This is a genomic window from Pseudomonas syringae pv. tomato str. DC3000, assembly GCF_000007805.1.
GTDB classification, from domain to species: Bacteria; Pseudomonadota; Gammaproteobacteria; order Pseudomonadales; family Pseudomonadaceae; genus Aquipseudomonas; species Aquipseudomonas avellanae.
This window is the reverse complement of record NC_004578.1, coordinates 2,508,351-2,566,021: the sequence shown is the minus strand read 5'-3', so window position 1 is coordinate 2,566,021 and position 57,671 is coordinate 2,508,351. Positions and strand designations below refer to the sequence as shown.

Annotated in this window: 47 protein-coding genes and 3 pseudogenes (2 of these 50 cut by a window edge); 21 read left to right on the top strand and 29 right to left on the bottom strand. The window is 60.0% G+C overall.

Annotated features, from left to right (window positions below; genetic code table 11):
* Window positions 1-778: pseudogene (locus PSPTO_RS12000) on the top strand (ATP-binding protein) (its annotated part extends 653 nt beyond the left edge of the window); the annotation flags it as partial.
* A gap of 105 nt (window positions 779-883) precedes the next feature.
* Here PSPTO_RS12000 and PSPTO_RS11995 read toward each other — a convergent pair.
* Window positions 884-1,228, bottom strand: a complete 345-nt coding sequence (locus PSPTO_RS11995) for a YggL family protein (RefSeq protein WP_003346101.1) — start codon at window positions 1,226-1,228, stop codon at window positions 884-886.
* A 326-nt stretch (window positions 1,229-1,554) separates the two neighbouring features.
* Here PSPTO_RS11995 and dacB point away from each other — a divergent pair, with 326 nt between their 5' ends.
* Window positions 1,555-3,021 (top strand): D-alanyl-D-alanine carboxypeptidase/D-alanyl-D-alanine endopeptidase, encoded by a 1,467-nt coding sequence (dacB, locus tag PSPTO_RS11990; protein WP_005765687.1) that lies wholly within the window; start codon window positions 1,555-1,557, stop codon window positions 3,019-3,021.
* A gap of 43 nt (window positions 3,022-3,064) precedes the next feature.
* Here the strand turns inward: dacB and PSPTO_RS11985 are convergent.
* Window positions 3,065-5,441: pseudogene (locus PSPTO_RS11985) on the bottom strand (diguanylate cyclase).
* A gap of 146 nt (window positions 5,442-5,587) precedes the next feature.
* Complete coding sequence (gene rlmKL / locus PSPTO_RS11980; RefSeq protein ID WP_017709633.1) at window positions 5,588-7,840, bottom strand: bifunctional 23S rRNA (guanine(2069)-N(7))-methyltransferase RlmK/23S rRNA (guanine(2445)-N(2))-methyltransferase RlmL; 2,253 nt, start codon at window positions 7,838-7,840, stop codon at window positions 5,588-5,590.
* Window positions 7,841-8,461: 621 nt separating this feature from the next.
* Here rlmKL and PSPTO_RS11975 point away from each other — a divergent pair.
* A complete protein-coding gene (locus tag PSPTO_RS11975) occupies window positions 8,462-8,677 on the top strand; it encodes a ribosome modulation factor (RefSeq protein ID WP_002553055.1) in 216 nt (71 codons plus the stop codon).
* Between the two features lie 145 nt (window positions 8,678-8,822).
* Here PSPTO_RS11975 and PSPTO_RS11970 read toward each other — a convergent pair whose 3' ends face one another.
* Window positions 8,823-9,854, bottom strand: a complete 1,032-nt coding sequence (locus PSPTO_RS11970; RefSeq protein ID WP_011103942.1) for a quinone-dependent dihydroorotate dehydrogenase — start codon at window positions 9,852-9,854, stop codon at window positions 8,823-8,825.
* 86 nt (window positions 9,855-9,940) lie between these two features.
* On the opposite strand from PSPTO_RS11970, the gene PSPTO_RS29890 reads away from it, so the two are divergent.
* From PSPTO_RS29890 to PSPTO_RS11960, 3 genes are read left to right on the top strand one after another with little or no spacing between them, the layout of a single operon-like run.
* On the top strand, window positions 9,941-10,102 hold the full coding sequence (locus PSPTO_RS29890; protein WP_010206367.1) for a hypothetical protein: 162 nt from the start codon (window positions 9,941-9,943) through the stop codon (window positions 10,100-10,102).
* Window positions 10,099-11,310 carry a CmpA/NrtA family ABC transporter substrate-binding protein gene (locus PSPTO_RS11965; RefSeq protein WP_011103941.1) on the top strand — a complete coding sequence of 404 codons (1,212 nt, stop codon included), beginning with the start codon at window positions 10,099-10,101 and terminating at the stop codon, window positions 11,308-11,310. Before PSPTO_RS29890 ends, PSPTO_RS11965 begins: the two co-directional genes overlap by 4 nt.
* A gap of 14 nt (window positions 11,311-11,324) precedes the next feature.
* Window positions 11,325-11,900 (top strand): ANTAR domain-containing response regulator, encoded by a 576-nt coding sequence (locus tag PSPTO_RS11960; protein ID WP_005765699.1) that lies wholly within the window; start codon window positions 11,325-11,327, stop codon window positions 11,898-11,900.
* A 57-nt stretch (window positions 11,901-11,957) separates the two neighbouring features.
* On the opposite strand, the gene PSPTO_RS11955 is transcribed toward PSPTO_RS11960, so the two are convergent.
* Window positions 11,958-13,205 (bottom strand): glycoside hydrolase family 68 protein, encoded by a 1,248-nt coding sequence (locus PSPTO_RS11955; RefSeq protein ID WP_010220706.1) that lies wholly within the window; start codon window positions 13,203-13,205, stop codon window positions 11,958-11,960.
* Between the two features lie 975 nt (window positions 13,206-14,180).
* On the opposite strand from PSPTO_RS11955, the gene PSPTO_RS11950 reads away from it, so the two are divergent.
* The 5 genes and pseudogenes from PSPTO_RS11950 (at window position 14,181) to cobA (ending at window position 22,062) form a co-directional block, all read left to right on the top strand.
* The gene (locus tag PSPTO_RS11950) at window positions 14,181-15,392 is read left to right on the top strand and encodes a nitrate/nitrite transporter (RefSeq protein WP_011103940.1); all 1,212 of its coding nucleotides are present in this window, start codon (window positions 14,181-14,183) and stop codon (window positions 15,390-15,392) included.
* Window positions 15,393-15,399: 7 nt separating this feature from the next.
* Window positions 15,400-17,061, top strand: a complete 1,662-nt coding sequence (locus tag PSPTO_RS11945) for a bifunctional protein-serine/threonine kinase/phosphatase (RefSeq protein ID WP_046463440.1) — start codon at window positions 15,400-15,402, stop codon at window positions 17,059-17,061.
* 282 nt (window positions 17,062-17,343) lie between these two features.
* A pseudogene (locus PSPTO_RS11940) lies at window positions 17,344-18,549 on the top strand (NAD(P)/FAD-dependent oxidoreductase); the annotation flags it as partial.
* 20 nt (window positions 18,550-18,569) lie between these two features.
* Complete coding sequence (locus PSPTO_RS11935) at window positions 18,570-21,290, top strand: nitrate reductase (protein ID WP_046463439.1); 2,721 nt, start codon at window positions 18,570-18,572, stop codon at window positions 21,288-21,290.
* Between the two features lie 10 nt (window positions 21,291-21,300).
* Window positions 21,301-22,062, top strand: a complete 762-nt coding sequence (cobA, locus tag PSPTO_RS11930; protein ID WP_005765713.1) for a uroporphyrinogen-III C-methyltransferase — start codon at window positions 21,301-21,303, stop codon at window positions 22,060-22,062.
* 87 nt (window positions 22,063-22,149) lie between these two features.
* Here cobA and PSPTO_RS11925 read toward each other — a convergent pair whose 3' ends face one another.
* From PSPTO_RS11925 to ppsA, 8 genes are all read right to left on the bottom strand, one after another.
* Window positions 22,150-23,184 carry an OmpA family protein gene (locus PSPTO_RS11925; protein WP_003382460.1) on the bottom strand — a complete coding sequence of 345 codons (1,035 nt, stop codon included), beginning with the start codon at window positions 23,182-23,184 and terminating at the stop codon, window positions 22,150-22,152.
* 106 nt (window positions 23,185-23,290) lie between these two features.
* Window positions 23,291-23,881: an RNA polymerase sigma factor SigX gene (sigX, locus tag PSPTO_RS11920; protein WP_005738001.1), complete on the bottom strand. Its 591-nt coding sequence runs from the start codon at window positions 23,879-23,881 to the stop codon at window positions 23,291-23,293.
* An 82-nt stretch (window positions 23,882-23,963) separates the two neighbouring features.
* Window positions 23,964-24,788 (bottom strand): mechanosensitive ion channel family protein, encoded by an 825-nt coding sequence (locus tag PSPTO_RS11915; protein ID WP_011103935.1) that lies wholly within the window; start codon window positions 24,786-24,788, stop codon window positions 23,964-23,966.
* Between the two features lie 2 nt (window positions 24,789-24,790).
* Window positions 24,791-25,039, bottom strand: a complete 249-nt coding sequence (locus PSPTO_RS11910) for a crfX protein (protein WP_003382465.1) — start codon at window positions 25,037-25,039, stop codon at window positions 24,791-24,793.
* A gap of 85 nt (window positions 25,040-25,124) precedes the next feature.
* Window positions 25,125-26,120 carry a zinc transporter ZntB gene (locus PSPTO_RS11905; RefSeq protein WP_003382467.1) on the bottom strand — a complete coding sequence of 332 codons (996 nt, stop codon included), beginning with the start codon at window positions 26,118-26,120 and terminating at the stop codon, window positions 25,125-25,127.
* An 11-nt stretch (window positions 26,121-26,131) separates the two neighbouring features.
* Entirely contained in the window at window positions 26,132-26,620 is a 489-nt protein-coding gene (gene rraA, locus PSPTO_RS11900; protein ID WP_005765718.1) for a ribonuclease E activity regulator RraA, read from the bottom strand.
* 88 nt (window positions 26,621-26,708) lie between these two features.
* Window positions 26,709-27,701: an alpha/beta fold hydrolase gene (locus tag PSPTO_RS11895; RefSeq protein ID WP_005765719.1), complete on the bottom strand. Its 993-nt coding sequence runs from the start codon at window positions 27,699-27,701 to the stop codon at window positions 26,709-26,711.
* A 192-nt stretch (window positions 27,702-27,893) separates the two neighbouring features.
* Window positions 27,894-30,269, bottom strand: a complete 2,376-nt coding sequence (ppsA, locus tag PSPTO_RS11890) for a phosphoenolpyruvate synthase (RefSeq protein ID WP_011103934.1) — start codon at window positions 30,267-30,269, stop codon at window positions 27,894-27,896.
* A gap of 193 nt (window positions 30,270-30,462) precedes the next feature.
* Here ppsA and PSPTO_RS11885 point away from each other — a divergent pair, with 193 nt between their 5' ends.
* Entirely contained in the window at window positions 30,463-31,281 is an 819-nt protein-coding gene (locus tag PSPTO_RS11885; RefSeq protein ID WP_003382474.1) for a posphoenolpyruvate synthetase regulatory kinase/phosphorylase PpsR, read from the top strand.
* A 5-nt stretch (window positions 31,282-31,286) separates the two neighbouring features.
* On the opposite strand, the gene prpF is transcribed toward PSPTO_RS11885, so the two are convergent.
* From prpF to PSPTO_RS11855, 5 genes are all read right to left on the bottom strand, one after another.
* Window positions 31,287-32,477, bottom strand: coding sequence for a 2-methylaconitate cis-trans isomerase PrpF (prpF, locus tag PSPTO_RS11880; RefSeq protein WP_005765721.1), 1,191 nt, complete (start codon window positions 32,475-32,477; stop codon window positions 31,287-31,289).
* Window positions 32,478-32,597: 120 nt separating this feature from the next.
* Window positions 32,598-35,189 (bottom strand): Fe/S-dependent 2-methylisocitrate dehydratase AcnD, encoded by a 2,592-nt coding sequence (acnD, locus tag PSPTO_RS11870; protein ID WP_011103933.1) that lies wholly within the window; start codon window positions 35,187-35,189, stop codon window positions 32,598-32,600.
* A gap of 92 nt (window positions 35,190-35,281) precedes the next feature.
* A complete protein-coding gene (prpC, locus tag PSPTO_RS11865) occupies window positions 35,282-36,409 on the bottom strand; it encodes a bifunctional 2-methylcitrate synthase/citrate synthase (protein WP_011103932.1) in 1,128 nt (375 codons plus the stop codon).
* Window positions 36,410-36,783: 374 nt separating this feature from the next.
* The gene (prpB, locus tag PSPTO_RS11860; protein WP_007244715.1) at window positions 36,784-37,677 is read right to left on the bottom strand and encodes a methylisocitrate lyase; all 894 of its coding nucleotides are present in this window, start codon (window positions 37,675-37,677) and stop codon (window positions 36,784-36,786) included.
* A complete protein-coding gene (locus tag PSPTO_RS11855) occupies window positions 37,674-38,393 on the bottom strand; it encodes a GntR family transcriptional regulator (protein ID WP_046463438.1) in 720 nt (239 codons plus the stop codon). The genes prpB and PSPTO_RS11855 overlap by 4 nt, the downstream gene beginning before the upstream one ends.
* A 299-nt stretch (window positions 38,394-38,692) precedes the next feature.
* On the opposite strand from PSPTO_RS11855, the gene PSPTO_RS11850 reads away from it, so the two are divergent.
* The 4 genes from PSPTO_RS11850 (at window position 38,693) to pabB (ending at window position 43,200) form a co-directional block, all read left to right on the top strand.
* The gene (locus PSPTO_RS11850) at window positions 38,693-39,244 is read left to right on the top strand and encodes an ATP-dependent zinc protease family protein (RefSeq protein WP_005765726.1); all 552 of its coding nucleotides are present in this window, start codon (window positions 38,693-38,695) and stop codon (window positions 39,242-39,244) included.
* 4 nt (window positions 39,245-39,248) lie between these two features.
* Complete coding sequence (locus PSPTO_RS11845) at window positions 39,249-40,790, top strand: inactive transglutaminase family protein (protein ID WP_005765727.1); 1,542 nt, start codon at window positions 39,249-39,251, stop codon at window positions 40,788-40,790.
* Complete coding sequence (locus PSPTO_RS11840; protein ID WP_161797774.1) at window positions 40,790-41,767, top strand: alpha-L-glutamate ligase-like protein; 978 nt, start codon at window positions 40,790-40,792, stop codon at window positions 41,765-41,767. Before PSPTO_RS11845 ends, PSPTO_RS11840 begins: the two co-directional genes overlap by 1 nt.
* A gap of 89 nt (window positions 41,768-41,856) precedes the next feature.
* Complete coding sequence (pabB, locus tag PSPTO_RS11835) at window positions 41,857-43,200, top strand: aminodeoxychorismate synthase component I (RefSeq protein ID WP_005765730.1); 1,344 nt, start codon at window positions 41,857-41,859, stop codon at window positions 43,198-43,200.
* A 151-nt stretch (window positions 43,201-43,351) separates the two neighbouring features.
* Here the strand turns inward: pabB and thrH are convergent, their stop codons facing one another.
* Window positions 43,352-43,969, bottom strand: coding sequence for a bifunctional phosphoserine phosphatase/homoserine phosphotransferase ThrH (gene thrH, locus PSPTO_RS11830; protein WP_005765732.1), 618 nt, complete (start codon window positions 43,967-43,969; stop codon window positions 43,352-43,354).
* 140 nt (window positions 43,970-44,109) lie between these two features.
* Between thrH and PSPTO_RS11825 the strand changes: the two genes are divergently transcribed.
* Window positions 44,110-44,844 carry a phosphoadenylyl-sulfate reductase gene (locus tag PSPTO_RS11825; RefSeq protein WP_005617365.1) on the top strand — a complete coding sequence of 245 codons (735 nt, stop codon included), beginning with the start codon at window positions 44,110-44,112 and terminating at the stop codon, window positions 44,842-44,844.
* Between the two features lie 144 nt (window positions 44,845-44,988).
* Here the strand turns inward: PSPTO_RS11825 and cysB are convergent, their stop codons facing one another.
* The 4 genes from cysB to PSPTO_RS11805 all read right to left on the bottom strand — a co-directional run bounded on the left by cysB (window position 44,989) and on the right by PSPTO_RS11805 (window position 48,606).
* Window positions 44,989-45,963, bottom strand: coding sequence for an HTH-type transcriptional regulator CysB (gene cysB, locus PSPTO_RS11820; RefSeq protein WP_003382487.1), 975 nt, complete (start codon window positions 45,961-45,963; stop codon window positions 44,989-44,991).
* 165 nt (window positions 45,964-46,128) lie between these two features.
* Window positions 46,129-46,632 (bottom strand): universal stress protein, encoded by a 504-nt coding sequence (locus tag PSPTO_RS11815; protein WP_011103929.1) that lies wholly within the window; start codon window positions 46,630-46,632, stop codon window positions 46,129-46,131.
* A 78-nt stretch (window positions 46,633-46,710) separates the two neighbouring features.
* Window positions 46,711-47,631, bottom strand: coding sequence for a 5'-nucleotidase (locus PSPTO_RS11810; RefSeq protein ID WP_005617359.1), 921 nt, complete (start codon window positions 47,629-47,631; stop codon window positions 46,711-46,713).
* Between the two features lie 3 nt (window positions 47,632-47,634).
* Window positions 47,635-48,606 (bottom strand): putative 2-dehydropantoate 2-reductase, encoded by a 972-nt coding sequence (locus PSPTO_RS11805; RefSeq protein WP_011103928.1) that lies wholly within the window; start codon window positions 48,604-48,606, stop codon window positions 47,635-47,637.
* 243 nt (window positions 48,607-48,849) lie between these two features.
* On the opposite strand from PSPTO_RS11805, the gene PSPTO_RS11800 reads away from it, so the two are divergent.
* A complete protein-coding gene (locus PSPTO_RS11800; protein ID WP_003382491.1) occupies window positions 48,850-49,926 on the top strand; it encodes a 3-deoxy-7-phosphoheptulonate synthase in 1,077 nt (358 codons plus the stop codon).
* A gap of 86 nt (window positions 49,927-50,012) precedes the next feature.
* Here the strand turns inward: PSPTO_RS11800 and PSPTO_RS11795 are convergent, their stop codons facing one another.
* The gene (locus tag PSPTO_RS11795; protein WP_003382493.1) at window positions 50,013-50,300 is read right to left on the bottom strand and encodes a GNAT family N-acetyltransferase; all 288 of its coding nucleotides are present in this window, start codon (window positions 50,298-50,300) and stop codon (window positions 50,013-50,015) included.
* A gap of 472 nt (window positions 50,301-50,772) precedes the next feature.
* Between PSPTO_RS11795 and oprI the strand changes: the two genes are divergently transcribed.
* Window positions 50,773-51,024, top strand: a complete 252-nt coding sequence (oprI, locus tag PSPTO_RS11790; protein WP_002553018.1) for an outer membrane lipoprotei OprI — start codon at window positions 50,773-50,775, stop codon at window positions 51,022-51,024.
* Between the two features lie 556 nt (window positions 51,025-51,580).
* Here the strand turns inward: oprI and PSPTO_RS11785 are convergent.
* The 3 genes from PSPTO_RS11785 to PSPTO_RS11775 form a co-directional block, all read right to left on the bottom strand.
* Entirely contained in the window at window positions 51,581-52,546 is a 966-nt protein-coding gene (locus PSPTO_RS11785) for a L,D-transpeptidase family protein (protein WP_011103925.1), read from the bottom strand.
* A 108-nt stretch (window positions 52,547-52,654) separates the two neighbouring features.
* Window positions 52,655-52,936, bottom strand: a complete 282-nt coding sequence (locus tag PSPTO_RS11780) for a hypothetical protein (RefSeq protein WP_002553016.1) — start codon at window positions 52,934-52,936, stop codon at window positions 52,655-52,657.
* A gap of 56 nt (window positions 52,937-52,992) precedes the next feature.
* Window positions 52,993-53,598, bottom strand: a complete 606-nt coding sequence (locus PSPTO_RS11775; protein WP_011103924.1) for an arylesterase — start codon at window positions 53,596-53,598, stop codon at window positions 52,993-52,995.
* A gap of 10 nt (window positions 53,599-53,608) precedes the next feature.
* Between PSPTO_RS11775 and PSPTO_RS11770 the strand changes: the two genes are divergently transcribed.
* Window positions 53,609-54,292 carry an ABC transporter ATP-binding protein gene (locus tag PSPTO_RS11770; protein ID WP_011103923.1) on the top strand — a complete coding sequence of 228 codons (684 nt, stop codon included), beginning with the start codon at window positions 53,609-53,611 and terminating at the stop codon, window positions 54,290-54,292.
* Window positions 54,292-56,808, top strand: a complete 2,517-nt coding sequence (locus PSPTO_RS11765) for an ABC transporter permease (protein WP_005765750.1) — start codon at window positions 54,292-54,294, stop codon at window positions 56,806-56,808. Before PSPTO_RS11770 ends, PSPTO_RS11765 begins: the two co-directional genes overlap by 1 nt.
* Before the next feature lie 277 nt (window positions 56,809-57,085).
* Here PSPTO_RS11765 and greB read toward each other — a convergent pair whose 3' ends face one another.
* Together greB and PSPTO_RS11755 are read right to left on the bottom strand one after the other, a co-directional pair.
* Complete coding sequence (greB, locus tag PSPTO_RS11760) at window positions 57,086-57,559, bottom strand: transcription elongation factor GreB (protein ID WP_005617338.1); 474 nt, start codon at window positions 57,557-57,559, stop codon at window positions 57,086-57,088.
* 46 nt (window positions 57,560-57,605) lie between these two features.
* Window positions 57,606-57,671 carry the 3' portion of a hypothetical protein gene (locus PSPTO_RS11755; protein ID WP_003379830.1) on the bottom strand. 264 nt of this gene lie beyond the right edge of the window, so the window shows 66 of its 330 coding nt (coding positions 265-330); its start codon lies beyond the right edge, outside the window — the gene reads right to left on this strand; its stop codon occupies window positions 57,606-57,608.

Genomic DNA, 57,671 nt, shown 5'->3' with positions numbered 1-57,671 from the left:
ACCAATGACCAGGCAGCCTGTCGCGACAAAACCACCGGCGGCGGCCCATCAGGTGCTCAGAATCCTGATCGTCGACGACCACCCTGCCAATCGTTTGCTGCTGTGCCAGCAACTCGGCTTTCTCGGCCATCACTGCGAGATGGCTGAAAACGGCGCGCAGGGGCTTGAGCGATGGAAGGCCGATGCGTTCGATCTGGTGGTCGCCGACTGCAACATGCCGATCATGAACGGCTATGACATGACCTTGGCACTGCGCACTCATGAAAGCGTGACGGAGCAGCCACGCTGCCCCGTGTGGGGTTTCACGGCCAATGCCCAGCCTGACGAGATCGAGCGCTGTCGCGCAGCAGGCATGGACGACTGCCTGTTCAAACCCATCAGCCTGTCGATGCTCAGCGAGCGGTTGACGGCGATCTCTCCACTGGCACGTGCGCATCCTCCGTTCAGCCTCGACAGCATCAGCAGCCTGACCGGCAACCGCCCGGAAATGGTCGAGCGCCTGATCACGCAATTGCAACACAGCAACCATGAAGATCGGCTGGTGCTCGCCAGGCTGATGCCTGACAACGACCGTATCGAAACACGTGAGCTGGCCCACAGAATCAAGGGCGCTGCGCGCATTATCAGTGCGGCCAGCGTGGTACGGGCCTGTGACGCGCTTGAACTGGCCTGCGAACCGGACGTGCCGGATGAGCATTTCCACACCTGCAAGCAGGTTGTCGAACTGGCGATGATCGAACTTGAGGACGCGCTGATGCTGCAACAGGCGAAGACCTGACTGCAAAGCGCTGGAGAAGACGTAAAAAACGTTGAAACGGCGGGCTTTAACGGGGGGGGGGAGGAACAGCCAGGGAAGCAGGCGTTGGCCTGCTTCCCTGTTACATCAGGCGGCCGGATTGATTTCTTTTTCCGGGTACCAGACGTCGATCAGCGGGCTGACAGTAACTTCTGTCAGTTCGCTGCGGCCTTTGAGCCAGGCTTCAACAGCAGCACGCTGCTCTTCGCTGACCGAGCCGCGCTTGCTCAGGCAAACCAGACCGAAGTCGTCGCCGCCCACATAACCAAGACCGTTGGCTTCCATTGCTTCTTTCAGGAAAGCATCAAGGAACGCATCGATTGCCTTGTCATCCAGCTCTTGCTTGAAGTCCAGGTTCAGTTCAAAACCCAATTCCTGGAACTCGTCCACACATAGTTTTTTGCGCAGACGGCGGGAGCGGTTAGTGGCCATGGGACAATCCTCATCAATAAATATCGGGCGGCACTTTACCAGCTTGGCGACTTAAAAGCCCGACAATTGCGGTGTACAACGCACACAGACCATTTTCGGGGCCATGCAAGCGGGCTCGATAAAAAATAGCGTTAACTGGGGTGCCCCACGTCACAAGCCTGCCCCGCTTGGGGCATAATGCGGCTCGTTTCATGCGTGGCATTCGGTGTTACAAAAAAATCGCCGCGCATTCACTACTATAGTTGCCGATATCGACGAAAAAGTTACCGAGGGAATTCATCCATGCCCTCTTTTTTATCCCCCTCTTTGCAGTAGGGTTTTATTCAATGATCAAATCGCTCCGTCCATTGTTGCTCGCCTCGATGCTTCTGCCACTGGCTCTGCCCTCCTACGCCGCCGTCATCAACACCACGCTGCCCCCAAAGGTTCAGCAGGCCCTGAAAGCCAGCAAGCTTGGCGATGATGCGCTCTCGCTGGTCATGTTGCCGCTCAATGGTCCCGGCACACCCACCGTGTTCAACGCCGATGTGTCGGTGAACCCGGCGTCGACCATGAAGCTCATCACCACCTACGCCGCGCTGGAAATGCTCGGCCCGACCCATCAGTGGAAAACCGAATTCTTCACCGACGGCACCCTGAGCAACGGCGTGCTGCGCGGCAACCTTTACCTCAAGGGGGGCGGCGACCCCAAGCTGAACATGGAAAAGCTCTGGCTGCTGATGCGTGACCTGCGCGCCAATGGCGTGCAGCAGGTGACCGGCGACCTGGTGCTGGACCGCAGCCATTTCGTGCAGCCGCAATTGCCTGAGTTCAATGACGACGGCAACGATGAAAACAAGCCGTTTCTGGTCAAACCCGACGCATTGATGGTCAACCTCAAGGCGTTGCGCTTTGTGACGCGCAACGATGACGGCAGAATCCTCGTGTCTGTGGAGCCGCCAATTGCCACCATTCGTGTCGATAACCAGGTCAAGGCCATTGCCTCGAAACAATGCACGGGCGATGTGCGTTACAACCCGGTGACTCAGGCTGACGGCAGCGTCATTGTGACCGTGACTGGCCAGTTGGGCAACGGCTGCAACTCCCAGACCTACCTGTCGCTGCTCGACCACCCGACCTACGCCGCAGGCGCGGTGCGGGCCATCTGGCAGGAACTGGGCGGCACCATTCTGGGCAAGGATCGCGTCGGCGTCGTGCCGACCAACACCAAGCTGCTGGCCAAGGCGTTCTCCCCGGACCTGGTCGAAGTCATTCGCGATATCAACAAATTCAGTAACAACACCATGGCCCAGCAGCTGTTCCTGAGCCTGGGCGAAGAATTCCGCAACGAAGCCGATGGTGACGACGGCAAGGCCGCGCAGCGGGTGATTCGCCAGTGGCTGGCGAAAAAAGGCATTACCGCGCCGCATCTGGTCATGGAGAACGGCTCGGGTCTTTCGCGTGCGGAGCGGGTCAGTGCCCGCGAGATGGCGATTATCCTGCAGGCCGCCTGGCGCAGCCCGTATGCCGCCGAATTCATGAGTTCGATGCCGCTGGCAGGGCTTGACGGCACCATGCGCAAACGCCTCAAGCGTACGCCGCTACTGGGCGAGGCCCACATCAAGACCGGCACCCTGAACACCGTTCGCGCGATTGCCGGTTTCAGCCGCGACAGCAATGGCAACACCTGGGCAGTCGTGGCGATCCTCAACGATCCGCGTCCGTTCGGGGCGTCTTCGATTCTGGATGAGGTGCTGATCGACCTGTATCGCCAGCCCAAGCTGGCCAACACCACGGTCTCGATCCAGCAGTAGCAGCCGCGGCAACCCGTTCACATATCGGGTTGCCGGCAGTTGCTCAGAGCTGCTCGGGCTCGACCCGATCCCGACCAGCCTGCTTGGCGGCGTACACGCCCGAATCGGCGCGCAGCAGCATCGTGTCGATCCCCTCGCCTGCGCGCCAGCTGGCAATCCCGAAGCTGGCCGTCACCACCTGATCAACGCCTTCGATCACCTGATTGCGCAGCCCTTCGCGCAAGCTCAAGGCCAATTGATAAGCCTGCCCGCCTCGGGTGCCTGGGCACACCACCATGAACTCTTCGCCACCCAGACGACAGAACACATCGTCGCTGCGCAGGCGCTGACTGATCTTTTCCGAAATAGCCTTGAGCACCTGATCGCCTGCGGCATGCCCGAAGCGATCATTGATGCGTTTGAAGTGGTCGATGTCGAGCATGATGATCGACAGGTTGCCCCCGTGCCGATCGATTCTTTTCAGTTCGGCCTGCATGCGGTCCTGGAAATAGCGCCGGTTATAGGCGCCGGTCAGCACGTCAGTCACCGACAGCGCTCGCAGTTCCTCTTCGACGCGCTTGAGGTCAGTGATATCGGACACAAAACCGTGCCACAGCACACTGCCGTCCGCCAGTTGCTCCGGCGTGGAAGCCGCGCTCAGCCAACGCGCGCCCTTGCGTGGCAGGTCGACACGGTACTCTTCGCTCCAGGGCGTCAGGTGCCTGGCGCTGGCAAGAATCGAGCTTCTGACCCGTATCAGATCCGCCGGCTGAATACGCCGCAGCACCGCCTCGGAGTCGCCCAGCAACTGCGCTTCTTGCACCTCGAAGAGTTCGCACATGCCCGCGCTGGCGTACCTGAAACGCGCACTGCCGTCCACAGCCAGGTGGTACTGATAAATACCGCCGGGCACCTGCGAACCCAGCTTCTTCAACAACTGCCCCTTCGCGGCAAGGGCTTCGTTGACACGCTTGTGCTCGGTGACGTCGATGCACACGGCCAGATACCCGGTCCACAGCCCTTGGTCATCGCGCACGGCAGTGACCAGCATGTCCACCACCAGCGTGCTGCGGTCGCTGCGTTGCAGCGTCCACTCCTGCGACGGGTGAGTGCCGTCCTGTACGGCAAAGTTGCGAGGCGCTGATCGGCCGACCACGGTCTTTGCTCAGGGCGCTCGCGCGTGCCTCGAGTTCGGCGGACTGATAGAGGTCCATGAGCCGCAGCTTGCCCACCACATCTTCTTCGGTGTACCCGAGCATTTTCTGGGCGCCGACATTGAAGGTGTTGATCAGCCCGTCCAGATCAGTCGCGATGATTGCCACTTCGGTCGCGGCATCGAGCACATTGCGCAGTTGCCCATGTGCGGCCCGCAACTGCTGCTCGCGCTGGCGCAGCTCACGGGTGCGTTGCGCCACACGCTGCAAGGCGCGCTGGCGCTGGCTGATCAGGCTGTACAACAAGGCACTGAGCATCAGGCTCAATAACCCGCCAAGCCACAGGACCCGGCCCGGCATGATGGTCTGATTGCTGAGGCTGAAAATTTCCGTAGGGCGAACCTCAACCAGATAATCCCTGTCGCCCAGGCTCAGCAGGCTGCTGGCATACAGTTGATTGTGCAGGCCGGCAATCGGCGACTGGTAAACCTGCTCGGGTTTTGCTGGCGAACTGAGGTCAAGCATGGTCACTGCGAGGTTGTCCTGCTCGGCGGTACCGACACTCATCAGTTGCGCCAGGCTGATCACCGCAGAGACATACCCTCTGAGCTCAGATGGCCGTTCAGAGGAGAACACCGGCGCGACCAGCAGGATCCCGTAGATGTCGGAAGGGTCCAGGGCCAGCAGGCTGATGCGCGGCGTCGCGACAATGCGCTTGAGCAGCCGCGCACGTTCCAGCGCGCAATGGCGGATCGGCTCGGAGAACACATCGAAACCTGACGGTGCCGGGATTTTGCTGAGGGTCTGGATGAACCGCACCGGAAAATACTCATTCCGGACACCGGCCACTTTTAGTGCACCGTTCTCATCCAGCTCGCGGATGGCGTACCCGGCGGCGCCTTCCTTACGCGCCTGCTCTTCAAACGCAGAACGCTCGGCCAGGGTCACTTTGGGGTTCCAGGCATACGCCTGGGTGCCGAGCAGCAACGGAGCGACAAAGCCGTTGAATTCCGACTGTTCGACCTGATGGGAAAAGACAAAGAAGCGGCCCAGTGTATCGAGCCGGGTGACCTGACGGTCCAGACGCTCCTGAAGACGGCTGAAGCGCTCCGCAGCCAACATGTCGAAGCGCTGACGCAGCTGCCGCTGATACAGCTCGTTGTCAGCGAGTGCCAACATGACGGTGAGCGCCGCTCCGACCAGAAATACCAAAACCGCTACTGGCCACGCAGAGAGCTGGCCATTGATGAAGCTCAGCACTCTGAGCCTGAAACGTCTTGCTACCATAAACAGAAACTCATGACGCCAAGCTGCTGAAGCGTCAGGCTGGCCATGAGTTCTGTTATAGCTACTCGCCAGTAATTTGCCTAGGGGACGATGAACAAACCTGTACAAATAGGCTACACATCAGTTCATCGCCCTGCGCTCCTTGCTCAGGCGCGCGCCGTGATTTTCCAGGCGCGGTGAATCTTGCCGTTGCGGGCGAAATCCGGGTCGATAGTCTGCGCGGTAATGTCCTCGACCGCATAGCGCTGGCCAAGGTTCTCATCGAGCACAAACTTGCGGAAGTTATTGGAAAAATACAGCACGCCACCCGGCGCCAGACGCGCCATCGCCAGGTCGATCAGCTCGACCTGATCGCGCTGCACGTCAAAAATGCCTTCCATACGCTTGGAGTTGGAGAACGTCGGCGGGTCGATGAAGATCAGGTCGTACTCGTCGCGGTTGGCCTGTAGCCAAGCCATCACATCGCCCTGCTCCAGACGGTTCTTGTCGGAGAAACCATTGAGCGACAGGTTACGCCGTGCCCAGTCAAGGTACGTACGCGACAGGTCAACGCTGGTGGTGCTGCGCGCGCCGCCCTTGGCTGCATGCACACTGGCGGTCGCGGTGTAGGCGTACAGGTTGAGGAAGCGCTTGCCCGCGGCCTCGCGCTGAATGCGCATACGCATTGGCCGATGGTCGAGAAACAGGCCGGTGTCCAGGTAATCGGTCAGATTGACCAGCAGCTTGACGCCGCCTTCACTGACTTCCAGAAACTGCCCCTGCGCGCTCTGACGCTCGTACTGTTTGGTGCCGCTCTGACGCTCGCGACGCTTGATCACCACACGGCTCTTGTCGATGTTCAAGGCCTGAGGAATGGCGGCCAGTGCATCGAACAAGCGGGCCGAGGCCTTTTCCGGGTCGATGGACTTGGGCGCGGCGTATTCCTGAACGTGAACCCAGTCATGGTACAGGTCGATCGCCAGCGAATACTCGGGCATGTCGGCATCGTAGACGCGGTAGCAATCGATGCCTTCACGGCGTACCCATTTGCCCAGCAGCTTGAGGTTCTTTTGCAGGCGATTGGCAAACATCTGCCCGCCTTCGCTAAGACGCGCCTGCTCGACCACCACCGGCTCTGGCTTGATCGGGTTGCCGTTCTTGTTGAGCTTGCGCTCAACCACTTCGACTTCGACCGGGTTTTCGCGCTCGACCTGACGCTGTTCAGGCGTGCGACGCTCGCCCGTCACGAACTGGTCAGGCGTGACCTTGATCAGCAGCAGCTTGCACGGCAAGGCGCCGTTCCAGAACGAATATTGTTTGTGGCTGCGAATGCCCATGCGCTTGCCCAGATCAGGCGCACCCGTAAACACTGCGGCTTCCCAGTTCAGGCAGGCCTGACGCAGGCGCTCGCCGAGGTTCTGGTAGAGATACAGCAGGCTGGCTTCATCACCCAGACGCTCGCCATAAGGAGGGTTGCAGATTACCAGGCCTTTCTGGTTCTGGTCCGGGCGCGGCTCGAAGGTCGCCACTTCGCCCTGATAGACCTTGATCCAGTCGCTCAGCCCGGCACGCTCGATGTTGTTGCGGCCTGGCTGGATCAGACGCGGATCAGCCTCGTAACCACGAATCCACGACGGCGTTTTGGCCAGCCCCGCTTCGGCACGCGCCAGTGCTTCATCGTGCAGCTTGCGCCACAGCGTCGGAACGTGACCGAGCCAGGCCGAAAATCCCCAGCGCTCGCGTTTGATGTTCGGAGCGATGTCGGCGGCAATCATGCCAGCCTCGACCAGGAACGTACCCACACCGCACATCGGGTCGGCCAGTGCCCCACCTTCGGCAGCGATGCGCGGCCAGCCGGCTCTGATCAGAATGGCGGCGGCAAGGTTTTCCTTGAGCGGTGCAGCACCCTGCTGCAGGCGATAGCCGCGCTGGTGCAGGCTGTGCCCGGAAAGGTCCAGCGACAGAATCGCTTCACCACGATCCAGGCGCAGGTGAACGCGCAGGTCCGGGTTGATCTTGTCCACCGACGGGCGCTCGCCTTCGGGCGTGCGCAGTTTGTCGACGATCGCGTCCTTGACCTTCAATGCACCAAAGTGGGTGTTGTCGATGCCCGAGCCGTGACCGCTGAACTCCACCGCAATGGTGCCTTCCGGTTCGAGATGGTCATGCCACTCGACATCGAGCACGCCGTGGTACAGGTCTTCGGCGTCCTTCATCGGGAAACGCTTGAGTACCAGCAGCACGCGGTTGGCCAGACGCGACCAGAGACACAGCCGGTAAGCGGTCTCCATGTCGGCCGAGCCGCGAATGGCCGAGGTGTGCTCGCGGGTTTCTTGCAGACCCAGCGCCGTGGCTTCTTCGGCAAGCAGACCTTCGAGGCCTTTGGGGCAAGTAAGGAAAAGTTCGTAGCGATCCGACATGTGTCTTCCAGGGCCTGAGCCGTCAGCGGCGGGCAACGCATTGCCCGGCCAGATTTGAACAGGCGTCTTTCGTGGAGAACGCCTGGGTGGCACATGATGTGTGCCGGTCCGCCGCATGATCCTGTCATGTCATTGCGGCAGTTATGGCGCGTATTAGAACAGATATCCGCCCGGACCATGTCGCCAATAAGCGGGCGATGGGTCGGCGATCAATGCGTGTCGAAAGCCATGAACGAAAAGTTGTGACTGAAAAGTCACATTTCATCGGCGCGCAGAGTGACCCTTCGTCGCCTTAACAGCCAAGGCATAGAGCCAGTATCTGAGCCTGATAAGCAATCTCAATCAACGCTCAAACCCCTATGTCAAAAGGGTTACGTCAGAAATCAGTCCTGAAACACTCGATTGCTTATTGCTCGACAGACCTGAATGTGACGTGCTTATGACAAAACGATCATTCACATCACCCTGCGCTTTGGTTAGAAATCAACTCAGGTCATTTCCGCAATGGTTATGGCATCAAGGCCCGCCACGCCGGCAGCGGGCCCCAACGGCAGAAGACTCTGCCCGACCCCACCACGGGGTCTCAGGGATATTACAGTCAACAGACGAGGGCATTACCCTATGAGAAGACTTAAGCGTGATCCGTTGGAAAGAGCTTTTTTACGCGGATATCAATACGGCGTTCATGGTAAATCCCGTGAGCTTTGCCCTTTTACTCTACCGTCAGTACGCCAGGCATGGATCAATGGCTGGCGCGAAGGACGCGGCGACAACTGGGACGGTATGACCGGCACTGCGGGCATCCACAGACTCAACGAACTTCACGCGGTCGGATGAGGCGATTCAAAGACTGAAAGACTGTCAGGCCTCGACGGGCCACTCACATGATTGACTGATTCACACCTGTACCATGCACGCCCGACCCGGGCGGCGGGCCAAAGCCCAGGGGCTCTCTCGAAGAGCCCCTTTTTTTGCCTGCGATTCAGCTCGCTGTGCGTGGCATCGCCGCGATGGCATCCACCGACTGGCGAATCAGCGCCGGGCCTTTATAGATGAAGCCCGAGTAGATCTGCACCAGGCTGGCGCCTGCGGCTATCTTCTCGGCTGCATGCCGGCCTTCGGTGATACCGCCAGCGGCAATGATAGGCATTCGGCCTGCCAGTTCGCCGGCCAGTACCTTGACGATGTGCGTGCTTTTCTCGCGAACCGGCGCGCCCGACAAACCACCCGCTTCGTCACCGTGCGGCAAGCCTTCGACACCCTGGCGGCTCAGTGTGGTGTTGGTGGCGATCACTGCGTCCATGCCCGACTCGATCAGGGCGGCGGCGACCAGCACGGTTTCTTCATCGGTCATGTCCGGGGCAATCTTGATCGCCAGCGGCACGCGCTTGCCGTGCCGCTGCGTAAGTTCCTGCTGGCGCAGGCTCAGAGCTTCAAGCAGTTGCTTGAGCGAATCGCCGAACTGCAGACTGCGCAGCCCCGGCGTATTCGGCGAGCTGACGTTGACGGTGACGTAGCTGGCGTGGGCATAGGCCTTGTCCAGACAGATCAGGTAATCGTCCACCGCGCGCTCGACCGGCGTGTCGAAGTTCTTGCCGATATTGATGCCCAGAATGCCGCGATACTTTGCCGCTTCGACCCTCGACACCAGGTTGTCTACACCCAGGTTGTTGAAGCCCATGCGGTTGATAATGGCTTCTGCGTTGGGCAGGCGGAAAATACGCGGCTTGGGGTTACCCGGCTGCGGACGGGGTGTCACAGTGCCGATCTCGACAAAGCCGAAACCCAGTTGCGCAAACCCGTCGATGGCGGCGCCGTTCTTGTCCAGGCCGGCGGCCAACCCTACCGGGTTAGGAAACTCAAGGCCCATGACGCTGACCGGCAACTTCGCCGCAGACTTGCCAAGCAAGCCGTTGAGGCCCAGCCGTCCACCGGCACCGATCAGGTCCAGCGAAAGGTCGTGCGAGGTTTCCGGGGAAAGTTTGAACAGTAACTGGCGGGCCAGGTTATACATGGCGGGATAGGCTCGTGAGCAGCTGAATTCAGGGTGGCGATTATAGACGTGTGTGGACGGCGCAGGCGAGGCACTCGATAAACTTCATGGCGTTGACGCTGGCATATGCCTTGCTTGAACCCGTTATCGGCACTCACTCCAACGACGGAGAGGTGCATGGACAACGGCGTCGTTTCGGCATTTGCACTGGCAAAGCGTCGAACGACGCCTTTTTTCTGGATGGACCTTTTATGAAGCACGCGCAATGAACGAACGAACCGGCAATGCACTGGACTGGGTGGCTGGCAGTGACGCCCCGGAAATGAACAGCCTGGACGTGGGCTTCATGGCACTGACCGACTGCGCCCCGCTGGTGGTCGCTGCCACCCAGGGGTTTGCCCAGCCTTACGGGCTGAGCCTGAACCTGAAACGCCAGACCTCCTGGGCCGGGCTGCGTGACAGGCTGGTCAGCGGGCAGCTTCAGGCGGCACATAGCCTGTATGGTTTGATCTATGCCGTGGAGCTGGGCATCAGCGGCGGCCCGGCGACCGACATGGCCATCCTCATGGGCCTCAACCAGAACGGCCAGTGCATCAACCTGTCCCGCGAGCTACAGGATGCTGGCGTGATCACTCCTGAGGCACTGGACAAACGCGCGCACCAAAGCGGCTCAAAGCTGACCTTCGCCCAGACCTTTCCCACCGGCAACCACGCCATGTGGCTCTACTACTGGCTCGCCAGCCAGGGCATTCACCCGCTCGATGATGTCACCAGCGTGGTGGTGCCGCCCACACAGATGGCGCAGCACCTGCAGGCCGGGCGTATCGACGGGTTTTGTGTCGGTGAACCCTGGGGTGCCAGCGCGGTGCAGCAGCAACTGGGTTTCACCATGGCAACCAGCCAGGCGATCTGGCCTGATCACCCCGGCAAGGTGCTGGGTTGCACTCGCGAATTTGTCGAGCAGAACCCCAACACCGCCAGGGCGTTGATCATGGCTGTGCTCGAAGCCAGCCGTTTCATCGAACAAAGCGACCACAACCGGCGCAGCACCGCGCAACTGCTCAGCGGCGTGGATTACCTGGATGCCTCGCTGGACTGCATCGAACCGCGCCTGCTCGGCCAGTACAGCGACGGCCTGGGCAATCAATGGCAGGACCCGCATGCGGTGAGTTTTCACGACCAGGGTCAGGTCAACTACCCGTGGCTGTCGGACGGCATGTGGTTCATGACCCAGTTCCGGCGCTGGGGCCTGTTGCGCGAAGACCCGGATTACCTGGCGGTCGCCAGCCGCGTTCAGCAGCTGGACCTGTACCGTCAGGCCGCCAATGCACTGGGTATCGATGCCCCCAGCGCGACCCTGCGCAGTAGCCAGCTCATCGATGGCAAGGTCTGGGACGGCAGTGATCCCGCAGGCTATGCGCGAAGCTTCAAACTCCACTCGCTGGCCGATACCGCGCCTGCTGTTGCCAGTCGTTGACGGAGAACGTGACCATGCTGCGTATCCTGCTTATCAATGACACCGCCAGAAAAGTCGGACGCCTCAGGTCGGCGCTGACCGAGGCCGGGTTTGAAGTGATCGACGAATCCGGACTGATCATCGACCTGCCCGCCCGTGTCGAGGCCGTGCGCCCGGACGTCATCCTGATCGACACCGAATCACCCGGCCGCGACGTGATGGAACAGGTGGTACTGGTCAGCCGCGACCAGCCGCGCCCTATCGTGATGTTTACCGACGAGCACGATCCGGGGGTGATGCGCCAGGCAATCAAGTCAGGGGTCAGCGCTTACATTGTCGAAGGCATTCAGGCGCAACGTCTGCAACCGATTCTCGATGTGGCCATGGCCCGCTTCGAGAGCGATCAGGCCTTGCGCGCCCAGTTGCATGCCCGCGATCAGCAACTGGCCGAGCGCAAGCGCATCGAGCTGGCCAAGGGGCTGTTGATGAAGATGAAGGACTGCAACGAGGAAGAGGCGTACACGCTGATGCGCCGACAGGCGATGAGCCGTCAGCAGAAACTGATACAGGTGGCCGAGCAGATCATTGCGATGAGCGAGTTACTGGGATAACCACGCAAGAACGCCTGCACGGGCAGGCGTTCTTTATGGGTCAGCGTCAGCAGTGTATTAGCTCAACGTAATATCCTTCATCGCCGGAATATAGCCATAGTCATACACCTCCTGCACGAACGAGCGGTCGCCTTTCAACAGGATCCGTACCGTCGGCGCCTCGGTGCCACCAATACGATAATCTTCGCCTGTGGTGGGCACGCTGTCGATGAACGACGTCACCAGACCGTTCGGCATCACACAGTGGGAATAGGTCTGAAACGGCTGCGCAGGCGGATTGCCCAGCACCAGACCCGAAGCGTTCATTGGCCGGTAAGGCCCGAACAGATGCTCGCCGACAAAACCGTACACGCCATCCGGCCCGGTTACACCATCGGCATAAGTGAACTTGTGGCTGATGGTAAACAAGTAATACTTGCCGTCCTGAAAGACATAATGCGGCCGCTCGGTCTGATCATTGACGCCCACTGCAGTGACCAGCGGCGGAAGTATTTCCCACTCTTCGCCACTGAGGTCTTTTGCAACCGCCAGACCAATACAGCCAACTTGAAACCTGGCACCGCCTATCTCTTCATGACCCGGTGGCACAGGGCCAAGTTCAGCGGCACCGACAGTATGTGAACCCCGCTCACCGGCCACATTACCTTCAAAGACCATGTACAACTTGCCATCATTGGGGTCGATGAATGGACTGGGATCGCGAAAGTTCCAGGTCGAGTTTTGCGCTTCGGTCTGATAGTAAGTTCCGTCGGCCTGGAAAAGAATCTTGACGTCGGTAAAGTCTTTCAATTCCACGCCTTTGTCTGACGTGACAATACGGCCGCGAACTTTGGCGATGGCCGCACCTGGCGTCACGCAGGTGTAATACAGGTCGATATCACCGTTGTCGTTCAACAGGATGGGCGTGCCTGCCCACTCGCGGGTGGTGGGCGATACGCCTTCGGCCATGACCCGGCCGCCGAAGATCCAGTCCTTGCCGGTGCGCGAATACCAGTAGCACATGCGTGCCCGGCCATGGCGGTCTTCCCAGTCGCGCTTGATGTCGTAGCGGCCATTGGCGCCCAGGTACTGCGGGTCGTCCGGGTGGCGGTCGGCTGTCAGGGTGATGATCACCGACCAGCCATTGACCGAGACAATAGTGCCGTCGAGCTGTCGCAACGGCATGGTGTCCCAGATGAATACCGTATCACTCATGACCGGAAAGTCCGGGCTGACCAGCGGCTGTGTGGTGGTCGGGTCATTTTCATTGACCTTCAGCGCATCGGCGCGGGACCAGACAGTAGGTGCGTAGTTGATGTTACTCATGATGAAGGTGTCCTTTATTGGCGCCTGTACAAGCCGCGCGGAGAGGAAACAAACCGGCATGCAGGTTGCATGACCAGAGTGTATTTAAAGCAGGCCTTTATTTATCAGGCATGGCGCATCAGCAACAGCGCTGCTGATAAAAACAAGTGGATCGTCGGATTACTGTACTGCAGCAATCTTTCATCTAAATTGACAAGCAGCCTGAACGTGCCAGTTGCTTAATGGGAGAGTGAAATTACCATGATGAAATCAATGGCCCGTGTTGTTCACGGCAGGACGAATGCTGTCAGAGATCCTTCTGAAAGTAAATTAAATATTTGCCGACATCTGCACGACGATAAGTGCATATCTTATTTTAATAAATATTCACACGCGTTGATCATACCTATTAAGAGCGTCATACCAAGGCATCGAAACAACATCATTGCGACAGTACAAAACAGGTTGATTAGTGGCACCCGGAAAAATAATAGATAAACAGTCAATCATCATAAAATATAAATAAATCATACTTTATCTGTTCATTATCGAACCGGCTGATCGTTGTCTCAGTCGCGACCATTGTTGCGCCGCTGCGCCTGAATGACGCGCAAGGGCCGGGGTTGCGGAGCGATCCAGGCACTCGCCCCCTTTTGCAGCGCCTTGGCTGCCCATCGCCCGATTCAAGGTCATTGGCCAACACGCCAAGGAGCACACCATCCGCTTGCAGCTTGCCGCTAACCGCTTGCAGCTCATCTGGCCCATCTCTTGCTTTAGCAATCCCACGGTAGCCAACGGCGGCTATCACCTTTACGACAAAGACGTCGCTTATCTTTTTCCGCTCACGTGGACAGAGAGGCGACGTTTTTGCGTTTTGGCCCCGGTGACGGGGCCGGTGGAGTCGCCGTCATTCGGAACACTCCACCACAGCGTCTGGAATACCCCGCGTCGCGCTCATGGCCCGACTGACTAACTAGCAGATGATGAGGTGTGCACATGGATACAAGCTTCTGGAAGGCCGGTCACAGACCGACCCTGTTCGCAGCCTTTCTGTATTTCGACCTGAGCTTCATGGTCTGGTACCTGCTTGGCCCGATGGCGGTACAAATCGCCACCGACCTGCACCTCACGACTCAACAGCGCGGCCTGATGGTGGCCACGCCGATTCTGGCCGGTGCCGTGCTGCGCTTGTTCATGGGTCTGCTGGCCGACCAGTTGTCCCCCAAGACAGCCGGCATCATCGGTCAGGTGATTGTGATCGGTGCCTTGTTCACTGCCTGGCAATTGGGTATTCACAGCTACGAGCAGGTCTTGCTGCTAGGCCTGTTCCTGGGCATGGCCGGCGCGTCGTTCGCCGTTGCGTTGCCGCTGGCCTCGCAGTGGTATCCGCCACAGCACCAGGGCAAGGCGATGGGTATTGCCGGTGCCGGCAACTCCGGCACCGTGCTGGCGGCATTGATCGCACCGGTGCTGGCGGCCAGTTTTGGCTGGGGCAATGTGTTCGGCCTGGCGCTGATCCCGCTGGTTCTGACGCTGATTGCCTTCACCCTGATGGCGCGCAACGCGCCGGAGCGCAGCAAACCCAAATCCATGGCGGATTACCTCAAGGCACTGGGCGACCGTGACAGCTGGTGGTTCATGTTTTTCTACAGCGTGACCTTCGGTGGCTTCATCGGTCTGGCCAGCGCCCTGCCCGGCTACTTCAACGACCAGTATGGCCTGAGTCCGATCACGGCCGGTTACTACACCGCAGCCTGTGTGTTCGGCGGCAGCCTGATGCGCCCGCTCGGTGGCGCGCTGGCCGACCGCTTTGGCGGGATCCGCACCCTGACCGTGATGTACACGGTAGCTGCTGTCGGTATCGCGGCAGTGGGCTTCAACCTGCCGAGTTCGTGGGCAGCACTGGCGTTGTTCGTTGCAGCGATGCTTGGCCTGGGTGCCGGTAACGGTGCAGTCTTCCAGTTGGTGCCGCAGCGGTTCCGCAAGGAAATCGGCGTGATGACCGGCCTGATCGGGATGGCTGGCGGTATCGGCGGCTTCCTGCTGGCAGCCGGTCTGGGCGCCATCAAGCAGAATACCGGTGATTACCAGTTGGGCCTGTGGCTGTTCGCAGGTCTGGCGGTACTGGCCTGGTTCGGCCTGTTGAACGTCAAGCGTCGCTGGAGAACCACCTGGGGTTCGGCGGCCGTGACCGCGGCGCGGGTCTGAGCCGCCGATGACGCTGCAATTGCGCTTTGCCGAATTCAGCGCCAGCGGTCCGCGAGCGGAGAACCAGGACGCCCTGCGCATGGTCACTCCGACCCCGGCACTGGCGGCCAGCAAGGGCTATCTGTTTGCCCTTGCCGACGGCGTCAGCCAGTGTGCCGATGGCGCGCTGGCCGCGCAGTCGACGCTGCAGGCGCTGGCACTCGACTATTACTCGACGCCGGAAACCTGGGGCGTGGCGCAGTCGCTTGATCGCCTGTTGCTGGCGCAGAACCGCTGGCTGCTGGCCAACGGCCTGCTGACCACCCTCAGCGCTCTGGTGCTGCGCGGCAGGCGCTTCACCCTCGCCCATGTCGGCGACTGCCGGGCTTATCGCTGGCAGGCCGGCACGCTCAAACGCATCAGCGAGGACCACGTCTGGGAACAGGCCGATATGCAGCATGTGCTCAAGCGCGCGCTGGGCCTGGATCAATACGTGGTCATGGATTATCTCGACGGCGAGCTGTGCGAAGGCGAGCGTCTGTTGCTGGTCAGCGACGGAATATGGGCAACCCTCGGCGACGCCAGCATCCGCTCGATTCTGACCGAGCAGGACGACCTCGACTCAGCGGTGAAAACCCTGGTCAGCGCGGCGCATCTGGCTGGCAGTCAGGACAATGCCAGCGCCCTGCTGATTCAGGTCGACAGCCTGGGCACAGACGATCTGGGCGACACGTTGCTGCAATTGCAGCAGTGGCCGCTGCCGCCAACACTCAAGGTCGGTCAGACCTTTGAAGGCTGGAACGTCGGCGACATCGTGGCGCAATCGCGGCAGTCGATTCTCTATCGGGTAAAGGACGCCCACGGCCAGCCTTGGCTGCTGAAGACCCTGCCGACCAGTCGTCATGACGAAGCCGGTGCCGGGCAGGGGCTGTTGCTCGAAGAGTGGTTTCTGCGCCGGGTCGCCGGGCGGTTTTTCCCCGAGGTTCATTCGCTTGCGCAGCGTCAGCACCTGTATTACGTGATGCGCGAATACCCCGGAAGTACGCTGGCTGAGGTCTTCAGACGCAACGGGCCGTTGCCACTGGTGCAATGGCAGGACCTGGCGACTCGTGTGTTACGGGCCACCGGGCTGTTGCATCGACGAAATATCATCCACCGCGACATCAAACCGGAAAACCTTCTGCTGGGTAACGACGGCGAGCTGCGCCTGCTGGATTTCGGCCTGGCGTTCTGCCCGGGCCTGTCAGCCACCAATGCCGAGGACCTGCCCGGTACGCCGAGCTACATTGCTCCGGAAGCCTTCAACGGTGCAGAAGCGCACCCCAGGCAGGACTTGTATGCCGTTGGTGTGACGCTGTATTACCTGTTGACCGGTCATTACCCCTACGGCGAAATCGAAGCCTTTCAACATCGCCGCTTCGGCACGCCGATTCCCGCCAGCCGCTATCGACCCGACCTGCCACAATGGCTGAGCCAGAGCCTGGACAAAGCCTTGCAGGCCGACCCGGATCAACGTTACGAAACCCCGGAACAATGGCTGCTGGAACTGGAGCAGGCCGAGCATCGCTCACTGGTTACGCGCCCGCGCCCGTTGCTGGAACGCGAACCGCTGAAAGTCTGGCGCACGCTGGCGCTGGTCTCGTTGCTGTGCAATCTGCTGGCGGTCATCTGGTTCATGGGGCGCCACTGATTCAGCCGCGTCCGCCCCGCTTCTGTGCAGCACGCCTCAAGCCAGTGCAGAAATAACCGCGACTATCGCCAATACACTCGTTTATGCGCGTGAACACGAGTTGGCACAAGCGCTGCATAGTCCCTTTCAGATCATTCATAACGCGCAGCCTTCAACGATGAAGGCTGCGCCTCCCGAGAGAACGGGACCGGACAAAGGCGTCCCCGTCAGGCAACTGGCGGGACGCCTTTTTTTGTTTGCGCACACTGTGTCGAGCCCGCTCTCTGGCGACTCGGAGGCAATATGAAAAAACTCAAACTGGTGATGATTGGCAACGGCATGGCCGGCGTGCGCACACTCGAAGAGTTGTTGAAGCTGAGCGAAGACCTGTACGACATCACCGTCTTCGGCGCCGAGCCACACCCCAACTACAATCGCATCCTGCTGTCGCCGGTGCTGGCCGGCGAGCAGAACTTCGAAGACATAGTGCTCAACGATCTGGCCTGGTACCAAAGCAACGGTATCCAGCTGTTGCTGAACCGCCGTGTGGTCAAGATCGATCGCATCAAGCGCCTGGTGATCGCCGATGACGGCACCCAGGCCCATTATGACCGACTGTTGATCGCCACCGGGTCACGCCCTTTCATTCTGCCGATCCCCGGCAACACGCTGGACGGCGTGATCGGCTATCGCGACATCGGTCACACCCGGCAGATGATCGACACCGCCGTCACACACAAACACGCAGTCGTCATCGGCGGCGGCCTGCTAGGGCTGGAAGCGGCCAACGGCCTGAGCCTGCGCGGCATGCAGGTCACGGTCATTCATAACGGTCAGACCCTGCTGGAACGCCAGCTGGACAAGACCAGCGGCCTGATGCTGCAAGCCGCGCTGGAGCTGCGCGGCCTGAGCTTTCGCCTCAATGAACAGACCCAAGCCTTGCTCGGCGATGACCAGGGGCGCGTGCGGGCCGTGCAATTGAAGAACGGCGACGTCATTGACGCAGACCTGGTGGTCATGGCAGCAGGCATACGGCCCAACACCGAGCTGGCCGAACAGGCGGGCTTGCCGTGCAACCGCGGAATTCTGGTCAACGACACGCTGCAGACCTTCGATCCGCGCATCTATGCCATCGGCGAGTGCGTCAGCCATCGCGGCATCGCCTACGGGCTGGTCGCGCCGCTGTTCGAACAGGCCCGGGTCTGCGCCAATCACCTCGCCCAGCTCGGGTCTGCCCGCTATCCGGGCTCGGTCACCTCGACCAAGCTGAAAGTCACGGGTATCGACCTGTTTTCGGCCGGTGATTTTCTGGGTGGCGAGGGCACTGAAAGCATCACCCTCTCGGACCCCATCGGCGGTGTCTACAAGAAGCTGGTGATCAAAAATGACATTCTGGTCGGCGCCTGCCTGTACGGCGACACCGCCGACGGCAGTTGGTACTTACAACAGATCCGTGATGGCCAGGGCATTGATGCCATCCGCAATCACCTGATGTTCGGCAAACCCGCTGCCACACCGGCTGCTTGCGCATGACCAGCATGGCCATCCAGACCACTCAGGTGACGGCATCCACCTGCTGCTATTGCGGCGTCGGCTGCGGGGTGCTGATCGAGCATGACGGGCAGCGCATTCTCGGCGTCAGCGGCGATCCCCAACACCCGGCGAACTTCGGCAAGCTGTGCAGCAAAGGTTCGAGCCTGCACCTGACCGGCGACATCGAAGCACGGGCGTTGTACCCGGAGCTGCGCCTGAGCAAAGGGCTGGCGCGCAGCGTGACCGATTGGGACACCGCACTGGAGCACGCCGCCACCGTGTTTGCCGAGAGCATTCGCGAACACGGCCCCGACAGCGTGGCGTTCTACATTTCCGGCCAGTTGCTGACCGAGGACTACTACGCGTTCAACAAGCTGGCCCGCGCACTGGTCGGCACCAACAACATCGACAGCAACTCGCGGCTGTGCATGTCTTCGGCCGTGGCCGGCTACAAGCGCAGCCTGGGGGCCGATGCGCCGCCGTGCAGCTACGAGGACCTCGAGCTGAGCGACTGCGTGATGATCGTCGGCAGCAACATGGCCTACGCGCATCCGATTCTGTTTCGCCGTCTGGAAGAAGCAAAAAGCCGCCGTCCCGCGATGAAACTCATCGTCATCGATCCGCGTCGCACCGATACCTGCGAACTGGCGGACCTGCACCTGGCGATTCAGCCCGGCACCGACGTCGCGCTGTTTCACGGCATCCTGCACGTATTGATGAGCGAAAACCTGATCGACCCGCAATTCATTGCCGCCCATACGCTGGGCTATGACGAACTGGCAGCGCTGGTATGTGATTATCCGCCTGAACGCGTGGCAAACATCTGCGGTATTTCACAGCAACACTTGCACACCTGCGCCCGCTGGCTAGGCAAGTCGGCGGGCTTTCTGTCGCTGTGGTGCATGGGATTGAATCAGTCCACTGCCGGCAGCGCGAAAAACAGCGCACTGATCAATCTGCACCTGGCCACCGGGCAGATTGGCCGACCCGGCGCCGGCCCTTTCTCGCTCACCGGCCAGCCCAACGCCATGGGCGGTCGCGAAACCGGCAGCCTGTCCAACCTGCTGCCAGGCCATCGCGATGCCGCCAATCCCGAACACCGCGCCGAAGTGGCCGAGTACTGGGGCATCGACAGCCTGCCGGCTACTCCCGGCCTGTCCGCCATCGAGCTGTTCGAGCAACTGCAAAACGGCACGATCAAAGCCTTGTGGATTGCCTGCACCAACCCGGCACAATCACTGCCCGACCAGAACAGAATCCGTCAGGCGCTGGAAACCTGCCCGTTCGTGGTGCTTCAGGAAGCCTTCAAGACCACCGAAACCGCACGCTTTGCCGACCTGCTGCTGCCCGCCGCCAGTTGGGGGGAAAAGGAAGGCACGGTAACCAACTCGGAACGGCGCATCTCCAATGTGCGCAAAGCCATTCAGGCACCCGGTGAAGCCCGTTCAGACTGGGCCATTACCGTGGATTTCGCCCAGCGTCTGCAAAAGCGCCTGCAGCCAGAAGCGCCTGCACTGTTCGACTTCCAGACGCCAAAATCGCTGTTCGATGAGTTCAAGGGCCTGACGGTCGGGCGCGATCTGGACATGTCCGGTATCGACCGCGAACTGATTGACCGCCAAGGCCCACAGCAATGGCCGTTCCCGACAGGCGCCAGCGTGGGCACACCGCGTCTTTATCTCGATGGTATTTTCCCGACGGCTTCGGGCCGCGCACAGTTTTTGGCCGAGCCCTATATCGCCGCCCGAGAATTGCGTGACGCTGAATATCCACTGACGCTCAACACCGGCAGGCTGCGCGATCAATGGCACGGCATGAGCCGCACCGGCACCGCCGCGCGCTTGTTCGGGCATGTCAGCGAGGCGCTGTTGAGCCTCAACCCAAAGCAAATGCTTGGCCATGACCTGCAGAACGGCGATCTGGTCAAACTGATCAGCCGACGCGGCGAACTGCTGCTGCCGGTCAGCAGTGATGACAGCGTTGTCGCCGGCCAGGCTTTTTTGCCGATGCACTGGGGCGAGCGGTTTCTCAAGGGCGGCGTGAACGTCCTGACCCAGCCTGCCTTCGACCCGCTCTCCAAACAGCCGGAGCTCAAGCACTCCGGGGTCAGAATCGAAAAAGCCCGGCTGCCCTGGCAGTTCTTCGCCTTGATCGAGGGCAATGTGCAACAGCACATGGAGCGCCTGCGACCGCTGTGCGAAGCGTTCACCTACCTGAGCATGGGCCTGATCGGGCGAGAACGACCGGCACTGGTGGTGCGCGCGGCCAGCACCGAAGCGCCAGACTCGACGCTGCTGCAGCGCATCGACAGCCTGCTTAACCTCGATGAAGGCCCGGTCATGGCCTACGACGACCCCAAGCGTTCAATCGGCAAACGGGTGCGGATCGACAACGGGCGCATCACCGCCATCCGCCTGGCGGGAGAAACGCTCGCCCAGCACTGGCTACAGACGTTATGGCTGCAAGAGCGTGCCGATCCCGCGCTACGGCGATGGCTGCTGGCGCCTTTGAGCAGCGAGCCCGGCAAAGACTCGACCCTGTCTCGCGACAAGACCTTGTGCAACTGCATGAACGTCAGCCAGAGCACGGTGATGAGCGGTATCGAGCGAGGCCTGAACCTGAATCAACTCAAAACCCAATTAGGCTGTGGGACGCAGTGCGGTTCGTGTGTCCCGGAAATAAAAAGACTGATCAACGCCGTGGCAGTGACTGAATGAGGAATGCAGCATGAGCGCAAAAGTATGGCTGGTAGGCGCAGGCCCGGGCGACCCGGAATTACTGACCCTCAAGGCAGTTCGCGCCTTGCACGAAGCCGACGTGGTGTTGATCGATGATCTGGTCAATACCGCCGTGCTCGAGCACTGCCCGCAGGCGCGAGTGATTGCCGTCGGCAAGCGCGGAGGCTGCCGCTCGACGCCACAGGAGTTTATCCATCGCCTGATGCTGCGCTACGTGCGCCAGGGCAAATGCGTGGTCCGCCTCAAAGGCGGCGACCCGTGCATCTTCGGGCGTGGCGGTGAAGAGGCACAGTGGTTGCAGGAGCGCGGTGTCGCGGTAGAACTGGTCAACGGCATTACCGCAGGCCTGGCCGGGGCAACTCAATGCGGGATCTCGCTGACCCTGCGCGGTATCAGTCGCGGCGTGACGCTGGTGACCGCCCACACTCAGGACGACAGCAGCCTCAACTGGCAAGCGCTGGCACAAGGCGGGACGACGCTGGTGGTGTACATGGGTGTGGCGAAACTGGCGGAAATTCGCGAAAGCCTGCTGGCAGGCGGAATGATTGGCGACATGCCGGTGGCGATGATTGAAAACGCTTCGCTGCCCTGGCAGCGTGAATGCCGCAGCACACTGAATGCGATGCAGCGTGACGCAGCCGCATTCGAGCTGAAAAGCCCGGCGATCCTGGTGATCGGCGCGGTCGCGGCGTTCAGCAACGAGCTGCTGAATCAGACCCTGGTAGAGCAAGCACAGCTGCAAGCCAGCTGACCCTGCCGGATCCTGACGCTGTACCTGACTAAATCGCAGACAAAGAAAAGCCCGGCCTAAGCCGGGCTTTTCAGTACAAGCGGCTAATTACTTAGCTTGAGCTTCTACTTCTGCTTCTACGCGACGGTTTACTGCACGGCCAGCGTCAGTTGCGTTGTCAGCAACTGGGCGGGATTCGCCGTAACCAACCGAGTTTACGCGGCTAGCGCCAACACCGTACTGGTTAACCAGAACCTGTTTAACGGCGTTTGCACGACGCTCGGACAGTTTTTGGTTGTAAGCGTCAGGACCGACGGAGTCAGTGTGACCTTCAACAGTGGTGGTGGTCTGTGGGTACTGCTGCATGAAGTCAGCGAGGTTCTTGATGTCGCCCATGCTGTTAGGCTTGACAACAGACTTGTTGAAGTCGAACTTCACGTCCAGCTCAACACGAACCACTTCAGCAACTGCCGGGCAGCCATCAGCGTCAACAGTTACGTTGGCTGGGGTGTCTGGGCACTTGTCGACGTTGTCGCACACGCCGTCGTTGTCGCTGTCGGAGCACACTTCAGCTACTGGAGCTGGTGCTGCTTCAACTTTCTTGCTGCCGCCACCGAAGTTTACGCCGATACCGACGCTTGGAGCCCACTCGGTGTCGCCTTGGTCGATGTTGTACTGAGCTTCAACGCCAGCACGAGCATAGAAATTGTCGGTGAAGTACAGCTTGGCACCGCCGCCGATGTTGGCGAAGGTGGAACCGTTACGACCGTTGCGACCGTTCTGGCCAATGCTCTGATCGGAGAAACCGGCAGAAACGTATGGACGCAGCATGTCGCCTGGGTTGTTGAAGTGGTACAGAGCGTCCAGAGCGGTGTTTGCGCCCTTGATGTTCTTGCCATCATCGCTACGAACGTTGTGAACTTCGTCGTAGCCCAGACGCAATTCAACGTCGTCGGTCAGGAAGTAGCCAATCGAGCCGCCGAACAGGTTGCCGTTGTTTTTGAAGTCACGGGCGCTGTCGTACATTTCTTTCTTGGCGAAGCCTTCGATTTCGACTGCGCCTTGGCCTTGAGCCAGCGCGCCGAACGAAGTTGCGGCAACAATAGTACCAATGGCCAAGCCCAAGGTGTTTTTCAGTTTCATCCGTTAAATCCCCATCTGATGATTATAAAGCAGTCCCACAAGGTGGGGACAACTCGTCGGCAAGTGTACCAGACCTTGCCAGTTCGTTAGAGATATTTGCACCGTATTAAGTTTCGGCGATTCCCGCAAATTTCTCACGTAATTTATCCAAAGCCCGCTTGTAACGCATTTTCGTTGCGCTCAAGCCCATGTGCATGATGTCTGCGATCTCCTGGAATTCAAGTTCTGCAACAAAACGCAGTACCAGAATTTCCCGATCGATCGGGTTCACATACACAAGCCAGCGATCAAGTCCGCCCCGCTCTTCAGGTTTGGGCGTCTTTTCTTCCGACGCTTCCTCAAGTGGATCCAGACTCAACGCGTCCATCAAGCGACGCTTACGCCGTTCCTTCCTGTACTGCGTGATGCATTCATTGTAGGTGATGCTGTACAGCCAGGTCTTAAATTTAGATTTACCTTCAAAATTTTTCAACCCGTACAACACTTTAAGCATCACCTCCTGACAGACATCGTCAGCATCGCGATCGTTCCCCAGATATCGTGCACACACGTTAAAAAGCGTTCGCTGGTAACGGCGCATCAATTCTTCATAGGCCCGCGTCACATTGAAAAGCTCGACGTGGGCCCGCGCGACCAGCTCCTCATCAGAGAGCTCGCGGGGATCGTAACGCGTCAAAAACGGTTGAGGTTTATTCAAAACAAATCTTGCCGACAGTCAGTTCAATGTCCGCCACGGCCTGTATCGGCAATCTGGCGGCATAGATTAGCAGGTTAGCCGCTTAACGGCTGATTACTCTCTGCTCCAGGAGAATGCGGTTGGAAAACGACACCAGCTCCCCCTCGTCTGTCAACAGCGTTGTCTTGACCGTACCGATTTCCTCGATCTGACCCTCTGTATCGCCTACCTGTACCTGCTGGCCGACCTGAAAAAGCTCGCGAACATAGATCCCGGCAATGATCTGCCCGGCGATTTCACGACTGCCCAGGCCTAAAGCCAGCGCCACTGTCAGACCAACGGTAATCAATGCAATCACAATAACGTGGTTCAGCAGGTCAGTCTTGACCTCAAGCTGGCTGATCGCAACCGAAATACTGATGATGATCACCAGGCCCTGAGCAATTCGCCCAAGACCTGCGGAATAATCGATGCCTACCCCTTCGGCCGCGCCGCGCACCAGCCCATTGACCAGTTGCGCGAGCAATACGCCGACCAGCAACACCAGTGCCGCACCAAATACCTTCGGCAAATACAGCGCCAACATGTCCAGCGTAGCTGACACTCGCTGCAAGCCAAGCGATTCGGCTGCAGAAACGAGGAAGATCAACAATACGAACCAGTAGACGATCTTGCCGATCAACGTGGAAATCGGCACCTTGACGCCAGCCCGCCCGATGATCTTGGTCAGGCCGGTGCCACCGACCAGACGATCAAGGCCCAGCTTGGCCAGCAATTTGGACAGCAGTGCGTCTAGCAGCTTGGCTACGACAAAACCCAGCAGCACCACAACCAGGGCACCAAACAGGTTGGGGATGAAGTTTGCAACCTTGGCCCACAACGCAGTCATTGCAGCAAGAAGGCTCTGGGTCCAGAGATTCAATTCCATGCTCAATCAGCCTTATCGATAGAACGCGCACCCGACACAGTGCGGCGAGAAACAGGAGAAACGTGGGCGGAGCCGTTGTTCACGGCAATCATCAACGCCTCCGACCAACGCCCCAGCAGACCGAACAACACACCGGCACCCACCTGGCGATTGGCGGTCTTCAGGACACGCCCCAGACATGCATCGTCATCCCGGCTGGAGGATGAAGAATTGAGCATGTCGCGTAAAGATTCTTCAAACGGATCGTGCATCAGGCACCTCACGTAATGTCAGTCTAAGACGCGACGCAAAAACAACAAGTCACACAAAGCCGTCAAAAAAACGGACGAGCCGCCTCTACACCCAGCGCAAACGCCTGAACAACCACCACTGCCCTGCGGCCAGCGCGACAATCAGCGAGCACGCCACCAAAAAGCCGTACGAGCTGTCCGAGCCGGGGATACCGCCGACATTTATGCCCAGCAAACCGGTGAGAAAACTCATCGGCAGAAATATGCCGGTAATGATGCCGAACCGGTACATGGTGCGGTTCATGTGCTCGCGCAGACGCCGGTCTTCGGACTCCAGCAACAGCCCGACGCGCTCGCGAGTCAGTTCCAGCTCTTCCAGATAGCGGGTCAGGCTGTTGTTCAGCTCGTTCCAGTAATCGGCGTCGTCATTGGCAAACCAGGACAATTTGATTCGCGAAAGCTGACCATAAATGTCCCGCTGTGGCCCCAGGAACCGGCGCAGACCTGCCGCGCGTCGGCGAATATGCAACAGTTTGCCGTGTTCAGGGCTGTACCGTTCGTCGGCGTCCGTTTTTTCTTCCTCTTCATCGACCGATTCAGTCAATTCGCCCACCAGATCCTGAACCTTGTCGGTCAGGTACTGAGCCAGATAAAGAATCAGCTCCGAGGCGCTGGTAGGGCCTTTGCCCTGCCCCAATAGCTCGATCAACTCTTCGGTGGCCCGCAACGGGCGCAGGCGCAGCGAGATCACCCGTTGCGCGGCGGCAAAGATGCGCACCGAAACCATGTCTTCCGGCTCGGCACCAGGGTTCAGGTTCACGCCACGCAGAAACAGCAGCAACTCCTGATCCGGCAACGGCAGCAGACGCGGCCGGGTATTTTCCTCAAGCAGCAGGTCGCAGGCAAATTCACTCAGCCCACTGCCGGTGCGCAGCCAGGTGTGGGTCTGGGGATGGCTGCGATCCCAATGCAGCCACAGACTTTCCTGTGGCTGCAGTTCAAGCCCTTGCAACTCGGTTCGAGCAATGAAACGCGCCCCACCCTTACCGTCCAGAACCAGGGCATGAACCAGCCCCCACTGCGCGTTTGCTTCATCGAACATGGATACTTCGCTTATTCCGGCATTGTCAGAGGTGATGGGGAAATGATGACGCCATTGTTGTCGGCATACAGGTACTCACCCGGACGAAAGGTCACGCCGCCAAAGGTAACCGGCAAATCCAGCTGCCCTACGCCGCGTTTTTCCGAGCGCTTTGGGTAACTGGCCAGCGCCTGGACGCCCAGATCGGTCTGGGCCAGCATGTCCACATCGCGCACGCAGCCGTAAATCACCAAGCCTTCCCAGCCATGTTTGGCGGCTTTTTCAGCCAGCATGTCACCCAGCAAGGCGCAGCGCAGCGAACCGCCACCATCGACCACCAGCACTTTGCCCTTGCCGTCGAGTTCAACCTGCTCCTTGACCAGCGAGTTATCCTCGAAACATTTGAGGGTGACAATCTGGCCGCCAAACGAATCGCGTCCGCCGAAGTTGCTGAGCATCGGCTCGACGACTTGCACCAGTTCCGGGTAGGCGTCGCACAGATCGGGGGTGATGTAGTGCATGGGGTCAGCTCCTGTAAGTCGCGATGGGTACAGATCCGGTATTGAACCAGAGACAACCGGATGACGCTAACCATAGCGACTTTAACCGCTAACTGCCCACCGCCACCTGAAACTCTGCAACCTGTTCAGGAACGCTGCGCTCACGCAGCCAGTCAATCACACGCGGCCAGACCTGCTGTTGCGCAGCCTTGCTGACCAGCATTTGCACATGACCGAAGTCTTCGCTGAAACCATGCTCACGACCCAGGCAGAGAAACCGTTTGGGCTGGTCGCCGCCGATCTGATCGAACAGCATGCGGCAGGCCCACTCCGGGTCCTGTTGATCACCCACCGCAGCCACTGCAAGGACCGGCACCTGAACCTCGCCAAGCCCCGCCCACCAGTGGTTGTCACGCTCGCCAAAGCGCCCGAACAGCCCTTGCCAGCGCAGGCTTTCCAGTACCAAACCCACCGGCTCGTCTTCCGGGCCGCGCTTGAAACGTGGCCCGGACACATGCGTGAAGGACCTGAGCAGCAAACGGGCCGACCATTGCAGCGGCGGAATTTTCAGCGGCCAGTAGCTGCGGCTGACCTGGCTGCCGAACAGCGCCACTGACGCTGCGTTTTGCGGGCCGAGGTACTGACCGCCCAGCGCGGCTGCCAGGGTGGTGCCACCCAGCGAATGGCCGATCCAGTGCGGCGCCTGACCGCTCTGCTCGACGACAAATGCGCCAATGGCCGGCAGGTCGAAGCGGGCGTAGTCGGCCACACAGTTGGCGCGATAGTTCTGGTTGCGCGACGACAGCCCGTGGCCGCGCATCTCCGGGATCCACACGTCATAACCGGCACGGGCCAGATACGGCCCCAGGCCGATACCCTTGGGCGAATACCAAAAGCGCCGATTGGAAAAGCTGCCGTGCAGAAGAATCACTGGAACGCCGCGCGTAGCAGGCTGATCGACCAGCCCCAGGCGGGTAACCACCAGCTCGACACTCGGGTCAGGGCTGTTGGCCGGTTTGAGACGGTAGACGTCCTCGACCAGGTCGCCACGACGCTCGGCACTGATCAAGGCAACGGGAAAAAGCTGGCTACTGCTCTGCATATAACTCTTTATCTGGCTGGACAGACTGGATACAACAACGCGCTGGGGCGCCTTGTGACGCTCTCATAAACGGGTGGTGCACTCATAAAAAAGCGGCTTCCGAAGAAACCGCCCTTTCAAACACTTGATCCACAAGACGGCTCAGGCGGCCATCGCGTCACAAGCGCAAAGCCACCCAACAGCCGCATCACATCAGACCGGCGCTTGCGCCTCGGCCAGGAAGAACCAGGTTTCCAGAACCGAATCAGGGTTGAGCGACACGCTCTCGATCCCTTGATCCATCAACCAGCGCGCCAGATCCGGGTGATCGGAAGGCCCCTGCCCGCAGATGCCGATGTACTTGCCGGCCTTGTTGCACGCCTGAATGGCATTGGACAGCAGCTTCTTGACCGCCGGGTTACGCTCGTCGAACAAGTGCGCGATAACGCCGGAGTCGCGGTCCAGGCCGAGGGTCAGTTGGGTCAGGTCGTTGGAACCGATGGAGAACCCGTCGAAATATTCCAGGAACTCGTCGGCCAGAATCGCGTTGGACGGCAGTTCGCACATCATGATGATGCGCAGGCCGTTTTCGCCACGCTTCAGGCCGTTGGCCGCCAGCAAATCGATAACCTGGCTTGCTTCGCCCAGGGTGCGCACGAACGGCACCATGATCTCGACGTTGGTCAGGCCCATTTCTTCGCGTACACGCTTGAGCGCACGGCACTCCAGCTCGAAACAGTCGCGGAAGTTTTCGCTGATGTAGCGCGACGCGCCACGGAAACCCAGCATCGGGTTTTCTTCTTCAGGCTCGTAAAGCTTGCCGCCGATCAGGTTGGCGTATTCGTTGGACTTGAAGTCCGACAGGCGCACGATGACCTTTTTCGGCGTGAACGCGGCGGCCAGGGTACTGATGCCCTCGACCAGCTTCTCAACGTAGAAACCGACCGGGTCGTGGTAACCGGCAATACGCTTGTCGACGCTGTCCTTGATTTCCGGTGGCAGCACCGAATAGTTGAGCAGCGCCTTGGGGTGCACGCCGATCATGCGGTTGATGATGAATTCCAGACGCGCCAGGCCGACACCGGCGTTGGGCAACTGGGCAAAATCGAAGGCACGGTCCGGGTTGCCGACGTTCATCATGATCTTGAAGGGCAGGTCAGGCATGGCATCGACCGAGTTGGTCTTGATGTCAAAACCGAGTTCGCCTTCAAAGATGTAACCGGTGTCGCCTTCGGCGCAGGAAACCGTTACGCCCTGGCCATCCTGCAAGGTGTGCGTGGCGTTGCCGCAGCCCACTACAGCCGGAATGCCCAGCTCGCGGGCAATGATCGCCGCATGGCAGGTACGACCGCCGCGGTTGGTGACGATAGCGCTTGCGCGCTTCATGACTGGCTCCCAGTCCGGGTCGGTCATGTCGGACACCAGCACGTCGCCGGGCTGAACCTTGTCCATCTCGGACACGTCCTTGATGATGCGTACCTTGCCGGCGCCGATGCGCTGACCGATGGCACGACCTTCGACCAGCACCTTGCCGGTTTCCTTGAGCAGGTAACGCTCCATAACGTTGGCCGACGCACGGCTTTTCACGGTCTCTGGACGCGCCTGCACGATGTACAGCTTGCCATCGTCACCGTCCTTGGCCCATTCGATGTCCATCGGGCACTTGTAGTGCTTCTCGATGATCATCGCCTGTTTCGCCAGCTCGGACACTTCGGCATCGGTCAGGCAGAAGCGCGCCCGGTCGGCAGGCTCGACATCGATCACCTTGACCGACTTGCCAGCCGAAGCTTCTTCGCCGTAGATCATCTTGATCGCTTTACTGCCCAGGTTGCGACGCAGGATCGCCGGGCGGCCAGCGGCCAGGGTGTCCTTGTGCACGTAGAACTCGTCCGGGTTGACCGCGCCCTGCACCACCGTTTCGCCCAGGCCGTAGGCACCGGTGATAAACACTACATCACGGAAACCGGATTCAGTGTCGAGGGTGAACATCACCCCGGCTGTACCGGTTTCGGAGCGCACCATGCGCTGCACACCCGCCGACAGTGCCACCAGCTTGTGGTCGAAGCCCTGGTGCACGCGGTAGGAAATCGCCCGGTCGTTGAACAGCGAAGCAAAGACTTCCTTGGCCGCGCGGATGACATTCTCGACGCCGCGAATGTTCAGAAAGGTTTCCTGCTGGCCCGCAAAAGAGGCGTCAGGCAGGTCTTCGGCGGTGGCGGAAGAGCGCACGGCCACGGCCAGATTAGGGTTGCCTGCGGACAGTTCGGCAAAGGCGGTGCGGATCTCGGCGTTGAGCTTCTCGGGGAACTCGGCTTCCATGATCCACTGACGGATCTGCGCGCCGGTGCGGGCCAGCGCGTTGACGTCATCGACATCAAGGGTGTCCAGCGCCGCATGAATCTGATCGTTCAGACCGCTGAGTTCGAGAAAATCACGATAAGCCTGGGCTGTAGTCGCGAAGCCGCCAGGCACAGAAACACCAGCACCTGCGAGGTTGCTGATCATCTCGCCGAGGGACGAGTTTTTGCCCCCCACGTGCTCTACATCATGGACGCCGAGCTTATCGAGGGAAACTACGTACTCTACCAAGGTGATCTCTCCACTAACCGTGTGTGTTGTTGGGAAAAGCTCATGCACCCGGGCCGCGTGTGTCGTGGTCTCGGGCGTGTCTGGTCGGGCGCAAGCCTGAACCTTCAAAAAAGGTGCGCCTGCAGGCCCTCAGGGCAGGCAAGCACGCCTATGATAGCCAGAATTCGTCAACTGCTTAAGGCCTGGGACAAAAATGAAACGATCTGCTTTCTTCATCTCGGATGGCACCGGTATCACCGCCGAAACGCTGGGCCAGAGCCTGTTGGCACAATTTGAAAACATTACATTCAACAAGTTCACCAGGCCCTATATCGACAGCGTCGAGAAAGCGCGGGCGATGGTACAACAAATCAATAATGCCGCCGACAAGGACGATGTGCGACCGATCATCTTCGACACCATCGTCAATCAGGACATTCGCGAGATTCTGGCGACGTCCAACGGCTTCATGATTGATATTTTCTCGACCTTCCTGGCGCCGCTGGAGCAGGAGCTTAGTTCACACTCCTCGTATTCGGTGGGCAAATCGCATTCCATCGGGCACAACTCCAACTACATGGAGCGCATTGAGGCGGTCAACTTCGCGCTGGACAACGACGACGGCGCACGTACGCACTATTACGACAAGGCCGACATCATCCTGGTGGGCGTATCACGCTGCGGGAAGACCCCGACCTGCCTGTACATGGCCATGCAGTTCGGCATTCGGGCGGCCAATTACCCGCTGACCGAAGACGACATGGAGCGCCTGCAATTGCCGCCAGCTCTCAAGCAGCATCGCGAAAAGCTATTCGGCCTGACCATCGACCCTGACCGCCTTACCGCAATCCGCCATGAGCGCAAGCCCAACAGCCGCTATTCGAGCTACGCCCAGTGCGAATTCGAGGTGCGCGAAGTGGAAAGCCTGTTCCGCCGCGAGAACATCCCCAACATCAACTCCACGCATTTTTCGGTGGAAGAAATCTCCGCCAAGGTGCTGGTCGAAAAAGGCGTGGAGCGACGCTTTAAATAGAGGCTTCAGTCGCCCTGCTGCGGCACGCGCACCCAGCCTTCCATCAAGACTCTGGCGCTGCGACTCATCAGGGCTTTGGTGACTTTCCAGCCGCCCGCGTCCTGAACGGCTTGCGCCCCGACCCGCAAAGTACCGGACGGATGACCAAAGCGTACTGCGCTGCGCGCCTGACCACCGGCGGCGAGGTTGACCAGCGTGCCCGGGATGGCGGCGGCGGTGCCAATCGCTACGGCGGCGGTGCCCATCATCGCGTGGTGCAGCTTGCCCATTGATACGGCGCGCACCAGCAGGTCGATATCCTGCGCGGCGACAGGCTTGCCACTGGAGGAAACGTAGTCAGCAGGCGCCGCAACAAAGGCGACTTTGGGCGTGTGCTGGCGCGTGGCGGCTTCATCGACGCTTCCAATCAGGCCCATGCGTACGGCACCGTAAGCGCGGATGGTCTCAAGCCGGGCAAGCGCGAGCGGATCGGCGTTGATATCGTTCTGCAACTCGGTGCCGGCGTAGCCGATATCAGCGGCATTGATGAAAATGGTCGGAATGCCCGCGTTGATCATGGTCGCTTTCAAAGTGCCGACACCGGGCACTTGCAGGTCATCGAGCAGATTACCGGTGGGGAACATCGAGCCGCCTGCGCCCTCTTCATCCGCCGACGGGTCAAGAAACTCAAGCTGCACCTCTGCGGCCGGGAAGGTCACTCCATCCAGCTCGAAATCGCCGGTTTCCTGAACCTCGCCATTGCTGATGGGCACATGAGCGATGATGGTCTTGCTGATATTGGCTTGCCAGATACGCACGATGACGACGCCGTTCTGCGGCACACGGCCGGGGTCGAGCAGGCCGCTGGCGATGGCAAACGAGCCCACGGCTGCCGACAGGTTGCCGCAATTTCCGCTCCAGTCCACGAAAGGCTTGTCGATGGACACCTGACCGAACAGGTAATCGACATCGTGATCGGGCCTGCTGCTGCGCGACACGATCACCGCTTTGCTGGTGCTCGACGTCGCCCCGCCCATGCCGTCAATCTGCTTTTCGTAGGGGTCGGGGCTGCCGATGACCCGCAACAACAGCGCATCCCTTGCCGGACCGGGGGTTTGCGCAGCTTGCGGCAGATCATTGAGCCTGAAAAACACCCCCTTGCTGGTGCCCCCGCGCATGTAGGTTGCGGGGATTCGGATCTGTGGTGAGTGAGCCATGAATTCGTTGTCCTGTTCGAAAAGCGCGCCGAGCGCTCAAAGTCGGACGCAGAGCGTCCAGAACGGCGTGCCCACGCAGAGCATGGGCACGATAGTGTTTTTCAGTAAGCTTATCGTTCCTCACGCACCCGTCGTGGCCTCCAGAAAATCCTGGGCAAAACGCTGCAGTACGCCGCCAGCCTCATAAATAGAGAGCTCTTCAGCGGTGTCCAGGCGACAGGTCACTGGCACTTCCAGGCGCTCGCCATTACTGCGCTGGATCACCAGCGTCAAGGTCGCACGGGGTGTGCGCTGGCCGGTCACTTCAAAGGTTTCACTGCCGTCAATGCCCAGGGTCAGGCGGCTGGTGCCCGGCTTGAATTCCAGTGGCAATACGCCCATGCCCACCAGGTTGGTGCGGTGAATACGCTCAAAGCCTTCTGCCGCAATCGCTTCGACACCGGCCAGCCTGACGCCCTTGGCCGCCCAGTCGCGGGACGAGCCCTGGCCGTAATCGGCACCAGCGATGATGATCAACGGCTGTTTGCGGGCCATGTAGGTTTCAATGGCTTCCCACATGCGCATGACCTGGCCTTCCGGCTCTATGCGGGTCAGCGAGCCTTTTTGCACCTTGCCATCGACCACAGCCATTTCGTTGATCAGCTGCGGGTTGGCAAACGTGGCGCGCTGGGCGGTCAGGTGATCGCCGCGGTGGGTCGCGTAGGAATTGAAATCCTCCTCCGGCAGGCCCATTTTCGCCAGGTATTCACCCGCTGCGCTGTCCAGCATGATCGCGTTCGACGGCGAAAGGTGGTCGGTGGTGATGTTGTCCGGCAGCACCGCCAGCGCGCGCATGCCCTTGAGCGTGCGCTCTCCGGCCAGCGCGCCTTCCCAGTAAGGCGGGCGACGAATGTAGGTGCTCATCGGACGCCATTCATACAGCGGCTCGACCTTCGGCCCGGTGTGCTCGTCAATAGCGAACATCGGGATGTACACCTGACGAAACTGCTCCGGCTTGACCGATGCTTGCACGACGGCGTCGATTTCTTCATCACTCGGCCAGATATCCTTGAGACGGATCTCCTTGCCGTCGGCGATGCCCAGCACATCGTTTTCAATATCGAAACGGATGGTCCCGGCAATCGCGTAAGCCACCACCAATGGCGGCGAGGCCAGAAATGCCTGCTTGGCGTAAGGGTGAATGCGCCCGTCGAAGTTGCGGTTGCCAGACAGCACCGCCGTGGCGTACAGGTCACGGTCGATGATTTCCTGCTGAATCAGCGGGTCCAGTGCGCCGGACATACCGTTGCAGGTGGTGCAGGCAAACGCCACCACGCCAAAACCCAGTTGCTCCAGCTCGGTCGTCAGCCCCGCGGCATCGAGGTACAACGCCACGGTTTTCGAGCCCGGTGCCAGCGAAGATTTCACCCACGGCTTGCGGCTGAGACCCAGGCGGTTGGCATTGCGCGCCAGCAGGCCCGCCGAAATCACGTTGCGCGGGTTGCTGGTGTTGGTGCAACTGGTGATCGCGGTGATGATCACTGCGCCATCCGGCATCTGCCCCGGCACCTCGTCCCACTGCCGGGCAATGCCCTTGGCGGCCAGATCGGCAGTCGCGACCCGCGCGTGGGGGTTGGACGGCCCGGCCATGTTACGCACCACGCTAGACAGATCGAAGCTCAGTACGCGCTCGTATTGCACCTCGCTCAGGCCTTGCGACCACAAACCGGTGTGCCGCGCGTACAGTTCGACCAGCTTGACCTGCTCGTCTTCACGGCCGGTCAGGCGCAGGTAATCGATGGTTTGCGAGTCAATGGAAAACATCGCCGCCGTTGCACCATATTCCGGCGCCATGTTGGAGATGGTCGCCCGGTCCCCCAGGGTCAGGCTCGATGCCCCCGCGCCGTAGAACTCCAGATACGCCCCGACGACTTTCTGCTGGCGCAGGTATTCGGTCAGGGCCAGCACCACGTCAGTGGCGGTGATGCCCGGCTGACGGCGGCCGGCCAGCTCGACGCCAATAATGTCCGGCAGGCGCATCCACGAAGCGCGACCGAGCATCACGTTTTCAGCTTCGAGGCCACCGACACCAATAGCGATCACGCCCAGCGCATCCACGTGCGGCGTGTGGCTGTCGGTGCCGACCAATGTGTCGGGGAATGCCACACCATCGAGCACCTGCACCACCGGCGACATTTTCTCCAGATTGATCTGGTGCATGATGCCGTTGCCCGGCGGGATCACCTCGACGTTCTTGAACGCCAGCTTGGTCCAGTCAATGAAGTGGAAGCGGTCTTCGTTGCGTCGGTCCTCGATGGCGCGGTTCTTCGCCAGCGCCTGCGGGTCGTTACCATCAGCCTCGACGGCCAGCGAGTGATCAACGATCAACTGCACCGGCACCACTGGGTTGACCAGCGCCGGGTCGCCGTCCTGCGAGGCAATCGCGTCGCGCAGCCCGGCGAGGTCCACCAGCGCGGTCTGCCCCAGAATGTCATGGCAGACAACACGCGCCGGGAACCACGGAAAGTCCAGGTCACGCCTGCGCTCGATAAGCTGGTTCAGCGAAGCGTTCAAGGTCGCCGGATCACAGCGGCGCACCAGATTTTCGGCCAGCACCCGCGAGGTGTACGGCAACGTGGCATATGCGCCAGGCTTGAGGGCCTCAACGGCAGCGCGCGCGTCGAAATAGTCCAGTTGGGTGCCAGGGAGCGTTTTGCGGAATTCACTGTTCATTACGGGACTCGATCACGGAGTGTTCGGATGCGGATGCGGATGCGGATGCGGATGCGGGTGGGGAGCTCTTCAGCGGCTCCCTTGCCCCCTCTTCAGCGCTGTTCGATGGGCACGAAGCTGCGCTGTTCGACGCCGATGTATTCGGCACTCGGGCGGATGATGCGGTTATTGGCGCGCTGCTCGAAAACGTGAGCGGCCCAGCCGGTCAGGCGCGAGCAGACGAAAATCGGCGTGAACAGCTTGGTCGGGATACCCATGAAGTGGTACGCCGAGGCGTGATAGAAGTCGGCATTGGGAAACAGCTTCTTCTGCTCCCACATGACCTTGTCGATGGCCTCGGACACCGGAAACAACACGCTGTCGCCAGCCTCGTCGGCGAGTTTTTTCGACCACCCCTTGATGACCTCGTTGCGCGGGTCGGACTCCTTATAGATCGCATGACCGAAGCCCATGATCTTTTCCTTGCGCTCCAGCATGCCCAAGGTGCCTTGAGTGGCCTCATCGGCAGAGGCGAAACGCTGAATCATTTCCATCGCCGCCTCGTTGGCGCCGCCATGCAGCGGGCCGCGCAGGGTGCCGATGGCTGCCGTGACGCAGGAGTAAAGGTCCGACAGGGTCGACGCGCAAACCCTTGCGGTGAACGTAGACGCGTTGAACTCGTGCTCGGCGTACAGAATCAGCGACACGTCCATGACCTTGCGGTGCAATTCGCTGGGGGTCTTGTCCAGCAGCAAATGCAGAAAATGCCCGCCAATGGACGACTCGTCCGTGGTGCAGTCGATGCGTTGGCCGTCATGGCTGAAGCGATACCAGTAGCACATGATCGCCGGAAAGGCCGCCAGCAGGCGGTCGGTGGCGTCGCGCTGCTGATCAAAGCTCAGCTCCGGCTCAAGCGTGCCGAGCATGGATGCCCCGGTGCGCATGACGTCCATCGGATGGGTATCTGCCGGAATGCGCTCCAGCACTTCTTTCAAGGCCTGCGGCAGATCACGCAGCCCCTTGAGTTTACCCAGGTAAGCGGCCAGTTGGCTTTGCGTTGGCAGCTCGCCATACAGCAACAGGTAGGCAACCTCTTCAAACTGCGCCTCGGCGGCCAGTTCGCGCACGTCATAACCGCGATAGGTCAACCCGGCACCGGCCATGCCCACCGTCGACAGCGCCGTCTGCCCGGCAACCTGCCCGCGAAGCCCGGCACCACTCAATACTTTTGCTTCAGCCATGGTGTTCTCCACTATTGTTTTTGTGTGATGGGACGCAGAGCGTCACGAGATAAATTCACACCTTCAGCGCTTATCGTTTACATCAATCCCAATGGGCCCGGAAAACGGGGCTCAAACCACGATGATGATCGTTCCCACGCTTCGCGTGGTAATGCATTTCGTGACGCTCCGCGTCACACATTGGAGCCTTGACCCCTGATTCAGGCCGTACGAATGCGGGCCTCAGTTTCGATTACGTTTGCTTTCTCGCCAGGCTGGAGACTTGTGACGCAGAGCATTACGAACTGCATGCCAACGCGGAGCATTGGCACGATAGTCATCTCAAGACCTGTGCATGACGTAAAAGCGGGAGTGAGCCTCGCTTTCTATGCCCATCAGCCCTTCTTCTGCGCAAACAACGCATCCAGTTTCTTTTCGAAGGTGTGGTAATCGATGGCGTCGTACAGCTCCATGCGGGTCTGCATGCTGTCGATCACGTTTTTCTGGCTGCCGTCGCGGCGGATCGCGCCGTAGACGTTCTCCGCCGCCTTGTTCATGGCGCGGAAGGCTGAAAGCGGATAAAGCACCAGCGACACATCCGCCTCGCGCAATTCATCAACAGTAAACAGCGGCGTGGCACCGAATTCGGTGATGTTGGCGAGGATCGGTACGCCCGCCCGGTTGGCAAATTGCTTGTACATCGCCAGTTCGGTGATCGCTTCCGGAAAGACCATGTCTGCGCCCGCTTCAATACACGCCGCAGCACGTTCCAGCGCCGACTCCAGCCCTTCGACCGCCAGCGCATCGGTGCGCGCCATGATCACGAAACTGTCGTCGGTTCGCGCATCGACGGCAGCCTTGATGCGGTCGACCATTTCTTGCTGCGAAACGATTTCCTTGTTCGGGCGATGACCGCAGCGCTTGGCTCCGACCTGATCTTCAATATGAATCGCCGCCGCGCCCGCCTTGATCATCGAGCGTACGGTGCGCGCCACGTTGAAGGCCGAAGAACCGAACCCCGTGTCGACATCCACCAGCAGCGGCAGATCACACACATCAGTGATGCGCCGCACATCGATCAGCACATCCTCCAGACCGGTGATCCCCAAATCCGGGATACCCAGCGAACCCGCAGCCACCCCGCCACCCGACAGGTAAATAGCCTTGAACCCGGCGCGCCTGGCGAGCAGCGCGTGGTTGGCATTGATCGCGCCAACCACTTGCAACGGCTGTTCGCTGGCGACTGCATCACGGAAACGCTGGCCGGGAGTAGTGTTGTTGGAACTCATGGTTGACCTCGGTCGGAAGTTGCCTGGGAAGCCGCCTGATAATGGCGCTCGATGTTGCGTCTGGACGCGCCGATGTGACGGCGCATCAACAATTCGGCCAGCTCGCCGTCGCGCTCGGCGATGGCGTCGAGAATCCGGTGGTGTTCGGCAAAGGCCTGCCGGGGCCGGTTGGGCGTGGTGGAGAACTGGATGCGGTACATGCGCACCAGTTGATAAAGCTCACCGCAGAGCATCTGACTGAGGGTGCGGTTGCCGCTGCCCTGGATGATCCGGTAATGAAAGTCGAAATCACCTTCCTGCTGGTAGTAACCGATGCCCGCCTGGAACGCCGCATCGCGTTCATGGGTGTCGAGCACGCTGCGCAACTCATCAATCTCGGCCTGGCTCATGCGTTCGGCGGCCAAGCGGCAGGCCATGCCTTCCAGGGATTCACGAATTTCATACAGCTCGATCAATTCGGCGTGGCTGAGCGCGACCACACGGGCGCCCACATGCGGCACACGCACCACCAGCCGCTGGCCTTCAAGCCGATGGATCGCTTCACGCAACGGGCCGCGACTGATGCCATAGGTGCGCGCCAGCTCCGGCTCGGAAATCTTGCTGCCGGGGGCGATTTCGCCTTTGACAATGGCCGACTGAATGCGTCGGAAAACGTTCTCGGAAAGGGTTTCCGGGTCGTCTTCCGTTGTCAGCAACCTTTCTGCTCCGACCGACATTGTCGACACCTTTAGACTAGACAGGTGTAAATCTAGCCATTAAAGGCACATCAGTCAAAAATAAATCAAAGACTGTCGACAATCGCACAATCCCCTGACTATCGACAGTCATAGCCAACCTGAACAGATGCGCGGGTAGACGACTGGCACCTGCAAGGCTTCATGCTAGAATGCGCCTCGTGTTCGCACAGCGCGCTTCGTACCGCATTCACTGCCGGCGACCGCACTGCACCACTATCATCAGGTCCATCCCGCTTGCGCCCTGACCCTGAAGTTTTTCGCTCATCGCGCCAGGATTTATGAGACTGACTACCCTCCCCCCGCTGTTCTGCCTGCTGTTTTTGTCAGGCCTGCTTTTTTCCGCACCTGGCCTGGCCGCCAACAAGACAGTCTATGGCCTCAACGAATACGCCAGACTCATCGAAATCGACGTCGAGATCGCCGCCAAGCTCGACACCGGCGCCAAGACTGCCTCGCTGAGCGCCCGTGATATCAAGCACTTCAAGCGCAATGGCGAAAGCTGGGTGCGCTTTTATCTGGCCAGCGACAGCAAGCATGTCCACCCCATCGAACGCCCGCTGAGCCGGGTCAGCAAAATCAAGCGGCGCGCCGATGATCTCGACCCGGATGACGAAAACAAGTACTCCTCACGCCCGGTGATCAGCCTCGATATCTGCATGGGCGAAGCTTTACGCACCATCGAAGTGAACTTGACCGACCGAAGTGCTTTCCAATACCCGCTTTTGATCGGCTCCGAGGCGTTGAAACGCTTTGATGCGCTGGTCGATCCAAGTCTTAAATATGCGGCAGGGAAGCCCGGCTGCGCTTCCGTCGCTCAAAACGCAGAGTAAATCCATGCGCTCACTTACACTCCATCTGAAAATCCTGATCACTGCCCTCGTGACCCTGGGCATTGCGATCACGGCCTATCAGATACTGGCGCTCGGCATACCCGTGAGCGAAGACGAAACCGATGACTTGTGGAACATCGACGCCAAAGTCGAATTCATCGCCAACCCCAAAGACTCGGTAAAGATCCAGATGTTCGTGCCGCCACTGGCCCACGACTACATCAGCCTCAATGAAAGCTTCATTTCCAACAACTATGGCGTCAGCGTCAACCGTGCTGACGGCAACCGCAAGGTCACCTGGTCCGCCCGGCGCGCCACCGGCAACCAGACGCTTTACTACCGCCTGGTACTGACCAAGCGCTACAGCGGCGAGAAGCCCAAGGTCAAAGGCCCCATCTTTCGCGACAGCATGACCATCGAAGGGCCTGAAAAAGTGGCCGCAGAGGCTTTGCTGGCGCCGATTCGCCAACATTCGGCCGATGTGGAGACCTTCATCACCGAAGCCATCAAGCGCGTCAACAACCTTCACGACGACAACGTCAAGCTACTGCTGGCGGGCGATACATCGCCCTCCAACAAAGCCCGGATCACCGAGCTTTTGCTGTCGATTGCCCACGTGCCAATGGAAAAAGCCCACACCATTCGCCTGGAGGCAGAACAACAACAGACGCCGGAGCTCTGGCTGCGCAGCTTCAACGGCAAGGAATGGCTGTACTTCAACCCCGACACTGGCGAAGCCGGTTTGCCGGATGATCGCCTGCTGTGGTGGACCGGTGAAGAGAATCTGGTCAGCGTCGAAGGGGGCAAGAAAGTGCAAGTCACTTTCAGTCTCAACAACAGCGAAATGAATGCCATGCGTCTGGCCAAACTGACCGACGCCAGCACCGACTCGGATTTTCTCGCCTACTCGCTGTACGGCCTGCCGCTGCAAACCCAACAGACCTTCATGGTCATGGTGATGATCCCGATTGGCGTGCTGGTCATCCTGATTCTGCGCAACCTGATCGGCCTGCAGACCCTGGGCACGTTCACCCCGGTACTGATCGCCCTGGCGTTTCGTGAAACGCAACTGGGCTTCGGCATTGCGCTGTTCACTGTAATTACGGCGCTGGGGCTGTCGCTGCGCTCCTATCTGGAGCACCTGAAGCTGCAAATGCTGCCACGCCTGTCGGTGGTACTGACCTTCGTTGTGGTGCTGATCGCCGCCATCAGCCTGTTCAGCCATAAACTGGGGCTGGAGCGCGGCCTGTCGGTGGCGTTGTTCCCGATGGTGATTCTGACCATGACCATCGAACGCCTGTCGATCACCTGGGAAGAGCGCGGCGGCAGCCACGCAATGAAAGTCGCCATCGGCACGCTGTTCGCGGCGTCTCTGGCGCACCTGATCATGAGCGTGCCGGAATTGACCTATTTCGTCTTCACCTTCCCGGCGGTGCTGCTGGTACTGGTCGGGTTCATGCTGGCCATGGGCAGATACCGTGGCTATCGCCTGACCGAACTGATGCGCTTCAAGGCCTTCCTCAAAGAAGAGGAAAAAGCCAAGTGATCGGCTGGTGGAAGACCTGGAAGGCACTTGAGGCTCGCGGCATCATGGGCATCAACCGGCGTAATGCCGACTACGTGCTCAAGTACAACAAGCGCAGCCTGTACCCGGTGGTCGATGACAAGATCATCACCAAGGAGCGGGCCATTGCAGCGGGCATTCATGTGCCGGAAATGTACGGGGTCATTTCCACGGAGAAGGAAATCGACAGACTCGACGAGATCATCGGCGGGCACAACGACTTCGTGATCAAACCGGCCCAAGGCGCAGGCGGCGATGGCATTCTGGTCATTGCCGACCGTTTCGAGGAGCGCTTTCGCACGGTCTCGGGACGCATCATCAGCCACGCGGAAATCGAGCATCAGGTGTCCAGCATCCTCACCGGCCTTTATTCGCTGGGCGGGCACCGCGATCGGGCGCTGATCGAATACCGGGTCGTCCCGGACCCGATCTTCAAGAGCATCAGTTACGAGGGCGTGCCGGACATCCGCATCATCGTGCTGATGGGTTACCCGGTGATGGCCATGCTGCGCCTGCCCACTCGCCAGTCAGGCGGCAAGGCCAACCTGCACCAAGGCGCCATCGGCGTCGGTGTGGACCTGGCCACCGGCGTGACGCTGCAAGGCACCTGGCTGAACAACATCATCAGCAAGCACCCGGACACCACGCACTCGGTAGACGGCGTGCAATTGCCCAACTGGGACGGCTTCATGAAACTCGCGGCCGAGTGCTACGAGCTGTGCGGCCTGGGCTATATCGGTGTCGACATGGTGCTGGATAAAGACAAAGGCCCGCTGATTCTGGAACTCAATGCCCGCCCCGGTCTGAACATCCAGATTGCCAACGACAGCGGCCTGACCCATCGCACCCAGGCCGTGGAGGCACGCCTGGAGCAACTGGCGCTCGAAGGACGTCAGGAGTCCGCGCTGGAACGCGTCGATTTTGTCCAGCAACTGTTCGGCCACGTGCCCAGCGCCTGAGAGTTGTGCCCAATACCGACATACCGCTAGGAGCGCCTCATCGGCAAGGCTACAATCGCCGACCGCGCGCCCAAGACTGACGTTTGCCGATGCCCACCTGTTCGATACATCCCCTGCCCTATAGCGCCGACCCGGCCGTGTTTTTCTCGCGGATCTGTCAGGCGCCGGGGGCCGTGCTGCTCGACAGCGGCAGACCGGTTGCCGAGCGCGGCCGCTACGACCTGCTCAGCGCCTGGCCACGGCAGGAACTGACGATTGCGGATGGCGAGAGCGGCACGGCTTACCTGCAACGATTGCGCGACAGCCTGGCGTCGCTGGGAACGGCGACCTTGCCGGCGGGCTGCGAGCTGCCCTTTGCCGGCGGGCTGATCGGCTACCTGAGTTACACGTTCGGGCGACGCCTCGAACCGCTGCCCGATCAGGCCATCGACGACCTGCAATTGCCCGAAGCGCGGCTGGGGCTCTACGCCTGGGCGCTGATCAGTGATCATCAGGCGCAGACCAGCCAACTGATGTTTCATCCAGACTTGGCCGACACCGAGCGCGAGCGGCTGGTTGACCTGTTCACTGGCAGCATCAGCGAGGCGCCATCGCACTTCAGGCTCAGCCAACCGTTTCAGGCCAGTATCAGCGCCGACGACTACCAGGACGCCTTCGAGCGAATTCAGGCTTATATTCAGGCAGGCGACTGTTATCAGGTCAATTTCGCACAACGCTTTCAGGCGCAGTGCACTGGCGATCCGTGGGCAGCTTATTGCGCGCTTCGAGCAGCCTGCCCGACGCCGTTTTCCGGCTACCTGGGCCTGTCGGGCGCCGATGCGGTTTTGAGCCTTTCGCCGGAGCGTTTCGTCAAGATCAGCGCGAGGCAGGTGGAAACCCGCCCGATCAAAGGCACGCGCCCGCGCAGCCAGGACGCTGTGCAAGACGCCGCTTTCGCCCAAGAGCTGCTGAACAGCGAGAAGGATCGCGCCGAAAACCTGATGATTGTCGACCTGCTGCGCAACGACCTGGGGCGCAGCTGCACAACAGGCTCGGTGAAAGTGCCCGAGTTGTTCAGCCTGGAAAGCTACCCCAACGTGCACCATCTGGTGAGCAGCGTGACCGGCGAGCTGGCGGCCGGCAACGATGCTCTGGACCTGATCGCCGGCAGCTTCCCCGGCGGCTCCATCACGGGTGCGCCGAAGATCCGCGCCATGCAGATCATCGACGAACTGGAACCGACTCGCCGCAGCCTGTACTGCGGGTCGCTGCTGTATGTGGATGTACGCGGCGAGATGGACAGCTCCATCGCCATCCGCAGCCTGCTGGTCAAGGACGGGCGCATTTCCTGTTGGGGCGGCGGCGGCATTGTGGCGGACTCTCACTGCGAGGCCGAATATCAGGAAACCTTCACCAAGGTCCGCGTGCTGCTAGAAACGCTTGAGGCACTTTGATCCGCCACGCGGCACAGATGTGACTCAGAGCTTGATGAACAAGAAATGTCCGGTCGTGCGCTGATTATCGTTCCCATGCTCCAGCGTGAGAATGCCGTTCTGGACGCTCCGCGTCCGATCTTGCACACGAGGATAGATGTAAGCCTCGCGCTTAAAGCACCAGCTCCCGATTCGACGCCTTGATGAACTCTTTTTTCAGCTCATCGAACGTGTGCACCGCCGGAAACTGCGGAAACTCGCGGATCACGTTGTCCGGCGCATGAAACAGAATGCCGGCGTCGGCCTCGCCCAGCATGGTGGTGTCGTTGTAGGAATCGCCCGCTGCGATGATTCGGTAGTACAGGCTTTTAAACGCCAGCACCGACTGACGCTTGGGGTCTTTTTGACGCAATTGGTAACTGACCACGCGATCGGTTTCATCAGTGATCAGCCGATGACACAGCAGCGTCGGAAACCCCAGTTGACGCATCAGCGGCTGGGAAAACTCGTAAAACGTGTCCGACAGAATCACCACCTGAAAACGCTCGCGCAGCCAGTCGACGAACTCCACAGCGCCCTCCAGCGGCTTGAGGGTGCTGATCACTGCCTGAATATCCGCCAGTTTCAGCCCGTGCTCATCGAGAATACGCAGGCGCTGCTTCATCAGCACGTCATAGTCGGGAATGTCCCTGGTCGTCGCGCGCAATGATTCGATACCGGTTTTTTCGGCAAAGGCGATCCAGATTTCCGGCACCAGCACACCTTCCAGGTCCAGACAGGCAATTTCCACAGCACACTCCCCAACGGCATTCAAGATCAAAGGAAGCGGCACTCTAGCCTCTGGCAACGGCCACTGAACAGCGGATTTTGTTACCATTGCCGCCATCACGAGCGCTTAAGCGCCACTCTTGCATTTTAGGAAGCCGCCTGATGAGCCAACCTTTCGACGTCGCTGAACTGGCGACGACTTATGCGAACAAGTCTGCACAGGACATTCTGAAACTGGCGTTCGAGCATTTCGGTGACGAACTGTGGATCTCCTTCAGCGGCGCCGAAGACGTCGTGCTGGTGGACATGGCCTGGAAACTGAACAAAAACGTCAAGGTCTTCAGCCTCGACACAGGCCGTCTGCACCCCGAGACCTATCGCTTCATCGAACAGGTCCGTGATCACTACAAAATCGACATCGAGATCATCTCGCCGGACCAGCGCGCGCTTGAACCTTTCGTCAAGGAAAAGGGCCTGTTCAGCTTCTACCGGGACGGGCATGGCGAATGCTGCGGCATCCGCAAGATCGAGCCGCTGCGCCGTAAGCTGTCCAGCGTCAAGGCCTGGGCCACCGGCCAGCGCCGCGACCAGAGCCCCGGGACGCGCAGTGCTGTTGCGGCACTGGAAGTAGACAGCGCATTCTCAACGGCCGAAAGCACGCTGTACAAGTTCAACCCGTTGGCGCAGATGAGCAGCGAGGAAATCTGGGGCTACATCCGCATGCTGGAACTGCCTTACAACAGCCTGCACGAGCGTGGCTTCATCAGCATCGGCTGCGAACCCTGCACCCGCCCGGTCCTGCCCAACCAGCACGAACGCGAAGGCCGCTGGTGGTGGGAAGAAGCCACCCAGAAAGAATGCGGACTGCATGCGGGCAATCTGATAGTGCGCGACTGACGTCGCGAGCTGCAAGCTGCAAGCTGCAAGCTGCAAGCTGCAAGCTAGAGTCTTCGGGCGTCTACTTGCAGCTTACAACTCGAAACTTAAAGCTGCCTCTCAAGCTTTTACTTGCAGCTTGTAGCTAAAAGCTTGCCGCTGCTCCTAATGCACCGGCAGTTCGACATTGGCAAACAGTTCTTCCATCTCCTGCTTGTTGTGGCACTGAATCGCCTTGGCCATGACTTCGCGGGTAAGGTGCGGGGCGAACTTCTCGATGAAGTCGCACATGAAGCCACGCAGGAAAGTGCCGCGACGGAACGCGATCTTGGTGACGCTGGACTCGAACAGGTCGCTGGCATCGAGCACCACCAGGTCGCTGTCGACCTCTTCGTCCACCGCCATTCTTGCCACAATTCCCACACCCAGGTTGAGCCTGACGTAGGTCTTGATCACGTCCGCATCCGCAGCAGTAAAGACGACCTTGGGCACCAGACCGCGATGACTGAACGCTTCGTCCAGCTTGGAGCGACCGGTGAAACCGAACACGTACGTCACGATCGGGTATTCCGCCAGCAACTCCAGGGTCAGCTTCGGCACCTTGGTCAGCGGATGGCCCTGAGGCACCACCACACAGCGGTTCCAGCGGTAGCACGGCATCATCACCAGATCGCTGAACTGCTCGAGCGCTTCGGTGGCGATCGCGAAATCAACCGTTCCGTCAGCGGCCATTTCGGCAATCTGCATCGGCGAACCCTGGTGCATGTGCAACGCAACATCCGGGTATTGCTTGATGAAGTTGCTGATGACCGGCGGCAATGCGTAGCGCGCCTGGGTGTGAGTGGTAGCGATCGACAGCGTGCCCTTTTTCTCGTTGGAAAATTCCTGGGCAATTTGCTTGATGCTCTCGACCTTGCGCAGAATTTCACCCGCGGTGGTGATGATGCGCTCGCCAGCAGGCGTCACACGTGTCAGGTGCTTGCCACTGCGGGCGAAAACCTCGACACCCAGCTCATCCTCGAGCAGACGGATCTGCTTGCTGATGCCTGGCTGGGAGGTGTAAAGGCTCTGGGCCGTCGCGGAAACGTTGAGGTCGTGGTGCGCCACTTCCCAAATGTAGCGCAGTTGTTGGAGCTTCATATGTATCCCTCAAAGCAGATAAACCCTATGGGTATCAGCGACGGTATATAACTGGATTAATGGTGAGATGAATAATTCTAGAACTTTTTATCACCTTTGTAAGGCGATGGCACGCTCGATTTCATTAAAACCGCCAATTGAACCTTTCCCTACCTCGCCCGTTCTTCAACATCCCTTCTGACATAACGCTTTCGACATAATGGGCACCATGTACACCGGCACCCCGGAGGACTGCAGAATCCTGGCGGCCGTTCGACCTATCGACGCGCCCTCTTGCGCGCTGGCGCTGTGACGGCCGAGCACCAGCAAATCCACTTCCAGTTTATGTGCCTGCTCGATGATCACGCTGGCCGGCTCTCCCTGAACGACACGCACTGTGCGGATCAGGGACAAGTCGCTGTGGCCTTCCCCCAGCTCTTCACGAAAACCGTCGAGCATCCGCTGCTCAATGCCCTCCATGAACGCATGGGCACCCTTGCCGTGCAGTTCCTGCAACGCCTCCTCGCCCAGATAACTCTGCAGCACCGACTCGGCAAACAGGCCCATGGGCTCAACGACATGGACAACGTACAACCCGGCATCGAACGTTCGAGCCAGCGCCAGCGCGTGCTGCATGACATAAGGCGCGTACAGACCGAGGTCTGTGGCATACAGCATCGAACGAACCATAGACAACCTCCCGGACAACCAGAATGGCGGAGATCGATTGAGCTTAGCAGGGCATCGCCGGCGACGACGGCAGGTTACTCAGCCCCCGCCATCGAACGGAATTATCTCGTTACTGATGCCATGCGGAACGTGGCCTGTAGCTACCACCTCACGCGCTTTTTCACAGTGACCGGGCTGATCATCGAAAAACACATCGGCGGCGAACGCCTCAAGGAAGGCCGACTTCTGCAAGCCGCCGAGAAACAGCGACTCGTCCAGACGGATGTCCCATTCGCGCAAGGTGCGAATCACCCGTTCGTGGGCGGGTGCCGAGCGCGCCGTGACCAGCGCCGTGCGGATCGGGCAGCTTGCGTCGGGAAACTCGCGTTGCAATTGATTGAGCGCAGCGAGAAACGGTTTGAACGGCCCGCCGCGCAAGGGTTCGCGAGCCGATTCACGCTCGCTGGCCTGGAACGCAGCCAGGCCGCCACTCTGGTAGACCCGCTCCGATTCATCGGAAAACAACACCGCATCGCCATCAAAGGCAATGCGCAATTCGGCGCTGGCAGCACGCCTGGCGCCGCCGGAAAGAATGGTCGCCGCTGCAAACCCTGCATCCAGCGCGCTGCGCACGTCTTCGGCATGTGTCGAGAGAAACAGGTGGCAGCCAAACGCCGCCAGGTAGGGATAAGGACTGCGCCCGCCGGCAAAGGCTGCACGGGCGATGTCCAGCCCGTAGTGCTGGATGGAATTGAAGACCCGCAAACCGGTGTCGGCACTGTTGCGCGACACCAGCACCACTTCGACGCGTGCCTTGCTCAGGCTGGCATTGAGGTTGAGCAGTTTTTCCACCAGGGTGAAGGCATCGCCGCGCTCGAGAATCTCGTCTTCGTGCTCGATCTGATACTTGCGGTACGCCTCAACCCCTTCGGCCATGTAAACAGCATGGCTGTCGCGCAGGTCAAACAGCGCCCGCGATGAAATCGCCAGTACCAGTTTGTGATCATCTGATTCTGTCATTCATCATTCCTCGCGTGCTTGACGGTTGCCACGATCTATAAATGCCAGTGCCTGATACAGCGCGCGAACGCGGGCCATGTCAAAACCTGCAGCCTGCGCTGTCGCAAGGGGACGGGCATAAATCGCCTCCAGCTCCAGCGGGCGCTTTTCGGCCAGATCGTGGTACATGCTGGGTTTGTAGTCCGACATGCTTTCGGTGACTGATAACAGGTGCTGGGCGAAATCGGCCGGCAACGTATGGCCACAGGCTTGTGCGCCCTGCACCACTTCGTCCATCAGTGCGCGGATCAGCGCGCGACTGTCAGGGTCGCCCATCAACCCGGTCGTACCCGCCTGCAACAACGCCGACAAACCGTTGTAGGGCACATTCCAGACCAGCTTCTGCCAGCGAGCCTGTTGCAGATTGGCCATCACGGGGGCGTCGATTCCGGCAGCCTTGAACAACGCTGCGCATGCTTCGACAACGGCCAGACGACTCGCCTCATCGCCTGCCGGGCCGCTGTGATAGCCCACGCTGACCGCGCCGAATGCCTGGTGGGCAACCACGCCAGGCGCAATGCGGTTCACGCAGACAAAGCACAAGCCGCCCAGTATGTGCAGGCCATCAGGCAGCACAGCCCGCAGTTGATCTTCAACGTCCAGACCGTTCTGCAACAGCAGTACCCTGGCATCCGGCGCGGCGACCTGGCGGATGATCGGGCCCAACGCGGCATTGCCGGTGCTTTTGGTGCCCACCAGCAACCAGTCGCAGGGCGGCATGTCGGTGGCAGAGCGGTAGGCCTGCACAGGCTGGAGGTGTAAATCACCGTGTACGGCGCTTTTGACCTGCAAACCTTCGTGCGCCACGGTCTCAAACTCGCTGCGCAGCAGAAAATGCACGTCGAAACCGGCCCGCGCCAGCATCAGTCCGTAAAAACCGCCGATGGCACCGGTACCGATGATGCCGATACGCGGCCGATGGGGCTCAGTGGTCATAAAAACTCCCTTGGCTGTCCGGGTATTCAAGGCCACACACTATCCGTGGCGGCGGTTTGTCTTGCAACACAGAGGCGCAACTCGGCCGGCAACCACGTCGAACCTGCCCGATACCTCGTTTACTTATTGTCGAACAGCGCGATAACGCGCTAAGGTTCCGCTCCCCGCTGCGCTCAAACCTGCTGGGCACCGCCGCACGGGGGACCGTTGGCGGCCAGTACCCGCGACCTGATGAGTAACACGATGGCTGATTTACCGATTAACGACCTCAACGTTGCCTCCAACGAGACTCTGATCACACCGGATCAGCTCAAGCGCGACATCCCGCTGACCGACGCTGCACTGCAGACTGTCAGCCAGGGTCGCGAAGTGATTCGCAACATTCTCGATGGCAATGATCACCGCCTGTTCATCGTGATCGGCCCGTGCTCGATCCACGACCTGAAAGCGGCCAAAGAGTACGCCGAGCGCCTCAAGGTACTGGCGGCGGAAGTTTCCGACACGCTGTATCTGGTCATGCGCGTGTACTTCGAGAAGCCTCGCACCACAGTGGGCTGGAAAGGCCTGATCAACGACCCGTACCTGGATGACTCGTTCAAGATCCAGGATGGCTTGCACATCGGCCGCCAACTGCTGCTGGACCTGGCTGAAATGGGCCTGCCGACCGCAACCGAAGCGCTGGACCCGATCTCCCCGCAATACCTGCAGGACCTGATCAGCTGGTCGGCCATCGGCGCGCGCACCACCGAATCGCAGACCCACCGCGAGATGGCTTCCGGCCTGTCTTCGGCCGTCGGCTTCAAGAACGGCACCGACGGCGGCCTGACCGTTGCCATCAACGCTCTGCAGTCGGTCTCAAGCCCGCATCGCTTCCTGGGCATCAACCAGGAAGGCGGCGTGTCGATCGTGACCACCAAGGGCAACGCCTATGGCCACGTCGTGCTACGCGGTGGCAATGGCAAGCCCAACTATGATTCGGTCAGCGTCGCGCTCTGCGAGCAGGCGCTGAACAAGGCCGGCATTCGCCCCAACATCATGGTCGATTGCAGCCACGCCAACTCCAACAAGGACCCGGCCCTGCAACCGCTGGTGATGGAAAACGTCGCCAACCAGATTCTGGAAGGCAACGAGTCGATCATCGGCCTGATGGTCGAGAGCCATCTGAACTGGGGTTGTCAGGCGATTCCCAAGGATCTGTCGGAATTGCAGTACGGCGTCTCCATCACCGATGCCTGCATCGACTGGGAAAGCACTGAAAAAACCCTGCGCAGCATGCATGCCAAGCTCAAGGGCGTACTGCCGGCGCGCACGCGTAAATGATCGGTATCTAGTCGATCTAGTGCAGTAACGAAAACGCCGAGCAGATGCTCGGCGTTTTTCTGGGTGCCATCAGCAGAAAAGCCGGATCAGAGCTTGGCCGCTTGCGACTGCAGGTCATGAAGTTCCATGTAACGCTCGACATAAGAACAGGACGGTATGACCGAATAGCCAATGCTGTCGGCGTAGTCCAGTGCCTGTTTGGTCAGGGCAGCGGCAATACCGCGACCACGCAAGGCGTCGGGAACAAAGGTGCGGTAAAAATCCAGGGTTTGTTTACCGAGATCCATATACGTCAGATAGGCACGGTGGCCGTCGATAATGATTTCAAAATGATGGCCGGTCTCGTCATGGTGGATGGACAACGCCTCGCTCATCGCTACTCCTCGCGGGTCTTGGAATTTGACCCCTACCTTACCGATCTTTTTCCGGCGAAGGAACATCTACGCCACCCAGTGCCTGTTTTTGACACCGGAAAGAGCATTGCCGATCTCGACAAACAGCACGCTTGGATAGTAGGCACCAATGCTGAAGATGCTCAAGCGCGGTAGAGGTAAAAACACATGAAAATGACAATCCGCCGACCGGCAGTCAAACACAGTGACGGCAGAAAACACGTTCTGGCGTGACCACGGAATGCCTGAAGTGAACCGGAGCCCGGTAAATGTGGATAGTTTTTGTACAGAACGCTTGAGAAGTAACGCGGAACACTTTCAAAGCCGGGAATTTTAGCAGCTTCTTGCGCTGGGTCCGTTTACTTACTACAAACAATGGGTACTATGTACGCCGGTCGTTTTCTCATTTTCGAGAGATGACTAATTTGAACAAAATTCCTTGAAGGTGAACACGATGAACAACGTTCTGAAATTCTCTGCTCTGGCTCTGGCCGCAGTTCTGGCTACCGGTTGCAGCAGCGTATCCAAAGAAACCGAAGCTCGTCTGACAGCTACCGAAGACGCAGCTGCTCGTTCGCAAGCACGTGCCGACGAAGCCTACCGCAAGGCTGACGAAGCTCTGGCTGCTGCTCAAAAAGCTCAGCAGACTGCTGACGAAGCCAACGAGCGCGCTCTGCGCATGTTGGACAAGGCTAGCCGCAAGTAATAATCCTCCGGGGTTATTGAAAGCCGATCCGGCAACGGGTCGGCTTTTTTTTATTCTTTTTTTGACAGGGTCGTTGCTCGCGGACGGCGGAGCTTTTGATGCTCGTTCCCACGCTCCGCGTGGAAATGCATTTCGTGACGCTCTGCGTCACACGGCGGCTCTGCGATGTCAGTGAGATTTCGGTTCGACTTGAGGCACCTTTTCGCCCCTCGGCGAGTGACTTTGAAGAATCAAAGTAACCAAAATCCAGGCTCCGTTTCCGGCCCGACTTCGTCGGGTTCCTTCGCCCTGACGCTGATCCGGGGGCCGCCGCAACGGGCCATCCATGGCCCGAATGCGGCTTGCTCGGCGTCCTGCCTCGCATCCCCCGGATCAGCGTCAGGACTCAGCCGTCACTTACGTCGCAATCGGTGTCGTCAGTGATATCGCGGTAAAAAAAGCGCTTTGATTATCAACTATCGTGCGACGCTCCGCGTCGCATGCCGTTCTGGACGCTCTGCGTCCGATGTAAGATGCGACTGCCAACACGCGCTGGCACGAGAGGCAATTGGCCGCCCTACTGAAAAATCACCGGTTCTTCCGCTCTCGCAGAGGCGACCCCCGGCACTGCAATCTCCACCGGCATGCCGTCTTCGGCTGCTACCACGTCACGGACCATGTCCCAGTTCATGCGCAGGTTGTTGGCCAGATCGTCACGTTTGAGCAGCGCGTTGATGACGGCGGTGTGTTTGTCGACCACGGACGGGTTGCCCAGGTCGTCGACTGGCGTGTGCGCTTCAAGATAGACCTTGCCGCCGCTGAGGCCGAATTTGTAGGGCTCGCTGATGATGCGCACCGTGGTGCCGACCGGGGCCATGTCGGCCAGTTCCAGTACGTTGTTGTTGTACATGCGGAAACAGCCGTGGCTGGTGCGCATGCCTATGCCGAACTTCTTGTTCGAGCCGTGGATCAGATAGCCGGACAGGCCCAGACCAAACTTGAACGGACCCAGCGGGTTATCCGGGCCAGCCGGCACGACGTTGGGCAATGGATCGCCGTCGGCAGCATGCTCGGCTTTGATCGAGGCAGGGGGTGTCCAGGTCGGGTTCGGGGTCTTGGCCGTTACCTTGGTTACACCGATAGGCGAACCCCAGCCTTCACGACCGACGCCCAGCGGGTAGGTGTGCACCACATTCTGCCCCTTGGGGTAGTAATACATGCGGTATTCGGCGAGGTTGATGACAATCCCTTCGCGCGGGCCCGGCGGCAGAATGAAGCGGGTCGGCAGCACGATGTCCTTGCCGGCACCCGGCAGCCACGGGTCCACGCCCGGGTTGGCGGCGATCATTTCCAGATAGCCCAGGTCGTATTTAGTGCCCAGGTCAGCGAAGGTATCTTCGTATTTGGCCTGAATGACCTGCACCTGACCAACGATGTCCTCGCCAGGCGGCGGCAATGGAAACTCCAGAGCATGGACAGAGCTCGCCGTGCACAGAGCAGCAAGCGACAGACAGCGGGTAACGGCTGGAATGCGCGACAACATCCGGGAAGATCCTTCGGGTAACGATACTGTGGAGACAAGCGCTGAAGTGTACACCGGCACTTGCCGGATCGGGGATATCTGCGCAAGGCCCGTGCGCGGCGTCGACAGCTAAAGTTCAGGCCAGATCGGATTCATCCCCCTGCGCTGCGCGTCCATGATGGCCTTGCACAACGGGCACAGGCGCTCATCGCGCATGGCTTGCAGCTCGACGGCGCGCATTTGCGGCTGCGCTGGCAACAACGTGCCACACAATGTTCTATCAATCGAGCCGCCCAGCTCCAGTTGGCGAGCGATCAGATGGACGCGCACTTCCTGACAGGCGAACAGATCCAGCTGTTCATGGGGCTCAAGCATTTGATAGGCATACAGGGACCAGGCGGGACGCGGCATGGGGGGCTCCAGATCGGGGGCGCCACATTAGCCGAAAGCCCCCGCCCGGGAAAGCCTCAAAGCAGCGGTTTCAGGCTCGGCCAGACATTTTCCAGCAACTTGCCCTGCGCCGCTGCGGCGGGATGCAGACCATCGGCCTGCATCAACCCGGGCACCCCGCCGACACCTTCGAGAAAGAACGGCACGAACGGCACCTTTTTCTCTTCGGCCAGATGGCTGTAGACCTCTTTGAAGGCGGTGGTGTAACGCGGGCCGTAATTGGGCGGTATCTGCATACCGAGCAATAGCACCCTGGCACCGGCCGCGCGTGAGCTGTCGATCATCGACGAAAGGTTTTGTTGCAATTGAGCTGGCTGCTGGCCACGCAACCCGTCGTTGCCACCCAATTCGAGAATGACCAGCGCGGGCTTATGCTCTGCAAGCAGCGCAGGCAGACGCGCCTGGCCCCCGGCACTGGTGTCGCCGCTGATCGACGCATTGACCACCTTGTCGGTGTATCCCTCGGCCTTGAGCCGCTGTTCAAGCAGGCTGACCCACCCCACACGGGTATCCAGGCCGAAAGCCGCACTGATACTATCCCCAACGATCAAGACTGTGCCCGCCATCGCCCCCTGTGACAGCAGCAACAACCCCAGGCCAGCACTTAAAAACCACGCACGCATCGGATTCTCCATGAGTGAAAGTATTCTCAGTGCCCAAAACCTCAGCAAAGTGGTCCCCAGCACCGAAGGTGACCTTACCATCCTGCACGAACTCTCCCTGGAACTAAACAAGGGCGACACGCTGGCCATCGTCGGTGCCTCCGGCTCGGGCAAATCTACGCTGCTCGGGTTGCTCGCCGGGCTCGACCTGCCCAGCGCCGGTTCCGTCATCCTGTCAGGCCGCAACCTCAGCGAGCTGGATGAAGACCAGCGCGCCAGAGTGCGCGCCGAGCACGTCGGGTTTGTCTTTCAGTCATTCCAGTTGCTCGACAGCCTGAATGCACTGGAAAACGTCATGCTGCCGATGGAGCTCGAAGGCCGCAAGGACGCCCGCGAAAAAGCCCGCGACCTGCTGGAGCGCGTGGGGTTGGGCAAGCGCCTGACCCACACACCACGCCAGTTGTCCGGAGGCGAACAGCAACGCGTGGCGATTGCCCGCGCTTTCGCCGCCGATCCGCACGTTTTGTTTGCCGACGAACCTACCGGCAACCTGGACAGTCACACCGGCGAGCGCATCAGCGACCTGCTGTTCGAACTGAACAAGGAACGCAACACCACGCTGGTGCTGGTCACCCACGATGAGCGCCTCGCCCATCGCTGCCGCCGTCTGATCCGTCTTGAAGGGGGCCGCCTGGTCGCCCCGCTGGAGCCTTGATGGCACGTTTGCCTTTTGCCCGTCTGCTGAGCCTTGCCACACGCCAACTGTTGCGCGATGCCCGCGCCGGTGAATTACGTGTTTTATTCTTTGCATTGCTGGTGGCCGTGGCTGCCAGCACCGCTATCGGCTACTTCGGTGCGCGCCTGAACGGCGCGATGCTGTTGCGGGCGACCGAGTTTCTCGGCGCTGATCTGGTTGTCGAAGGCTCAAGCCCGGCACGCGCAGAGCAGATTGAAGAAGGCACACGCCTGCAGCTCAAGCATGCGCAGATTGTGGTCTTTTCCAGTGTGATCGCCACCGATGCCGGGATCCAGCTGTCGAGCATCAAGGCCGTGGATGATGCCTACCCGTTACGCGGCGAACTGAAAAGCGCACCGGACCTGTATCAGACCGAGCAGGCCGGCAGCGGCCCGAAACCCGGTGAAGCCTGGGCCGAGGCGCGGCTGTTTCCTGCGGTGGACTTGAAGATTGGCGACGACATCGACGTTGGCGCCAAGACCTTGAAACTGACCCGCGTGCTGACCTACGAGCCGGACCGCGCCGGCAACTTCTACAGCCTCACCCCACGGGTGATGATCAACCTGCAGGATCTGGCCGCCACCGGTGTGGTGCAGCCGGGCAGCCGGGTCAGCTACCGGGAAATGTGGAGCGGCCCGCCAGAGGCGCTGGCCACCTACCGCAAGGCCATCGAACCAGGCCTTGAACCGCACCAGGAAATAAAAGACGCCCGCGACGGCAGCCAGCAGATTGGTGGCGCACTGGGCAAAGCCGAACGCTACCTGAATATGGCGAGCCTGGTCGCAGTGCTGCTGGCAGGCGTCGCTGTTGCACTGTCGGCGTCCCGATTCGCTGCACGGCGTTTCGATGCCAGCGCCCTGCTCCGCTGCCTGGGCCTGTCGCGCGGCGAAACCATGACATTGTTCAGCCTGCAACTGGCGATCATCGGCCTGCTGGCCAGCCTGAGCGGCGCACTGCTCGGCTGGCTGGCACAATTGGGGCTGTTCGCCCTGTTGCAAAACCTGCTGCCGGCCAGCGTGCCACCGGGAGGCCTCTTGCCTGCGCTGGCAGGCATGGGCACCGGGCTGGTGGCGCTGGCCGGTTTCGCCCTGCCGCCACTCGCGGCATTGGGCCGCGTGCCGCCTTTACGCGTTTTGCGCCGGGACATGCTGCCGATTCCCGCCAGTTCATGGCTGGTGTATGGCGCGGCGCTGCTCGCGCTGGGCCTGATCATGTGGCGCCTGAGCCTGGACCTGGTGCTGACATTCGCCCTGCTGGGCGGTGGCGTGGTCGCTGCGCTGATACTGGGCAGCCTGTTGCTGCTGGCACTCAACAGCCTGCGCCGCTTGCTGGCCGGGGCGTCGCTGCCGTGGCGACTGGGTCTGGGGCAACTGCTGCGTTACCCGCTGGCCGCTGCCGGTCAGTCGCTGGCCTTCGGGCTGATCCTGCTGTCGATGGGCTTGATCGCGCTGCTGCGTGGCGAGTTGCTCGACACCTGGCAGAACCAGCTGCCCAAGGATGCGCCAAACTACTTCGTGCTCAATGTGCTGCCCGCCGACAAGGACAACTTCGCCCAGACGCTGAGCAAGCTGTCCACCCACTCTGCCCCGCTGTATCCGGTGGTACCGGGACGCCTGACCAGCATCAATGGCGAACCGGTGAGCAGTTTCGTCACCAAGGACTCGCGTGGCGAGAACGCCACACGCCGGGACCTGAGCCTGACCTGGGCTGCCGACTTGCCCGAGGGCAATACCCTGACCGCTGGCACCTGGTGGAAAGACCTGCCCGCTGACGGCCAGAACAACGTGACGCCTGGTGTGTCGATTGAGGCCAAACTGGCCGACAGCCTGCAGATCAAACTGGGCGACCGTTTGAGCTTCATCGTCGGCGGACTTACCCGCGAGGCGCAGGTCACCAGCTTGAGGGAGGTGAACTGGGACACCTTCCAGCCCAACTTCTTCATGATCTTCCAGCCAGGCACACTGGCCGATTTGCCGACCACTTACCTGACCAGCTTCTATCTGCCTCCCGGCCAGGACAAGCAGATTGTCGAGCTGTCACGGGCCTACCCGTCAATCAGCATTCTGGGTGTCGAGGCGCTGCTGGCGCAGGTGCGCAGCATTCTCGATCAAGTCACCCTCGCTGTGCAGTTCGTGCTGCTGTTTGTGCTGGCGGCAGGTATTGCCGTGCTGTTTTCAGGGTTGCAGGCGACCCTGGATGAACGAATACGTCAGGGCGCGCTGCTGCGGGCGCTGGGCGCAAGACGGGCATTGCTGATCAAGTCGCGACGCATCGAATTCGGCTTGCTGGGTGCTGCCAGTGGCGTGCTGGCTGCGCTGGGTTGCGAGCTGGTGAGCTTCGTGTTGTACCGCTACGCCTTTTCCCTGGAATGGCAACCGCACCCCTGGTTGCTGCTGTTGCCGGTGATCGGCGCGCTGCTGGTCGGCGGCGCCGGCGTATTCGGTACTCGACGCGCGCTGAACGTCAGCCCGCTGACCGTGCTGCGCGAGGGTTGAGTTGAGGCGAGAAGCTGGGCGGTGCTCCGCGTTATGCGCAACGCGTCAGGAATTGACTATCGTGCCGATGCTCCGCGTCGGTATGCAGTTCGTGACGCTCTGCGTCACACAGCGGTTCTGCGATGTCAGTGATGTTTGTTTACGGCTCAAGTCACCTTTTCGCCCCTGAGCGACTGACTTTGAAGGATCAAAGCAAGCAAAATCCCAGCTCCGTTTCCGGCCCGACTTCGTCGGGTTCCTTCGCCCTGACACTGATCCGGACACTCTGCGTCCAGCCTCACCGCTCATAAACAATCGAATTCACAAACCAGAGCTTCTCGCCCTCCGGCGTGTTGACCAGCACCTCGTCGCCCACTTCCTTTTTCAACAAGGCGCGGGCCATGGGCGAGTCGATGGAAATGTAGTCGTTGCGACCGTAGATCTCGTCGTAGCCAACAACGCGAAATTTCTTCAGGTCGCCCGCTTCGTTCTCGATCTCGACCCAGGCACCGAAAAATACCCGACCCTCCTGTTCCGGCGAATACTGGACCACACGCATGTCTTCCAGGCGCTTGCGCAAGTAGCGCACACGTCGGTCGATCTCGCGCAGCAGCTTCTTGTTGTACTGGTAATCCGCGTTTTCGCTGCGATCCCCCAGCGACGCTGCCCAAGCGACTTTCTGGGTGATGTCGGGCCGGTGCTCTCGCCACAGATAGTCGAGTTCTTTCTTCAGGGCTTCGTGTCCGCCCTGGGTGATGATTTTTGTACTCAAGACGTTCTCCGGCCCCGCAACAATCAATTCAACGGGCAATCAAGGGTTAACGACGCGCCACCTCGTGCTGGATGCAGCCATCGTAGTACACCTTGCTGACCGCATCAGGCTT

Excerpts from the sequence above, each read along its gene's own strand:
- PSPTO_RS11910 (WP_003382465.1), bottom strand. The coding sequence starts at position 25,039 with ATGCACGATCCGTTTGAAGAATCTTTACGCGACATGCTCAATTCTTCA.
- PSPTO_RS11780 (WP_002553016.1), bottom strand. The coding sequence starts at position 52,936 with ATGCCGCGTCCCGCCTGGTCCCTGTATGCCTATCAAATGCTTGAGCCC.
- PSPTO_RS11775 (WP_011103924.1), bottom strand. The coding sequence starts at position 53,598 with ATGCGTGCGTGGTTTTTAAGTGCTGGCCTGGGGTTGTTGCTGCTGTCA.
- PSPTO_RS11895 (WP_005765719.1), bottom strand. The coding sequence starts at position 27,701 with ATGCAGAGCAGTAGCCAGCTTTTTCCCGTTGCCTTGATCAGTGCCGAG.
- cysB (WP_003382487.1), bottom strand. The coding sequence starts at position 45,963 with ATGAAGCTCCAACAACTGCGCTACATTTGGGAAGTGGCGCACCACGAC.
- PSPTO_RS11970 (WP_011103942.1), bottom strand. The coding sequence starts at position 9,854 with ATGTATAACCTGGCCCGCCAGTTACTGTTCAAACTTTCCCCGGAAACC.
- PSPTO_RS11785 (WP_011103925.1), bottom strand. The coding sequence starts at position 52,546 with ATGTTGTCGCGCATTCCAGCCGTTACCCGCTGTCTGTCGCTTGCTGCT.
- PSPTO_RS11950 (WP_011103940.1), top strand. The coding sequence starts at position 14,181 with ATGGATACAAGCTTCTGGAAGGCCGGTCACAGACCGACCCTGTTCGCA.
- PSPTO_RS11825 (WP_005617365.1), top strand. The coding sequence starts at position 44,110 with ATGAGCCAACCTTTCGACGTCGCTGAACTGGCGACGACTTATGCGAAC.
- PSPTO_RS11770 (WP_011103923.1), top strand. The coding sequence starts at position 53,609 with ATGAGTGAAAGTATTCTCAGTGCCCAAAACCTCAGCAAAGTGGTCCCC.
- PSPTO_RS11945 (WP_046463440.1), top strand. The coding sequence starts at position 15,400 with ATGACGCTGCAATTGCGCTTTGCCGAATTCAGCGCCAGCGGTCCGCGA.
- prpC (WP_011103932.1), bottom strand. The coding sequence starts at position 36,409 with ATGGCTGAAGCAAAAGTATTGAGTGGTGCCGGGCTTCGCGGGCAGGTT.
- PSPTO_RS11965 (WP_011103941.1), top strand. The coding sequence starts at position 10,099 with ATGAACGAACGAACCGGCAATGCACTGGACTGGGTGGCTGGCAGTGAC.
- PSPTO_RS11925 (WP_003382460.1), bottom strand. The coding sequence starts at position 23,184 with ATGAAACTGAAAAACACCTTGGGCTTGGCCATTGGTACTATTGTTGCC.
- PSPTO_RS11810 (WP_005617359.1), bottom strand. The coding sequence starts at position 47,631 with ATGACAGAATCAGATGATCACAAACTGGTACTGGCGATTTCATCGCGG.
- PSPTO_RS11765 (WP_005765750.1), top strand. The coding sequence starts at position 54,292 with ATGGCACGTTTGCCTTTTGCCCGTCTGCTGAGCCTTGCCACACGCCAA.
- PSPTO_RS11995 (WP_003346101.1), bottom strand. The coding sequence starts at position 1,228 with ATGGCCACTAACCGCTCCCGCCGTCTGCGCAAAAAACTATGTGTGGAC.
- PSPTO_RS11850 (WP_005765726.1), top strand. The coding sequence starts at position 38,693 with ATGAGACTGACTACCCTCCCCCCGCTGTTCTGCCTGCTGTTTTTGTCA.
- PSPTO_RS11885 (WP_003382474.1), top strand. The coding sequence starts at position 30,463 with ATGAAACGATCTGCTTTCTTCATCTCGGATGGCACCGGTATCACCGCC.
- PSPTO_RS11960 (WP_005765699.1), top strand. The coding sequence starts at position 11,325 with ATGCTGCGTATCCTGCTTATCAATGACACCGCCAGAAAAGTCGGACGC.
- PSPTO_RS29890 (WP_010206367.1), top strand. The coding sequence starts at position 9,941 with ATGGCGTTGACGCTGGCATATGCCTTGCTTGAACCCGTTATCGGCACT.
- oprI (WP_002553018.1), top strand. The coding sequence starts at position 50,773 with ATGAACAACGTTCTGAAATTCTCTGCTCTGGCTCTGGCCGCAGTTCTG.
- PSPTO_RS11935 (WP_046463439.1), top strand. The coding sequence starts at position 18,570 with ATGACCAGCATGGCCATCCAGACCACTCAGGTGACGGCATCCACCTGC.
- PSPTO_RS11815 (WP_011103929.1), bottom strand. The coding sequence starts at position 46,632 with ATGGTTCGTTCGATGCTGTATGCCACAGACCTCGGTCTGTACGCGCCT.
- rraA (WP_005765718.1), bottom strand. The coding sequence starts at position 26,620 with ATGCACTACATCACCCCCGATCTGTGCGACGCCTACCCGGAACTGGTG.
- PSPTO_RS11905 (WP_003382467.1), bottom strand. The coding sequence starts at position 26,120 with ATGTTCGATGAAGCAAACGCGCAGTGGGGGCTGGTTCATGCCCTGGTT.
- prpF (WP_005765721.1), bottom strand. The coding sequence starts at position 32,477 with ATGGCTCACTCACCACAGATCCGAATCCCCGCAACCTACATGCGCGGG.
- PSPTO_RS11955 (WP_010220706.1), bottom strand. The coding sequence starts at position 13,205 with ATGAGTAACATCAACTACGCACCTACTGTCTGGTCCCGCGCCGATGCG.
- PSPTO_RS11845 (WP_005765727.1), top strand. The coding sequence starts at position 39,249 with ATGCGCTCACTTACACTCCATCTGAAAATCCTGATCACTGCCCTCGTG.
- PSPTO_RS11805 (WP_011103928.1), bottom strand. The coding sequence starts at position 48,606 with ATGACCACTGAGCCCCATCGGCCGCGTATCGGCATCATCGGTACCGGT.
- pabB (WP_005765730.1), top strand. The coding sequence starts at position 41,857 with ATGCCCACCTGTTCGATACATCCCCTGCCCTATAGCGCCGACCCGGCC.
- cobA (WP_005765713.1), top strand. The coding sequence starts at position 21,301 with ATGAGCGCAAAAGTATGGCTGGTAGGCGCAGGCCCGGGCGACCCGGAA.
- dacB (WP_005765687.1), top strand. The coding sequence starts at position 1,555 with ATGATCAAATCGCTCCGTCCATTGTTGCTCGCCTCGATGCTTCTGCCA.
- PSPTO_RS11855 (WP_046463438.1), bottom strand. The coding sequence starts at position 38,393 with ATGTCGGTCGGAGCAGAAAGGTTGCTGACAACGGAAGACGACCCGGAA.
- acnD (WP_011103933.1), bottom strand. The coding sequence starts at position 35,189 with ATGAACAGTGAATTCCGCAAAACGCTCCCTGGCACCCAACTGGACTAT.
- PSPTO_RS11975 (WP_002553055.1), top strand. The coding sequence starts at position 8,462 with ATGAGAAGACTTAAGCGTGATCCGTTGGAAAGAGCTTTTTTACGCGGA.
- PSPTO_RS11915 (WP_011103935.1), bottom strand. The coding sequence starts at position 24,788 with ATGGAATTGAATCTCTGGACCCAGAGCCTTCTTGCTGCAATGACTGCG.
- PSPTO_RS11795 (WP_003382493.1), bottom strand. The coding sequence starts at position 50,300 with ATGAGCGAGGCGTTGTCCATCCACCATGACGAGACCGGCCATCATTTT.
- rlmKL (WP_017709633.1), bottom strand. The coding sequence starts at position 7,840 with ATGTCGGATCGCTACGAACTTTTCCTTACTTGCCCCAAAGGCCTCGAA.
- PSPTO_RS11800 (WP_003382491.1), top strand. The coding sequence starts at position 48,850 with ATGGCTGATTTACCGATTAACGACCTCAACGTTGCCTCCAACGAGACT.
- prpB (WP_007244715.1), bottom strand. The coding sequence starts at position 37,677 with ATGAGTTCCAACAACACTACTCCCGGCCAGCGTTTCCGTGATGCAGTC.